Source organism: Actinoplanes sp. SE50/110 (assembly GCF_900119315.1).
Lineage (GTDB): Bacteria > Actinomycetota > Actinomycetes > Mycobacteriales > Micromonosporaceae > Actinoplanes.
Genome location: NZ_LT827010.1, coordinates 1,925,399 through 1,983,069, shown reverse-complemented (window position 1 = coordinate 1,983,069; position 57,671 = coordinate 1,925,399). Strand labels below are relative to the sequence as shown.

The 57,671-nt window shown below is 70.3% G+C and carries 47 protein-coding genes and 1 tRNA gene (1 of these 48 cut by a window edge); 11 read left to right on the top strand and 37 right to left on the bottom strand.

Going from position 1 to position 57,671, the window contains the following annotated elements; translation table 11 throughout:
• Positions 1 to 81: 81 nt before the first annotated feature.
• From secG to rsgA, 12 genes are all read right to left on the bottom strand, one after another.
• The gene (secG, locus tag ACSP50_RS08865; RefSeq protein WP_014688827.1) at positions 82 to 336 is read right to left on the bottom strand and encodes a preprotein translocase subunit SecG; all 255 of its coding nucleotides are present in this window, start codon (positions 334 to 336) and stop codon (positions 82 to 84) included.
• Between the two features lie 92 nt (positions 337 to 428).
• Positions 429 to 1,220, bottom strand: coding sequence for a triose-phosphate isomerase (tpiA, locus tag ACSP50_RS08860; protein ID WP_014688826.1), 792 nt, complete (start codon positions 1,218 to 1,220; stop codon positions 429 to 431).
• Positions 1,220 to 2,422 (bottom strand): phosphoglycerate kinase, encoded by a 1,203-nt coding sequence (gene pgk, locus ACSP50_RS08855; protein ID WP_043513777.1) that lies wholly within the window; start codon positions 2,420 to 2,422, stop codon positions 1,220 to 1,222. The genes tpiA and pgk overlap by 1 nt, the downstream gene beginning before the upstream one ends.
• On the bottom strand, positions 2,419 to 3,420 hold the full coding sequence (gene gap, locus ACSP50_RS08850) for a type I glyceraldehyde-3-phosphate dehydrogenase (protein ID WP_014688824.1): 1,002 nt from the start codon (positions 3,418 to 3,420) through the stop codon (positions 2,419 to 2,421). The genes pgk and gap overlap by 4 nt, the downstream gene beginning before the upstream one ends.
• A 376-nt stretch (positions 3,421 to 3,796) precedes the next feature.
• Complete coding sequence (gene whiA / locus ACSP50_RS08845; RefSeq protein ID WP_014688823.1) at positions 3,797 to 4,777, bottom strand: DNA-binding protein WhiA; 981 nt, start codon at positions 4,775 to 4,777, stop codon at positions 3,797 to 3,799.
• Positions 4,778 to 4,835: 58 nt separating this feature from the next.
• The gene (locus ACSP50_RS08840) at positions 4,836 to 5,921 is read right to left on the bottom strand and encodes a 2-phospho-L-lactate transferase CofD family protein (RefSeq protein ID WP_014688822.1); all 1,086 of its coding nucleotides are present in this window, start codon (positions 5,919 to 5,921) and stop codon (positions 4,836 to 4,838) included.
• A complete protein-coding gene (gene rapZ, locus ACSP50_RS08835) occupies positions 5,918 to 6,820 on the bottom strand; it encodes an RNase adapter RapZ (RefSeq protein ID WP_043511056.1) in 903 nt (300 codons plus the stop codon). The genes ACSP50_RS08840 and rapZ overlap by 4 nt, the downstream gene beginning before the upstream one ends.
• A gap of 157 nt (positions 6,821 to 6,977) precedes the next feature.
• On the bottom strand, positions 6,978 to 8,957 hold the full coding sequence (gene uvrC / locus ACSP50_RS08830; RefSeq protein WP_043511053.1) for an excinuclease ABC subunit UvrC: 1,980 nt from the start codon (positions 8,955 to 8,957) through the stop codon (positions 6,978 to 6,980).
• Between the two features lie 144 nt (positions 8,958 to 9,101).
• Positions 9,102 to 9,650, bottom strand: coding sequence for a Rieske (2Fe-2S) protein (locus ACSP50_RS08825; protein ID WP_014688819.1), 549 nt, complete (start codon positions 9,648 to 9,650; stop codon positions 9,102 to 9,104).
• 487 nt (positions 9,651 to 10,137) lie between these two features.
• Positions 10,138 to 13,095 (bottom strand): excinuclease ABC subunit UvrA, encoded by a 2,958-nt coding sequence (gene uvrA, locus ACSP50_RS08820; protein WP_014688818.1) that lies wholly within the window; start codon positions 13,093 to 13,095, stop codon positions 10,138 to 10,140.
• A 129-nt stretch (positions 13,096 to 13,224) separates the two neighbouring features.
• Positions 13,225 to 15,021 (bottom strand): hypothetical protein, encoded by a 1,797-nt coding sequence (locus ACSP50_RS08815; protein WP_014688817.1) that lies wholly within the window; start codon positions 15,019 to 15,021, stop codon positions 13,225 to 13,227.
• A 72-nt stretch (positions 15,022 to 15,093) separates the two neighbouring features.
• Positions 15,094 to 16,125: a ribosome small subunit-dependent GTPase A gene (gene rsgA, locus ACSP50_RS08810; RefSeq protein ID WP_014688816.1), complete on the bottom strand. Its 1,032-nt coding sequence runs from the start codon at positions 16,123 to 16,125 to the stop codon at positions 15,094 to 15,096.
• A gap of 176 nt (positions 16,126 to 16,301) precedes the next feature.
• On the opposite strand from rsgA, the gene ACSP50_RS08805 reads away from it, so the two are divergent.
• Both ACSP50_RS08805 and ACSP50_RS08800 read left to right on the top strand, forming a co-directional pair.
• Positions 16,302 to 17,003, top strand: coding sequence for a maleylpyruvate isomerase family mycothiol-dependent enzyme (locus ACSP50_RS08805; RefSeq protein ID WP_014688815.1), 702 nt, complete (start codon positions 16,302 to 16,304; stop codon positions 17,001 to 17,003).
• A complete protein-coding gene (locus ACSP50_RS08800) occupies positions 17,000 to 17,638 on the top strand; it encodes an MBL fold metallo-hydrolase (RefSeq protein WP_014688814.1) in 639 nt (212 codons plus the stop codon). Before ACSP50_RS08805 ends, ACSP50_RS08800 begins: the two co-directional genes overlap by 4 nt.
• Before the next feature lie 48 nt (positions 17,639 to 17,686).
• Here the strand turns inward: ACSP50_RS08800 and ACSP50_RS08795 are convergent, their stop codons facing one another.
• Together ACSP50_RS08795 and ACSP50_RS08790 are read right to left on the bottom strand one after the other, a co-directional pair.
• Positions 17,687 to 18,400, bottom strand: a complete 714-nt coding sequence (locus ACSP50_RS08795; RefSeq protein WP_014688813.1) for a hypothetical protein — start codon at positions 18,398 to 18,400, stop codon at positions 17,687 to 17,689.
• A 13-nt stretch (positions 18,401 to 18,413) separates the two neighbouring features.
• Entirely contained in the window at positions 18,414 to 18,926 is a 513-nt protein-coding gene (locus tag ACSP50_RS08790) for a SigE family RNA polymerase sigma factor (RefSeq protein ID WP_014688812.1), read from the bottom strand.
• Positions 18,927 to 19,267: 341 nt separating this feature from the next.
• On the opposite strand from ACSP50_RS08790, the gene ACSP50_RS08785 reads away from it, so the two are divergent.
• A complete protein-coding gene (locus ACSP50_RS08785; protein ID WP_014688811.1) occupies positions 19,268 to 19,879 on the top strand; it encodes an ATP-dependent Clp protease proteolytic subunit in 612 nt (203 codons plus the stop codon).
• Between the two features lie 303 nt (positions 19,880 to 20,182).
• On the opposite strand, the gene ACSP50_RS08780 is transcribed toward ACSP50_RS08785, so the two are convergent.
• Entirely contained in the window at positions 20,183 to 20,608 is a 426-nt protein-coding gene (locus tag ACSP50_RS08780; protein WP_014688810.1) for an uL11 family ribosomal protein, read from the bottom strand.
• A gap of 184 nt (positions 20,609 to 20,792) precedes the next feature.
• Positions 20,793 to 21,593, bottom strand: a complete 801-nt coding sequence (locus ACSP50_RS08775; protein ID WP_014688809.1) for a lytic transglycosylase domain-containing protein — start codon at positions 21,591 to 21,593, stop codon at positions 20,793 to 20,795.
• Positions 21,594 to 21,744: 151 nt separating this feature from the next.
• On the opposite strand from ACSP50_RS08775, the gene typA reads away from it, so the two are divergent.
• Complete coding sequence (typA, locus tag ACSP50_RS08770; protein ID WP_043513774.1) at positions 21,745 to 23,607, top strand: translational GTPase TypA; 1,863 nt, start codon at positions 21,745 to 21,747, stop codon at positions 23,605 to 23,607.
• Positions 23,608 to 23,947: 340 nt separating this feature from the next.
• Here typA and ACSP50_RS08765 read toward each other — a convergent pair whose 3' ends face one another.
• Entirely contained in the window at positions 23,948 to 24,949 is a 1,002-nt protein-coding gene (locus ACSP50_RS08765) for a TerC family protein (RefSeq protein WP_014688807.1), read from the bottom strand.
• A gap of 698 nt (positions 24,950 to 25,647) precedes the next feature.
• On the opposite strand from ACSP50_RS08765, the gene ACSP50_RS08760 reads away from it, so the two are divergent.
• Positions 25,648 to 25,980, top strand: a complete 333-nt coding sequence (locus tag ACSP50_RS08760; RefSeq protein WP_014688806.1) for an antibiotic biosynthesis monooxygenase — start codon at positions 25,648 to 25,650, stop codon at positions 25,978 to 25,980.
• 157 nt (positions 25,981 to 26,137) lie between these two features.
• Here ACSP50_RS08760 and ACSP50_RS43790 read toward each other — a convergent pair whose 3' ends face one another.
• The 4 genes from ACSP50_RS43790 to rpsA form a co-directional block, all read right to left on the bottom strand.
• Positions 26,138 to 26,497: a hypothetical protein gene (locus ACSP50_RS43790; protein WP_014688805.1), complete on the bottom strand. Its 360-nt coding sequence runs from the start codon at positions 26,495 to 26,497 to the stop codon at positions 26,138 to 26,140.
• Positions 26,498 to 26,982: 485 nt separating this feature from the next.
• Entirely contained in the window at positions 26,983 to 29,088 is a 2,106-nt protein-coding gene (gene uvrB, locus ACSP50_RS08750) for an excinuclease ABC subunit UvrB (protein WP_043513771.1), read from the bottom strand.
• Between the two features lie 291 nt (positions 29,089 to 29,379).
• The gene (coaE, locus tag ACSP50_RS08745; protein ID WP_014688803.1) at positions 29,380 to 30,585 is read right to left on the bottom strand and encodes a dephospho-CoA kinase; all 1,206 of its coding nucleotides are present in this window, start codon (positions 30,583 to 30,585) and stop codon (positions 29,380 to 29,382) included.
• A 389-nt stretch (positions 30,586 to 30,974) separates the two neighbouring features.
• Positions 30,975 to 32,477, bottom strand: coding sequence for a 30S ribosomal protein S1 (rpsA, locus tag ACSP50_RS08740; protein WP_014688802.1), 1,503 nt, complete (start codon positions 32,475 to 32,477; stop codon positions 30,975 to 30,977).
• 340 nt (positions 32,478 to 32,817) lie between these two features.
• On the opposite strand from rpsA, the gene ACSP50_RS08735 reads away from it, so the two are divergent.
• The 3 genes from ACSP50_RS08735 to ACSP50_RS08725 all read left to right on the top strand — a co-directional run bounded on the left by ACSP50_RS08735 (position 32,818) and on the right by ACSP50_RS08725 (position 34,307).
• Complete coding sequence (locus ACSP50_RS08735; RefSeq protein ID WP_052311887.1) at positions 32,818 to 33,636, top strand: class I SAM-dependent methyltransferase; 819 nt, start codon at positions 32,818 to 32,820, stop codon at positions 33,634 to 33,636.
• Positions 33,637 to 33,778: 142 nt separating this feature from the next.
• The gene (locus ACSP50_RS08730; protein ID WP_014688800.1) at positions 33,779 to 33,991 is read left to right on the top strand and encodes a DUF2945 domain-containing protein; all 213 of its coding nucleotides are present in this window, start codon (positions 33,779 to 33,781) and stop codon (positions 33,989 to 33,991) included.
• Positions 33,984 to 34,307 carry a DUF3140 domain-containing protein gene (locus ACSP50_RS08725; protein WP_014688799.1) on the top strand — a complete coding sequence of 108 codons (324 nt, stop codon included), beginning with the start codon at positions 33,984 to 33,986 and terminating at the stop codon, positions 34,305 to 34,307. The genes ACSP50_RS08730 and ACSP50_RS08725 overlap by 8 nt, the downstream gene beginning before the upstream one ends.
• Positions 34,308 to 34,324: 17 nt before the next feature.
• On the opposite strand, the gene ACSP50_RS43785 is transcribed toward ACSP50_RS08725, so the two are convergent.
• The 11 genes from ACSP50_RS43785 to ACSP50_RS08670 all read right to left on the bottom strand — a co-directional run bounded on the left by ACSP50_RS43785 (position 34,325) and on the right by ACSP50_RS08670 (position 45,990).
• On the bottom strand, positions 34,325 to 34,720 hold the full coding sequence (locus ACSP50_RS43785) for a metalloregulator ArsR/SmtB family transcription factor (RefSeq protein WP_014688798.1): 396 nt from the start codon (positions 34,718 to 34,720) through the stop codon (positions 34,325 to 34,327).
• 86 nt (positions 34,721 to 34,806) lie between these two features.
• Entirely contained in the window at positions 34,807 to 37,506 is a 2,700-nt protein-coding gene (gene polA / locus ACSP50_RS08715) for a DNA polymerase I (RefSeq protein ID WP_014688797.1), read from the bottom strand.
• Between the two features lie 54 nt (positions 37,507 to 37,560).
• Positions 37,561 to 38,313 carry an amino acid ABC transporter ATP-binding protein gene (locus tag ACSP50_RS08710; RefSeq protein WP_043513767.1) on the bottom strand — a complete coding sequence of 251 codons (753 nt, stop codon included), beginning with the start codon at positions 38,311 to 38,313 and terminating at the stop codon, positions 37,561 to 37,563.
• Positions 38,314 to 38,318: 5 nt separating this feature from the next.
• On the bottom strand, positions 38,319 to 39,326 hold the full coding sequence (locus tag ACSP50_RS08705; protein ID WP_014688795.1) for an amino acid ABC transporter permease: 1,008 nt from the start codon (positions 39,324 to 39,326) through the stop codon (positions 38,319 to 38,321).
• A gap of 13 nt (positions 39,327 to 39,339) precedes the next feature.
• Positions 39,340 to 40,242, bottom strand: coding sequence for an ABC transporter substrate-binding protein (locus ACSP50_RS08700; protein WP_014688794.1), 903 nt, complete (start codon positions 40,240 to 40,242; stop codon positions 39,340 to 39,342).
• A 32-nt stretch (positions 40,243 to 40,274) separates the two neighbouring features.
• Positions 40,275 to 40,985 (bottom strand): ABC transporter ATP-binding protein, encoded by a 711-nt coding sequence (locus ACSP50_RS08695; protein ID WP_014688793.1) that lies wholly within the window; start codon positions 40,983 to 40,985, stop codon positions 40,275 to 40,277.
• Positions 40,975 to 41,730 (bottom strand): ABC transporter ATP-binding protein, encoded by a 756-nt coding sequence (locus tag ACSP50_RS08690; RefSeq protein WP_052311885.1) that lies wholly within the window; start codon positions 41,728 to 41,730, stop codon positions 40,975 to 40,977. The genes ACSP50_RS08695 and ACSP50_RS08690 overlap by 11 nt, the downstream gene beginning before the upstream one ends.
• Before the next feature lie 110 nt (positions 41,731 to 41,840).
• Positions 41,841 to 42,968 carry a branched-chain amino acid ABC transporter permease gene (locus ACSP50_RS08685; protein WP_014688791.1) on the bottom strand — a complete coding sequence of 376 codons (1,128 nt, stop codon included), beginning with the start codon at positions 42,966 to 42,968 and terminating at the stop codon, positions 41,841 to 41,843.
• Positions 42,965 to 43,915, bottom strand: coding sequence for a branched-chain amino acid ABC transporter permease (locus ACSP50_RS08680; RefSeq protein WP_014688790.1), 951 nt, complete (start codon positions 43,913 to 43,915; stop codon positions 42,965 to 42,967). The genes ACSP50_RS08685 and ACSP50_RS08680 overlap by 4 nt, the downstream gene beginning before the upstream one ends.
• Positions 43,916 to 43,997: 82 nt before the next feature.
• Complete coding sequence (locus ACSP50_RS08675) at positions 43,998 to 45,161, bottom strand: branched-chain amino acid ABC transporter substrate-binding protein (protein ID WP_014688789.1); 1,164 nt, start codon at positions 45,159 to 45,161, stop codon at positions 43,998 to 44,000.
• Between the two features lie 208 nt (positions 45,162 to 45,369).
• The gene (locus tag ACSP50_RS08670) at positions 45,370 to 45,990 is read right to left on the bottom strand and encodes an ANTAR domain-containing response regulator (RefSeq protein WP_014688788.1); all 621 of its coding nucleotides are present in this window, start codon (positions 45,988 to 45,990) and stop codon (positions 45,370 to 45,372) included.
• Between the two features lie 131 nt (positions 45,991 to 46,121).
• Between ACSP50_RS08670 and ACSP50_RS08665 the strand changes: the two genes are divergently transcribed.
• Together ACSP50_RS08665 and ACSP50_RS08660 are read left to right on the top strand one after the other, a co-directional pair.
• Positions 46,122 to 46,198 (top strand) — tRNA-Leu (locus ACSP50_RS08665).
• A gap of 317 nt (positions 46,199 to 46,515) precedes the next feature.
• The gene (locus ACSP50_RS08660) at positions 46,516 to 47,358 is read left to right on the top strand and encodes an HdeD family acid-resistance protein (RefSeq protein WP_014688787.1); all 843 of its coding nucleotides are present in this window, start codon (positions 46,516 to 46,518) and stop codon (positions 47,356 to 47,358) included.
• 86 nt (positions 47,359 to 47,444) lie between these two features.
• Here the strand turns inward: ACSP50_RS08660 and ACSP50_RS08655 are convergent, their stop codons facing one another.
• The 4 genes from ACSP50_RS08655 to gltB all read right to left on the bottom strand — a co-directional run bounded on the left by ACSP50_RS08655 (position 47,445) and on the right by gltB (position 56,048).
• Positions 47,445 to 48,326 (bottom strand): acyl-CoA thioesterase II, encoded by an 882-nt coding sequence (locus ACSP50_RS08655; protein WP_014688786.1) that lies wholly within the window; start codon positions 48,324 to 48,326, stop codon positions 47,445 to 47,447.
• Positions 48,323 to 49,762 (bottom strand): pyruvate kinase, encoded by a 1,440-nt coding sequence (gene pyk, locus ACSP50_RS08650; RefSeq protein ID WP_014688785.1) that lies wholly within the window; start codon positions 49,760 to 49,762, stop codon positions 48,323 to 48,325. The genes ACSP50_RS08655 and pyk overlap by 4 nt, the downstream gene beginning before the upstream one ends.
• A gap of 270 nt (positions 49,763 to 50,032) precedes the next feature.
• Entirely contained in the window at positions 50,033 to 51,502 is a 1,470-nt protein-coding gene (locus ACSP50_RS08645) for a glutamate synthase subunit beta (RefSeq protein WP_014688784.1), read from the bottom strand.
• The gene (gltB, locus tag ACSP50_RS08640; RefSeq protein ID WP_014688783.1) at positions 51,495 to 56,048 is read right to left on the bottom strand and encodes a glutamate synthase large subunit; all 4,554 of its coding nucleotides are present in this window, start codon (positions 56,046 to 56,048) and stop codon (positions 51,495 to 51,497) included. The genes ACSP50_RS08645 and gltB overlap by 8 nt, the downstream gene beginning before the upstream one ends.
• Before the next feature lie 191 nt (positions 56,049 to 56,239).
• Here gltB and ACSP50_RS08635 point away from each other — a divergent pair, with 191 nt between their 5' ends.
• The gene (locus tag ACSP50_RS08635; RefSeq protein WP_014688782.1) at positions 56,240 to 57,109 is read left to right on the top strand and encodes a GNAT family N-acetyltransferase; all 870 of its coding nucleotides are present in this window, start codon (positions 56,240 to 56,242) and stop codon (positions 57,107 to 57,109) included.
• A 326-nt stretch (positions 57,110 to 57,435) separates the two neighbouring features.
• On the opposite strand, the gene ACSP50_RS08630 is transcribed toward ACSP50_RS08635, so the two are convergent.
• Positions 57,436 to 57,671 carry the 3' portion of an NAD(P)/FAD-dependent oxidoreductase gene (locus ACSP50_RS08630; RefSeq protein WP_014688781.1) on the bottom strand. Its footprint extends 955 nt past the window's final position, so the window shows 236 of its 1,191 coding nt (coding positions 956-1,191); the start codon falls outside the window, past its right edge — the gene reads right to left on this strand; its stop codon occupies positions 57,436 to 57,438.

Sequence of the window (57,671 nt, the reverse complement as noted above, 5' to 3'; positions counted from 1 at the left end):
ACCGTCGGGGACGGTGCGAAAAAATGCCGCACGGCCGGAGCTAACCGGCCGCGCGGCAGATTGTACGACTCTACTTACGGGTCAGGAACCCGTCTTGCTCTTCAGCCAGAAACCCATGCCCACGATGCACGCGAACCAGAGGACGCCGACCAGGACCGTGTAGCGGTCCAGGTTCTTCTCCGCGACCGAGGAGCCGGCCAGGCTGGAGGTCACGCCGCCGCCGAACATGCTGGACATGCCGCCGCCCTTGCCGCGGTGCAGCAGGATCAGCAGGGTCAGCAGAATGCTGGTGATGATCAGCAACACGATCAACGTGTACGCGAATCCGATCGGCATGGTCGGGTTCATTCCTCTCGAAGGGCACAGCAGCGGTCCCACAATAGCGGGTGCCCGGCCGTTTCCCACGGCCGGGCACGCGCTCCGCGCAATCAGCGTGCGACGTGCTCCGGGAATCGCACGATGGAGGCGAACTCCTCGGCGTCCAGGCTGGCGCCGCCGACCAGGGCGCCGTCGACGTCCGGCTGCGCCATGATCTGGGCGATGTTCGCGGCCTTGACCGATCCGCCGTACTGGATGCGGACCGCCTCGGCCACGTCGGCGCCGAACTTCTCGGTCAGGCGGGCACGGATCGCTCCGCACACCTCCTGCGCGTCGTCCGGCGTCGCGGTCTTGCCGGTGCCGATCGCCCAGACCGGCTCGTACGCGATGACGATCTGCTTGATCTGGTCTTCCTTGAGCCCGTCCAGGCCGGCGTCGACCTGCGCGGTGCAGTGCGCGACGTGGCCGGACTCCTCACGGACGGCCAGGCCCTCACCGACGCAGAAGATCGGGGTCAGGCCGGCCGCGAAGGCCGCCTTGATCTTCGCGTTGATCAGCTCGTCGGACTCCTCGTGGTACTCCCGGCGCTCGGAGTGGCCGATCACCACGTAGGTGCAGCCCAGCTTCGCCAGCATCGAGCCGGCGATCTCCCCGGTGTACGCGCCGGAAGCGTGCTTCGAGATGTCCTGGGCGCCGTACCGGATCGTGAGCTTGTCGCCCTCGATCGCGGTCTGCACGGTGCGCAGGTCGGTGAACGGCGGCAGCACGACCGCCTCCACCCTGTCGAGCTGCTCGCCGGTCAGGCTCGCCGCCAGCTTCTGGACCAGCAGATTCGCCTCGTAGTGGTTGAGGTTCATCTTCCAGTTGCCGGCGATGATCGGCTTGCGGGTCACGTCACCCATCACTTCTCCAGAGCGGCGACGCCCGGCAGCGTCTTGCCTTCGAGGTACTCCAGGGACGCGCCCCCGCCGGTGGAGATGTGGCCGAACGCGGTCTCGTCCAGGCCCAGCGTGCGGACCGCGGCGGCCGAGTCGCCGCCGCCGACGACCGAGAAGCCGTCGATCTTGGTGATCGCCTCGGCGACGCCGCGGGTGCCGGCGGCGAACGGGGCGAGCTCGAAGACGCCCATCGGGCCGTTCCAGAACACGGTCTTCGCACCGGCGATCGCCGACGCGAACAGCTCCGTCGACTTCGGGCCGATGTCGAGGCCCAGGCGGTCGGCCGGGATCGCGGACGCCGCGACCACGTCGTGCTGCGCGTCCGCGGAGAACTCCGTGGCCGCGACGACGTCGACGGGCAGGACGATCCGGCCCTGCGCCTGCTCCAGCAGATCGGCGCAGACGGCCACCATCTCGTCCTCGAGCAGTGACTTCCCGACCTCGTGGCCCTGGGCCTTGAGGAAGGTGAAGCACATCCCGCCACCGACGAGGAGCTTGTCCACCTTCGGCAGCAGCGCCTGGATCACGGCGAGCTTGTCGGAGACCTTCGAGCCGCCGAGCACCACGACGTACGGCTTCTCGGGGGTCTCGGACACCTTGCGGAGGACCTCGACCTCCTTGACGACCAGGCCACCCGCGAAGTGCGGCAGGCGGGCCGCGACGTCGTACACCGAGGCGTGCTTGCGGTGCACGGCGCCGAAGGCATCGTCGACGTAGAAGTCGGCGAACGCCGCCAGCTGGTCGGCGAACGCCCCGCGAACCGCGTCGTCCTTCGCGGTCTCGCCCTCGTTGAACCGCAGGTTCTCCAGGAGCAGCACCTGGCCGTCCTGCAGCGCCTGCACGGCAGCCGACGCGGACGGGCCGACGGTGTCCTCGGCGAAGAGCACGTCCGACCCCAGCAGCTCACCCAGACGGGCGGCGACCGGCGCGAGCGTGTACTTCGGGTCCGGCGCGCCCTTCGGGCGGCCCAGGTGGGACGCCACGATCACCTTGGCGCCCGCGTCACGCAGGGCGATCAGCGTCGGCAGCACCGCGCGGGCGCGGCCGTCGTCGCTGATGACGCCCGGGTTGCTCTTGTCGAAGGGCACGTTCAGGTCGGCGCGCACGAAGACGCGCCGACCCGAGACACCCTCGCCGAGCAGGTCGTCGAGAGTCTTCAAGATCAGGCTCCGACGAGCTGGACCAGGTTGACGAGGCGGTTCGAGTAGCCCCACTCGTTGTCGTACCAGCCGACGACCTTGACCTGGTTGCCGCCGATGACCTTGGTCAGGCCGGCGTCGAAGATGCAGGAGGCCGGGTCGGTGACGATGTCGGCCGACACGATCGGGTCCTCGGTGTAGACCAGGATGCCCTTGAGCGCGCCCTCGGCGGCGGCCTTGATCGCGGCGTTGACCTCGTCGACCGTGGTGTCCCGGGCGGCGGTGAAGGTCAGGTCGGTGGCCGAGCCGGTCGGGATCGGCACGCGCAGCGCGAAGCCGTCCAGCTTGCCCTTGAGCTCGGGGAGCACCAGGCTGACGGCCTTGGCGGCACCGGTCGAGGTGGGCACGATGTTCAGCGCGGCGGCGCGGGCGCGACGCAGGTCGCTGTGCGGGCCGTCCTGCAGGTTCTGGTCCTGGGTGTACGCGTGGATCGTGGTCATCAGACCCTTTTCGATCCCGATCGTGTCGTTCAGGACCTTCGCCATCGGGGCGAGGCAGTTGGTGGTGCAGGACGCGTTCGAGATGATCGTGTGCTTGGCGGCGTCGTACAGGCCGTCGTTGACACCCATCACGATCGTGATGTCCTCGTTCTTGGCCGGAGCCGAGATGATGACCTTCTTGGCGCCCTTGTCGATGTGCGCCTTGGCCTTGGTGGCGTCGGTGAAGAAGCCGGTCGACTCGATCACGACGTCGGCACCCAGGTCGCCCCACGGCAGGTTGTTCGGGTCGCGCTCGGCGAACGCCTTGAAGGTGTTGCCACCGACGGTGATCTCGTCGGCGGTGGCCTTCACCTCGTGCGGCAGACGGCCCAGGATGCTGTCGTACTTGAGCAGGTGCGCCAGCGTGGCGTTGTCGGTCAGGTCGTTCACGCCGACGATCTGGATGTCGGCCCCGGAGGCGAGCGCCGCCCGGAAGAAGTTACGACCGATGCGGCCGAAGCCGTTGATGCCAACCCGGATGGTCACAGGTGGTCTCCTCATTTCGGTCCGCCGGATTCTGCGACCGGCGGAGAGTCTCGTGCCGACCGTTTTGAGGGGCCCGCACAGGGCGTCCAGCCGCCGCGCCCGAAGAAGCGAGAACGCCACAGCAGAGCCACTTTGGCGAAGTCACAGCGGGGGTTCGGCCGGACTGCCGGCACCGTCGCCGTCACCAGTGACCCTAGCCGAGCCCCCCGGCACCGAACGCAGCGGGGCGCGACCTGAACGTTATCTAAATCCGAACTCGCGGCGCCCCGCCCCGCGCCCGGATCACCGCGTCCACCCCGGCATCAAGGACACGACGGCGGCGGTACGCCGGTGGGCGCCCCGCCGCGCGACGACGGAGGTGATCGAGATCACCCGGCTAGCAGGCCATCATCTCGGGGGTGACCGCCGCCTCCGTGTCGGGGATGCCGAGATCCCGGGCCCGCTTGTCGGCCAGCGCGAGCAGGCGGCGGATCCGGCCGGCGATCGCGTCCTTGGTCAGCGGCGGGTCGGCCAACGCGCCCAGCTCCTCCAGCGAGGCCTGCCGGTGCTCCAGCCGCAGCCGGCCGGCCGAGGTCAGGTGGTTGGGCGCGTCCTCGGCCAGGATCTCCAGCGCGCGGGTGACCCGGGCGGCGGCGGCCACGGCGGCGCGGGCCGACCGGCGCAGGTTCGCGTCGTCGAAGTTGGCCAGCCGGTTCGCGGTGGCCCGCACCTCACGGCGTACCCTCCGCTCCTCCCAGGCCAGGACGCTGGAGTGCGCGCCGATCCGGGTGAGCAGAGCGGCGATCGCGTCGCCGTCCTTGATCACCACCCGGTCGACACCGCGGACCTCGCGCTCCTTGGCGGTGATCCCGATCCGGCGGGCCGCGCCGCGCAGCGCGAGCGCCGCCTCCGGGCCCGGGCAGGTGATCTCCAGCGCGCTGGACCGGCCCGGCTCGGTGAGCGAGCCGTGCGCCATGAAGGCACCCCGCCAGGCGGCCACCGCGCAGCAGACGTTCGCCGAGACCACGTGCGGGGGCAGGCCGCGGACCGGCCGGCCACGCACGTCGAGCAGGCCGGTCTGCCGGGCCAGAGCCTCGCCGTCCTTGACGATCCGGACGATGTAGTGGCTGCCCTTGCGCAGGCCGCCGGAGGCCAGCACGTGCACCTCGCTGGGGTAGCCGTACACGTCGGCGATCTCCCGGCGCAGCCGCCGGGCCACCGCGCCGGTGTCCAGCTCCGCCTCGACGACCACCCGGCCGGAGACGATGTGCAGCCCGCCGGCGAACCGGAGCAGGGACGCCATCTCCGCCCGGCGACAGCAGGGCTTGGGCACGTCGACCCGGCTCAGCTCGTCCTTGACCGCTGCCGTCATCGCCATCGTGTTGTCACCTCATGCGCCGGATCTTGGACAGTGTGTGCCGCACTTACGCCAGTGATTAACGAGCGGCGCCCAATACTGGCACCAGTGCAACACCCAGTGCCTCAGGATCATGCCGTGGGCTCCCGTCCGCAACGGCGACGGGTGCCAATACCAGATCGGCGCCCATCTCCCGGGCGGCGACACGTACCGGTTCGGGTTCGCCTGCCCATTTCACGTCGGCCAGCACGGTGTCCACCCGCAACTCCGGCAGGCACCGGTGCAACGTGGTGAGGTGCCCGGCGGCGGACAGGCCGTGGGTCTCCTTGTCGGTGCCCAGGTTCAGGGTGACCAGCCGGCGGGCCGGGCTCGCCACGATCGCCCGGGCCAGGCCCGGCACCAGCAGGTGCGGCAGCACGCTGGTGTACCAGCTGCCCGGCCCGAAGATCAGCCAGTCCGCCGCCAGCACCGCCGCCACCGCCTGCGGGCAGGCCGGCGGGTCGGCCGGCTCCAGCCGCACGCCGGTGACCCGGCCGCCGGACACCGCGACCGAATGCTGGCCGCGGATAGTGACCGTCTCGTCCGGCCGGGCCGGGTCGGCGCCGATCACGTCCGCCTCGATACCGACCGCGTGCAGGGCCATCGGCAGCACCCGGCCGTGCGCGCCGACCATGGCGGCCGCGTGGTCGAGCGCCCGGACCGGGTCGCCGAGCAGCTCCATCAGGCCGAGCAGCAGCAGGTTGCCGACGGTGTGCCCGGCCAGGGTGTCCTTGCTGCGGTCGGCGCGGCGCTCCAGCCGCGGCCCGCGCACCACCGGGGGCAGCGCCTCGACGGCCGCCCGCGACGGGCCGGCGTCGTTCCTGACGCCCGTCGCCGCCGCCGGCTCGGGCATCGCCGCGAACCGGTGCTGCATCAGTGTCGCGGTCAGCTGCGACGTCGGGTGCCCGTCGGCCAGCGCCGCCAGGGCCTGGCGCAGGTCGCCCGGGGGCAGCAGGGCGTCCCGTTCGACCCGCAGGCGGCCGCTGGAGCCGCCGTCGTCGCCGACCGTCACGATCGCGGTGATGTCCAGGGGCAGCTCGGCCGCGGTGTGCCGGAGCGCGCGCAGCGAGGCGCCCAGCCCGTGCCCGCCGCCGAACGCCACCACCCGGACCGGCCGGGCCGTCACTCGCGCCCCAGGTCGCGGTGCGAGGCGTGGGCCGAGAGGCGCATGGCACTGAGCCGCGAAGTCAACTCCTCGGTTATCGCCACGCTCCGGTGTTTTCCACCGGTGCACCCGATCGCGACCGTCAGATAGCGCTTGCCCTCGCGCTCGAAGCCGGGCGCGGTGGCCGCGATCAGCCCCGCGTAGGTGGCGACGAAGTCGGTGGCGCCCTCCTGGCCCAGCACGTAGCTGCTGACGCCCTCCTCCAGGCCGGTGTGCTCGCGCAGCTCGGGGACCCAGAACGGGTTGGGCAGGAAGCGGGCGTCCAGCACGTAGTCGGCGTCCGGCGGCAGGCCGTACTTGAACCCGAAGGAGAGAACGGTGATCCGCAGCTTGCGGGCGTCCTCCCCGCCGAACAGCTCCTCGACCCGGCGGCGGAGCTGGTTGACGTTCAGGTGGCTGGTGTCGATGATCACATCGGCCTGCTCACGGGCCTCGGCGAGCAGCTTGCGCTCGGCGGCGATCCCGTCGGCCAGCCGGCCGTCGCCCTGCAGCGGGTGCGAGCGGCGGACCGACTCGAAACGCCGGATCAGCACCTCGTCGTCGGCGTCGACGAAGACCACCCGCGGGGAGAAGCCGCGCTCCTTGAGGGCGCGCACCGCCCCGGCCAGGTCGGTGGAGAAGGCGCGGCTGCGCACGTCCAGCACCATCGCGGTGCGCCGGGCGGCGCCGCCGGCCGCGAAGGCCAGCTCGGCCATCTCCAGCATCAGCGCCTGGGGCAGGTTGTCGACCACATAGAACCCGACGTTCTCCAGGGCCCGGGCCACCGTGCTGCGCCCACCGCCGGACAGCCCGGTGACCACCACCAGGTCGGTGCCCGCCTCGTCCGGGTCGACCACGCCGTCGGCTCCGAACCCGGGCATCGCTTCCGTCACGCACGCCTCCCGCGTCGCTCGGCCCGCACCTCACCAGCGGGCCTTGTCGTCCGTTTCGTCGGGGGGCTTCCCTCCCGAGCGGACACAACATCGTAGTCCGATGGGTACCGGTCCAGCCGCCGGACAGGTTGTCCGGCGGAGGCCCTCACCCGCCGCCGGGCCCGTTCAGCGCGGCCAGCACCGCCTCGGCGGTCCGCCGGCCCACCCCCGGCACCTCGATGATCTCCTCCGGGGTCGCCGCGGCGAGCCGCTTCACCGAACCGAAGTGCCGCAGCAGCGCCTTGCGCCGGGTCTCGCCCAGCCCGGCCACGCTGTCCAGCGCCGACTCGGTCATCCGCTTGGAACGCCGCTGCCGGTGGAAGGTGATGGCGAACCGGTGCGCCTCGTCGCGCACCCGCTGCAGCAGGTAGAGCCCCTCGGAGGTGCGCGGCAGGATGACCGGGTAGTCGTCGCCCGGCAGCCACACCTCCTCCAGCCGCTTGGCCAGCCCGCACAGTGCCACGTCGGTGATGCCCAGGTCGGCCAGGACCGCGGCGGCCGCGTTCACCTGCGGCTGGCCGCCGTCGACCACGACCAGCTGCGGGGGGTAGGCGAACCGGCGCGGCTTGCCGGTGAGCGGGTCGATCCCCGGCAGGTCGGCGGTCTCCAGCTCGCCGGTCGCCTCGCCGAGCTCCTCGGCCGGCGGCTCCGGCTCGTCGCGCGGCGCGTCCGCCCCGGGCTGCGCCCGGTATCGCGCGAACCGGCGGCGCATCACCTCGCTCATCGCGGACAGGTCGTCCATCCCGCTGCCGTCGGCGTTGCCGCGGATCGCGAAGCGCCGATACTCCGACTTGCGGGCCAGGCCGTCCTCGAAGACGACCATCGAGGCGACCACGTCGGTGCCCTGGTTCTGCGAGACGTCGTAGCACTCGACGCGCAGCGGCGCCGACTCCAGTCCGAGCGCCTCGGCGATCTCCTCCAGGGCCTTGTTGCGGGTGGTCAGGTCGCCGGCCCGGCGCAGCTTGTGGCGCTGCAACACCTCGCCGGCGTTGCGCGCCACGGTGGCCATCAGGTCGACCTTGTCGCCGCGCTGCGGCACCCGCAGGCTGACCCGGCTGCCGCGGCGCGCCGACAGCCAGTCGGCGAGCGCCTCGGCGTCCTCGGGCAGGGCCGGGACCAGCAGCTCCCGCGGGACGTCGGTCTCGCCGGCCGACTCACCGTACATCTGGGTGCAGAAGTGGTGGACCAGGTCGCCGGTGGACAGATCCTCCACCTTCTCCACCACCCAGCCGCGCTGGCCGCGGATCCGGCCGTCGCGCACGTGGAAGACCTGGACGGCCGCCTCCAGCGGGTCCTCGGCGAAGGCCACCACGTCGGCGTCGGTGCCGTCGCCGAGCACCACGGTCTGTTTCTCCATGGCCCGGCGCAGCGCCGCGATGTCGTCGCGCAGCCGGGCGGCCCGCTCGAACTCCAGCTCCTCGGAGGCGGCCATCATGTCGCGCTCCAGCCGCTTGACGAAGGCGTCGGTGCGGCCGGCCATGAAGTCGCAGAAGTCGTCGACGATGACCCGGTGCTCGGCCGCGGTGACCTGGCCGGTGCACGGGGCCGAACATTTGCCGATGTAGCCGAGCAGGCAGGGGCGGCCGATCTGACCGGCCCGTTTGAAGACCCCGGCCGAGCAGGTGCGTGCCGGGAAGACGCGGAGCAACAGGTCGAGGGTCTCGCGGATGGCCCAGGCGTGCGAATAGGGCCCGAAGTAGCGGACCCCTTTGCGCTTGGCGCCGCGCATCACCTGCAGCCGGGGGAACTCCTCGTTGAGCGTGACGGCGAGGAACGGGTACGACTTGTCGTCGCGATACTTCACGTTGAAGCGGGGGTCGAACTCCTTGATCCAGGAGAACTCCAGCTGCAGCGCCTCGACCTCGGTGCCGACGGTGACCCAGTCGACCGCGCCGGCGGTGGTCACCATCTGCTGGGTGCGCGGGTGCAGCGACCAGACGTCGGCGAAGTAGGAATTCAGCCGGTTGCGCAGGCTCTTCGCCTTGCCGACGTAGATCACCCGGCCGGACGGATCGCGGAAGCGGTAGACGCCCGGAGCGTCGGGAATGGTACCGGGCGCCGGACGATAAGTGGACGGGTCTGGCACAACCACAACAGTAGTGCCTGGGACTGACATGATTGCCCGACCGGAGGTCCGGTGCCGCCGCCACGGCGCCGGATCTCCGGCCTGTGCCCGCAATCGGGCGCCGCGGCCCGTGCCTGGGTCGGGCCGCGACGCCCGACGTTCGGCTCAGGCCGCGACGATCTTGTCGCCGTCCACCTTGACCTTCGTCTCGGCCAGCGGCTTCGGCGCCGGGCCACCGGCCACCGAGCCGTCCTCGATGGAGAACTTCGCGCCGTGGCACGGGCAGTTGATCGTGCCGTTCTTCACCTCGCTGACCTCGCAGCCCTGGTGGGTGCAGATCTTGGTGAACGCCTTGAAGGTGCCCTGCTTGGGCTGCGTGATGACGTAGTCGCCCTGGATGATGCCGCCACCCGAGGGCACGTCGGCCACCAGCGCGAGCTCCGCCCCGGCCGCCGAGCCGCCCCCCTTCGACCCGCCGGTGCTGCCGCCGCCGGTCGCGCCACCGGCCTGCGCGCCCTTGCTGCCGGCCGGCGCCGGCTCGGCGGCGAAGTCGCTGCCGTTCGGGTTCGTCGTGGTGGTGCTGGTGCCACAGGCGCTCAGGACGGCGGCCGCGCCGAGGCCGCCGGCGCCCAGCAGAACGACGCGGCGCGTCGATGCGGGGCCCGCCGGCTCCGCCTGGGTGTCGACGCCGGTCCCGGTCTGCACGTCAGTCATGTATCGCCCCTCCAGTACCTGGTCCGCGCCCGATGTCACGCGGAGTCATCCCTGAGTACGCGGCCGCCACCGCGATCGGTTCATGCGTCCGGCGAGATTAACCGCCGAAGATTGCGGCGTCTTTCCCCGTTTCGTACGCATACCGTCAGCCCGTTCGCCCGAGGCGACCGACGACCGCCGATGCCACGACCCTATGAGCCGCAGCATCCGGGACAGCTGTGCGTCATCTAAGAAACTTCTAAAATCAACTTTCCCGCAGTGGCGCATTCCGGGGTCGCGCGCGCCCGTGCGGTGCCCCGGCTGCCGCCCGGACGGCGAACCCTACGGCGATGTCCCGCTGATCCTGGATCAGCTCCGCACGAACGCCGGACCAACCGGCTCGCCGTTCGGTTCTCCCGGACTCAGCCTTACGGGGACACCGAGCAGGCGCGACGGCCGGGGCCCAGAGCCACGACCGCCGCGCGTCGGCGTACCGCCGATCGGCTTCTCAGACGGCCGCCTTGGCCCGCGACCGCGTCGCCCGCGCCTTCGCCGCGGGGGCCTTCTCGCCGTTGGCCTTGGCCGCGCGGGCGACCGCGGCCGGTGACCCGGCGCCGGAGCCCGACAGCCCCAGTGTGTGCCGCAGGAACTGCCCGGTGTGACTGTCCGGCACCTCGGCGAGCTCCTCCGGGGTGCCGGTGGCCAGCACCAGGCCGCCCTTGCTGCCGCCCTCCGGACCCATGTCGATCAGCCAGTCCGCGGTCTTGATCACGTCGAGGTTGTGCTCGATGGTGATCACCGTGTTGCCCTTGTCGACCAGGCCGTTGAGGACGATCAGCAGTTTGCGGATGTCCTCGAAGTGCAGGCCGGTGGTCGGCTCGTCGAGCACGTAGACGGTCCGTCCGGTGGAGCGTTTCTGCAGCTCGGAGGCGAGCTTGACGCGCTGGGCCTCGCCGCCGGAGAGGGTGGTGGCGGGCTGGCCCAGCCGGACGTAGCCGAGGCCGACGTCGACCAGGGTGCGCAGGTGCCGGTGGATGGCCGGCAGCGCCGAGAAGAACTCGGCCGCCTCCTCGATCGGCATCTGGAGCACCTCGGAGATCGTCTTGCCCTTGTAGTGGACCTCCAGGGTCTCCCGGTTGTACCGCGCGCCCTTGCACACCTCGCAGGGGACGTAGACGTCGGGCAGGAAGTTCATCTCGATCTTGATGGTGCCGTCGCCGGAGCAGTTCTCGCAGCGACCGCCCTTGACGTTGAACGAGAACCGGCCCGGGCCGTAGCCGCGCACCTTGGCCTCGGCGGTCTCGGCGAACAGCTTGCGGACGTGGTCGAAGACGCCGGTGTAGGTGGCCGGGTTGGACCGCGGGGTGCGGCCGATCGGCGACTGGTCGACGCCGACCACCTTGTCGACGTGCTCCAGCCCGGTGACCTTGATGTGCCGGCCGGGCACCTGCCGGGCGCCGTTGATCTGATTCGCCATCACGGTGTGCAGGATGTCGTTGACCAGGGTCGACTTGCCGGAGCCGCTGACCCCGGTGACCGCGATGAACTGGCCGAGCGGGAACGGGACCGTCAGGTTGCGCAGGTTGTGTTCGCGGGCGCCGTGCACCACCACCTCGCGCCCGGCGGTCTGCGGGCGCCGGGTGGCCGGCAGCGGGATCGACCTACGGCCGGAGAGATAGGCGCCGGTCGGCGACTTCTCGTTCGCGAGCAGACCCTCGACGGTGCCGCTGTGCACGATGTGGCCGCCGTGCTCGCCGGCGCCCGGGCCGATGTCGACGATCCAGTCGGCGGTCCGGATGGTGTCCTCGTCGTGCTCCACCACGATCAGCGTGTTGCCCAGGTCGCGCAGCCGGACCAGGGTCTCGATCAGCCGGTGGTTGTCCCGCTGGTGCAGGCCGATGGACGGCTCGTCCAGCACGTAGAGCACACCGACCAGCCCGGAGCCGATCTGGGTGGCGAGCCGGATGCGCTGCGCCTCACCGCCGGAGAGGGTGCCGGCGCCGCGGTCCAGCGACAGGTATTCCAGGCCGACGTCGACCAGGAAGCGCAGCCGGGCGTTGATCTCCTTGAGCACCCGCTCGGCGATCATCTTCTGCCGGTCGTCGAGCTCCAGCCCGGCGAGCAGCTCGGCGCAGTCGCCGATGGACAGGTTGCAGACCTCGGCGATGCTCCGCCCGGCCACGGTGACCGCGAGCACCTCGGGCTTGAGCCGGGCGCCGCCGCAGACCGAGCAGGGCACGTCGCGCATGTACCCCTCGTACTTGTCGCGGGACCAATCGCTCTCGGTGTCGTTGTGCCGGCGCTCGATCCACTGCACGACGCCCTCGAAGCCGGTGTAGTAGGACCGCTCGCGGCCGTACTTGTTCCGGTAGCGCACGTGGACCTGGTCCTCGGAGCCGTGCAGGATCGTCTTCTGTGCGCGGGCCGGCAGCGCCCGCCACGGCGTGTCGAGCTTGAAGCCCTCGGCCTTGGCCAGCGCCTCCAGCAGACGCAGGAAGTACTCCTGGGTGGTGCCGCCGGCCCACGGCTGGATCGCCCCCTCGGCGAGGCTCTTCTCCTCGTCCGGGATGATCAGCTCGGGGTCGACCTCCTTCTTCGTCCCGAGGCCGGAGCACTCGGGGCAGGCGCCGTAGGGCGCGTTGAAGGAGAACACCCGGGGCTCCAGGTCCTCGATCGCCAGCGGGTGATCGTTGGGACAGGCCAGGTGCTCGGAGAAGCGGCGCTCGCGCTCCGGGTCGTCCTCGGCGAGGTCGACGAAGTCGAGCAGGACGATGCCGTTGGCCAGGCCGAGCGCCGACTCGACCGAGTCGGTCAGACGCTGCTTGCTGGACGCCTTGACGCTGAGCCGGTCGACCACCACCTCGATGGTGTGCTTCTCCTGCTTCTTCAGCTTCGGCGGCTCGGTGAGCTGGTGCACCACGCCGTCGACCCGGGCCCGGGCGTAGCCCTTGGCCTGCAGCTCGGCGAACAGGTCGACATATTCCCCCTTGCGGCCGCGGACGACCGGGGCGAGCACCATGAACCGGGTGCCCTCGGGCATCGCCAGGACCCGGTCGACGATCTGCTGCGGCGTCTGCCTGCTGATCCGCTCACCGCAGACCGGGCAGTGCGGGATGCCGGTGCGGGCGAACAGCAGCCGCAGGTAGTCGTACACCTCGGTGATGGTGCCGACGGTGGAGCGGGGGTTGCGCGAGGTCGATTTCTGGTCGATCGAGACGGCCGGTGAGAGGCCCTCGATGAAGTCGACGTCGGGCTTGTCCATCTGGCCGAGGAACTGCCGCGCATACGACGACAGCGACTCCACGTACCGTCGCTGCCCCTCGGCGAAGATGGTGTCGAACGCGAGGCTGGACTTGCCCGAACCGGAGAGCCCGGTGAAGACGATCATGGCGTCGCGGGGCAGGTCCAGGTTGACGTCGCGCAGGTTGTGCTCGCGAGCGCCACGAATAGTCAGTCGGTCGGCCACTACTAGCCTCTCCGTACAGGTGTTTGAAAGCAGACAGGCCACTCTAACGACGGGGTATGACAAAAACCGTCGACCTAGGTGCAGCGCCTCTCACATGGCGGACATTCCCGCGGAGCGGACCCGGGAACGTCACTCCTGCGGGTGAGCCGGGACGGTCCAGATCTCCACGCCGCCGACGGGCTGCGGCGGCCGGCCCAGCGCGTCGACCAGGGTGGCCCGCAGCACGTCCACGTTCTTGGCCTGTGGGACCAGCACCACCACCGCCGCCCGCCAGTAGGCCAGGTCAGCCGCGATCCGCTCCCGGTCGGCGCCGGTCAGCACCGGCCGGCGCCCGGTCAGCTGCGCCTGGACGAGGATCGTGTTCGTGAAGGTGGCCGGGGCGCGCCAGGACCCGGTGGTGTCCGACGGGGGGTTGACCGGGCCCATGAAGTAGCCGCCCGGCACGGCGAAGTCCAGGTTCTCCAGGGTGGCCCAGCGCTGCCCGGTCCGGCCGTAGGTGACCTCCGGCAGCGGCACCGGCACCAGGGTCCGGCCCGCCGGCACGTACTGCTTCCAGATGCCGGCGGTCAGGAACGGCGGCAGCGGGTCGCCCGCGACCACCGGCAGCGGCTTCGGGATCAGCGGGACCAGCGCCAGTGTCAGGCCGATCCAGAACCGGCGGCGGTGCACCGGGGTGAGCTCGCCCACCCGGTCGACGGCGAGGGCCAGCAGGATCCCGGCGATCGTCGCGGGCACCATCGCGAACCGGCTCACGCTCACCAGGTCGATCACCGGGAGGTGACTGATCAGGGCGAACGGCATCGGGATCCAGGTGCGGAAGCCGGCCACCTGCAGCCTCGGCCCGAACGACATGACCAGCAGCACCAGCCCGGCGATCGCCGCCGACCGGGCCGCCGCCGACCGCCACAGCATCCGCATCGCCACGATGATCATGACGAGGCCGAACGGTCCGAAGAACGTGTTGTCCTCGGTCGGGCTCAGGCTCAGCCGCCGGGCCACCGGCCCGATCCCGGCCACCGCCTGCCGCGGGTACGCCCCGATCGACAGCAGGTCGGTGACGATCTTGTCGGGCTCGAACGGCTGACCGTGGTAGTTGCCGGCGGCGAAGAACTGGTACCACAACGGATACGCGCAGAGGGCCGACGCGGTCCCGGCGGCGACCGCGAGCCCGGCCACGAACCGCCCGGCCACCGCCCGCGCCTCGTCGCGCCGCAGCAGCGACCAGGACACCACGAAGACGCCCAGGGTCAGCGCGGTGAAGAGCAGTGTCTCCTCGTTGATGAAGATCTGCAGGACCAGCAGCAGCCCGAGGATCAGCCCGCCGCGGACCGCCCGGCCCGGCTCCCGCAGCCGCAGCACCTGCCAGACGATGAACGGCACCAGATACTGGTTGACGAAGTTCACGTGGCCGCTGGCGTGCGAGATCATCGCCGGCGCGAACCCGCACCAGAACGCCCCGAGCACCGCGGCCCGCCGGCTGGTCACCAGGTGCCGGGCGAACAGCCAGTACCACGCGGCGGCGGTGCCGAACAGGCCGAAGGTGATCAGGAAGACCACCGAGAAGCCGCCGCCCAGGAAGTGCGTGACCGGGGCGAGCGGCAGGCTCAGCGCGAGGATCGCCGTGTTGGCCATCATGTTCACGCCGACCGGCGCGTTGAGGTGGCTCTCGAAGAACAGCGGCGCGCCGTGGAACACCACCCGCTCGCCGTGGGCCAGCATGAATAGGAAGATCCCGTGGTCGTCCCGGTTGCCGGCGAGCACCCGCCCGTTCGGATCGATCCACAGCTGGATCATCACCAGCCCGGCCAGCGCCAGGAAGCTCAGCAGGACCCAGAGATCGGTCCGCCGCCAGCCGCCGAAGCCGCTCCGCGCCTCCGTGACGACCGTCTCGTCCCGTTTCCCCGCCACTTCCTCCACCGCACGCACCGGCCGGATTCTGCCAGAGGGGTGCGACAAGCCCGTCCCTAGGTGTTGGCGAACCGGTTCATCACCCCGGCGTCACCGGTCCCGCCGCCGCGGCGCGGTCGCCAGCCGCACCGTGCGCCGCCGGCTCTGCACCACCACCTCCCGGTGCAGCTTGCGCCAGCTGGCCAGCCGCCGCGGCGGCAGCGACCCGTCGCCGAGCGCCGCCTGCACCGCGCACCCCGGCTCGGACTCGTGCCCGCAGTCGTCGAACCGGCAGTGTCCGGCCAGCTCGGTCACGTCGGCGAACGCCCGCTCCAGCCCGGAGCCGGTGTCGAGCAGGCCGACGCCACGGATCCCCGGAGTGTCGATCACGCCACCCCCGCCCGGGATGGTGACCAGGCTCCGGTACGCCGTGGTGTGCCGCCCCTTGCCGTCGGCGTCCCGGATCGCCTGCACCGGCATCACCGACGCCCCGGCCAGCGCGTTGGCCAGCGTCGACTTGCCGGCCCCGGACCGGCCGAGCAGGGCCAGCGTGCGGCCCGGGCCGGCCAGCTCGCGCAACGGTTCCAGCCCGGTCCCGCGCTGCACGCTCACCGGCAGCACCGGGACGCCGGGGGCCAGCTCGCCGAGCTGCCGGGCCACCGCCCGCGGATCACGGGTGGTGTCGCTCTTGGTCAGCACCAGCACCGGGTCGGCGCCGGACTCCCAGGCCAGGGCGAGCAGCCGCTCCACCCGGGCGTCGCCGGGCTCGGGGAAGATCGGCTCGACCACCGCCACCGTGTCCATGTTGGCGGCCAGCACCTGGCCGGACGAGTCCTTGTCGGCGGTGCGGCGGATCAGCGTGGTGCGCCGGGGCAGCACCAGCTCCAGCGTGACCCGGCGGTCGGGCCAGTCGCGCAGCACCACCCAGTCGCCGGAACACGGCAGCCGGGACGGGTCGCGCGCGGCGTCGAGCAGCGCGTTGCCGCCCAGCGAGGCCCGGGTCACACCGTTCGCGGTGAGCACGGTGCTGACGCCCCGGTCGGCGCGCAGCACCCGGCCGGGGCGGCTGTCGGCCCGGTCGTAGGGACGGAACGCGGAGACGAAGAGCTCGTCCCAGCCGAGCTGGGACAGGTCATACGACATGGTGAACCCTTTACGGTCGTGAGGGGGCGGAGGCCCCCGGGTGAAGGGACGCGGCAACCACGATCAGCACGTGCCTCACCTCCTCCGCGGGTTCGATCAAGTGGCGCGTCTTGTGGATCGACGGTACGACCGTCCGGAGTCCGCGGGAAAGTGAATTCCGCGGCTAGGCTCGTGCCGTGACGATCGATCCGCTGGTCCTGATGACCGACGTGGACCAAGCCACCGACAACCTGCTGCGCGCCGCCGGGGAGCTGGACGACTCGGCGATCGGCGAGCCCTCCGCGCTGCCCGGGTGGACGGTGGGCCATGTGCTCACCCACCTGGCCCGCAACGCCGAGGCTCTGACCAACCTGCTGACCTGGGCACGGACCGGGGTGGAGACCCCGGCGTACGCGTCCCGCGAGGCCCGCGACGCCGCCATCGAGGCCGGTGCCGGGCGGCCGCTGGCCGACCAGCTCGCCGACATCCGCACCGCGCACGAGCGGTTCGCCGACGCCGCGGCCGCGATGCCCGCCGAGGCGTGGACGTTCCGCTACCCCTCGTTGATGCCGTCCGCGGCCGTGGTGCCGTGGGCGCGCCTGCGCGAGGTCGAGGTGCACCACGTGGACCTGGGCCGCGGCTACACGCCGGCCGACTGGTCCGACGCGTTCGCACTGCGGCTGCTCCGCGAGATCGCGGGCGACCTGCCGGAGTCCGCGCCGCCCATGGTGCTGCACCCGGCCGGCGTCGACCACCCGCTGCTGATCGGCTCCGGTGACGGCCCGGCGATCGGCGGCCCGACCCGGTCGATCGCGGCGTGGCTGGCCGGCCGCGCCGACGGCGCCGACCTGACCGTCTCCCCGGACGGGGAGCTCCCGCAACCAGCGAGGTGGAAGTGACGTACGACGGCACCGCTCCCGGCACCCGCGACCTGGGCGGCGGTCTCACGCTGCGCAAGGTCTCGGTCGGCCCGATGGACAACAACGCGTACCTGTTGAGCGCCGGCGGCGAGCAGCTGCTGATCGACGCCGCGAACGACGCCGCCACCCTGCTCGACCTCGCCGGTCCGGCCGGGCTGGCCACCGTGGTGACCACCCACCAGCATCAGGACCACTGGTTCGCGCTGGACGAGGTGGTCAAGGCGACCGGCGCGGCGTCGCTGGCGCACGAGGCGGACGCCGGCCCGCTGCCGGTGGTCACCCGCACCCTGCGCGACGGCGATACGGTGACGGTCGGTGGCCACGAGCTCGAGGTGATCCACGTGGTGGGGCACACGCCCGGCTCGATCGTGCTGGCCCTTCCGGAGCCGGGCGGCGGCCGGGTGCACCTGTTCACCGGCGACAGCCTGTTCCCCGGCGGGGTCGGCAACACCCGCGGGGTGAAGGAGAATTTCGCGTCGCTGATCGAGGACGTCGAGCGCAGGCTGTTCGACCGGTTCCCGGACGACACCTGGTTCTATCCGGGCCACGGCAAGGACTCGACGCTCGGCGCCGAGCGCCCGCACCTGCCCGAGTGGCGCCGGCGCGGTTGGTGAAACCCCGGGTCCCGGGCAATTGGCGTGCCCGGGACCCGGCTCACCAGGTCAGCCCCGGCCCTGCTTGGCGTTCGGGTTGACGTGGATCCCGGCGGTGAAGGCGACGATCTGGTCGCGGCTCCAGTGGATGCCGTCCCAGACCTGGACCTCCAGGTTGATCCCGTTCGGCTGCTTGACGAACAGGGTGATGCCGTCACCGGCGTCGGACCGCTTGGCGAAGAAGCCCTCCCGGCCGCCGACGCTCACCTTCTCCGGCTTGCCCGGCATCGCGCCGTGCTCGTCGACCGACTGCAGCATCACGGCGACCTTGCCGACGTAGCTGTTCGGGTCGGAGTCGGCGACGTCACCCTGCGGCACGGCGCTGTTGTGCGGCTTGGCGCCGACCGGGGCCAGGGTCAGCGAGGACTCGGTGACGCCCTGCACCTCCCAACCGGCCGGCACCCTGTCCACCGAGAAACCGGCAGGCTGCTTGCCGGTGTAGGACACCAGGTCGAACGCCGCGGTACCGGCCGGCGCGCTGGTCGCGGCCGCCGTGGTGCCGCCGGCCAGGGGGGTGCCGGCACCGGACGGCCCGCCGGCTGAGCCGAAGCCGACGGCCGCGGCGGCGACCGCGACGACGAGGGCGGAGCCGGCCGCGGACTGCAGGATCCGGCGGCGGCGCAGCGCGGCGCGGCCCCGGGCCAGGTCGGCCTCGGCCTGGACGGTGGTGGGTGCGCCCGGCGACCCGGCGAGGTCGGCGAGCTGGTCACGCAAAGTGGTCATGAGATGTGCCTTCTCAGCGTTGAACGGTGGTCAGGGACGGGCCGATGACGGCCCGGAGCCGGTCGAGGGCCCGGGCGGTCTGGCTCTTCACCGTGCCCTCGGAACAGCCGAGGGCGTCGGCGGTGGCAGCGACGTCGAGGTCGTAGAAATAACGGAAGACCAGGGCCGCCCGCATCCGCGGAGGCAGCTGCCGCAGGGCCGCGCGCAGCCCGTCGGTCGTCTCCCCGGTCCCGCCCGGGTCAGCCGCGGGCACGTCCGGCACGTCTGCCATCGACTCCTCCCGCCGCCGCCACCAGCGCCGCCGTTCGTCGGTCAACGCGTTGACCAGCACCCGGCGCAGATATCCGTCCGGGTTGTCGGCCCGCTGGAACGCCGGCCACGCCACGTACAACTTGGTCAGCACCGACTGGACCAGGTCCTCGGCCAGGTGCGCGTCCCCCGCGGTGAGCAGAGTGGCGGTCCGCACCAGGCCGGATCTCCGGGACACCACGAAGCGGTGGAACTGTTCGTCGCGCTCGCTTCTCACGAGTCCTCCTTCGCTGTCACACCTCCCTGACGGTCCCGGCCACCCCCGGGTTGCACGCCCGGCGGAAACAGGCGGCGAACTCGTCGCCGTCGCCGTCCGGGGACCGGCCCGCTCCACCGGAGAAGCGACGCGACCCGTGACCCGGCACAGTGGACGATGTGAGATCCGTCTCCGCCGCGAAAAGGCGGCTCTGCTGCGGCAGCCGGAACGTGGACGCGTGCCGGCGGTGAGCACCGCCGGCGCCGCTGCCGACTCCGGCGGCTTCCGGTGATCCACGGGTAACGCGCGTACGCTGGCGTCAGGGTCCGTCCTGTCGATCACGCGGGACCAGGGAGGCGTCGATGAATCTCAGACACGACCCGTCGCGGTGGGGCGTGCCCCAGCAGCAGCCCCCGGTGCCGGCTCCCGGGCCGCTCTTCCCCGGCTGGCTCGAGGAGCGCCTGTTCGACCAGCGGATCGTGATGCTCCGCGGGCATCTCAGCAGCGAGGCGTCGACCAGCATCTCGGCGGCGCTGCTCACCCTGGACGCGGCCGGCCAGGCGCCGATCCAGCTGCACGTGGCCTGTCCGGGCGGCGATCTGAGCGCGGCGCTCGCCGTGGTCGACGTGATCGACGCGCTGGTGTCGCCGGTGCACGCGCTGGTCACCGCGGAGGCCGGTGGGGCGGCCCTGGCCGTGCTGACCGCGGCCGACCGACGGGCCGGCTATCGGCACGCCCGGTTCAAACTCAGCGAGCCCCGGGCGGCCGGGGTCACCGGAACGGCTGACGAGGTGGCCGCGGCGGCCGGGCAGCACCTGCGCGAACTGGAGGAGGTCGTGGTCCGCCTCGCCGAGCTGACCGGGAAACCGCGCAGCCGGATCGAGGACGACCTGTCCGGCGGCCGGAGTCTGAGCGCCACCGAGGCCCTCGACTACGGCCTGCTCGACGAGGTCATCACGCCGAAGGCCCGCTGAGCGCCACCACCGCCACCGCGCCCACTCCCCCGCGCCGCGCGCCCTTGACCGAGCCGCCACCCGCCGCAACCGGGACAGGGCGCCGCCCGCGGTAACCGGGACAGGCCACCGCCCGGCCGCAACCGGGACAGGGCGCCGCCCGCGGTAACCGGGACAGGCCACCGCCCGGCCGCAACGAGACAGGCCGCCGCCCGCGGTAACCGGGACAGGCCACCGCCCGGCCGCAACGAGACAGGCCACCGCCCGCGGTAACGGAAACGGCCCCGGGCGCATGCCCGGGGCCGTTCCGTCAGAACTGCGGGATCAAGAGGCGACCTTGACGCCCATCGAACGCGCGGTGCCGGCCACGATCTTGATGGCGGCGTCCAGGTCGTTCGCGTTCAGGTCGGGGAGCTTGCGCTCCGCGATCTCGCGGACCTGGGTGGCACTGAGGGTGCCGACGTTCTGGGTGAGCGGGTTCGACGCGCCGGACTGGATACCCAGCGTCTTCCGGATGAGGAAGCTGGTCGGCGGCGTCTTGTAGGCCAGCGTGTGGCTGCGGTCCTCGTAGACCGACACGATGACCGGGATGATCTCGCCCCGGTTCTTCGCGGTGGCCTCGTCGTACTCGACCTTGACGGCACGCATGTTGGCACCGGTCGGGCCGAGCATCTTACCGAGGTCGACCATCGCGGCGTTACCCGCCTCAAGCGCGAGGGTTACCTCATGGGTCTTCTTCTTGGGAGGCATCGGGTAAGGCTCCTTAGGGTGAGCTGCGGGCCGAGACAACGCAGCTCGCCAGCATCAACGACACACGACAACCCCGAGACCTTACTACCGCTGTGACGAGAGGGTCAAAACGGCTGGTAAGCGGGGTCTCGGGTCCGCCGACCAGTGTAGCTCGCGGTCCCGGGGACTCCGGGACCACCCCGGATCAGTACTTGTCGCAGAAGCAGTCGGCCATCAGCGACCGCACCGAGTCGACGTACGCCGGATTGGGAAGTTTCTTGGTCTTGAGGTTCTGCAGCACGGCGTCCGGGCCCGCCTGGTAGGCCGCGATGGTGATGTTGAGCAGGCACCACGAGCTGTGCGTCCGGCACTTGCCGGGGCTCAGGTCGAAGACCTTGTCCTGGTCGAAGGCCTTCTGCGACATGTACCGGGTCAGCCAGGCGAGATAGTTGGCGCCCGCGGTGGCGTTCTCCTGGTAGTTCGACACGTTGTAGCTCACCCCGAACCGGCCGTTGATCATGTTGACCGTGTCCGGCATCAGCTGCATCAGGCCCTGCCCGCCGTCACAGTTGAAGACGTTGGTCTGCCAGCCGCTCTCGTGCCAGGCGATCGCCTTGACCAGCGGGTAGTTCAGCTTCAGCTGGGGCGCCTCGTGCGTCCAGTAGGTCTTGCCGGCCGCCGTCTTCAGCGCCGCCTTCACCTTGGTCTTGGCGACCGCGGTGCCCTTCTTGGTGGAGCAGGCGGACACCTCGAAGTTGTTCACGTCCTCCGGCGGGGTGGCCGCCCTGGTGGTCGGCTTCCTCGTCGGGGTGGCCGTCGGCGGGGTCGGCGAGGGGGTGGTTTCCGCCGGCTCCGGACTGCTCTGCTCGGGCGCCGGCGAGTCGGACGGCACCGACTGCGCCACCGGCGCGCTGCCCGCCGACTTCTGGTCGTCCCCACCACCGAACAGGCCGCAGCCCGCCGTCATCGCCAGCATCGCCACCACGGCGAACAAGCGCACCTTCATCGACGTAGTCCTCCCCGTAGGTATATCGATGAAGACGCTAACAGTGGCGATCTCTTTGCATGGGGCGCGGGAATATCTCAAAAAATTTTCCCGACCCCCAGACATGACCCCGTGTCACGATCGGCAACCTGGACCGGGGACAATGGGTGCCATGCAGACCCGCACCGACCTCCGTAATGTCGCCATCATCGCTCACGTCGACCATGGCAAAACCACCCTGGTCGACGCCATGCTCCGACAGGGCGGTCAGTCCCACGCACGTGGAGAGATGGCCGAACGCGCCATGGACTCCATGGACCTGGAGCGGGAAAAGGGCATCACCATTCTCGCCAAGAACACCGCGATCAGTTACCAGCCGGCCGAGGGCGACCCGGTCGTCATCAACATCATCGACACTCCGGGCCACGCCGACTTCGGTGGCGAGGTGGAGCGCGGCCTGACCATGGTCGACGGCGTGGTGCTGCTGGTCGACGCGTCCGAGGGCCCGCTGCCGCAGACCCGCTTCGTGCTCCGCAAGGCGCTCTCCGCCAAACTGCCGATCATCCTGGTGATCAACAAGGTGGACCGGCCGGACGCCCGGATCAAGGAGGTCGTCGACGACACGTACGCCCTCTTCTTCGACCTGGACGCCGACGAGGACCAGATCGAGTTCCCGATCGTCTACGCCTGCGCGCGCGACGGCATCGCCTCGCTGAACCAGCCGGCCGACGGCGCCGTCCCGAGCGACAGCGCCGATCTGGAGCCGCTGTTCAGCACGATCCTGAACACCATCCCGGCGCCCACCTACACCGAGGGCGCCCCGCTGCAGGCGCACGTGGTCAACCTGGACGCGTCGCCGTTCCTGGGCCGTCTCGCGCTCTGCCGCGTGCACCAGGGCACCATCCGCAAGGGTCAGACCGTCGCCTGGTGCAAGACCGACGGCACGATCGCCAACGTCCGGATCTCCGAGCTGCTGATCACCGAGGGCCTGGAGCGCAAGCCGGCCGAGAGCGCCGGTCCGGGCGACATCATGGCCGTCGCCGGCATCCCGGAGATCATGATCGGCGAGACCCTGGCCGACGCGGAGAACCCGATCCCGCTGCCCCTGATCACGGTCGACGAGCCGGCCATCTCGATGGTCATCGGCACCAACACCTCGCCGCTGGTCGGCAAGGTCAAGGGCGCCAAGGTCACCGCCCGCATGGTGAAGGACCGGCTGGACAAGGAACTGATCGGCAACGTCTCGCTGCGCGTCCTGCCGACCGAGCGTCCGGACGCGTGGGAGGTGCAGGGCCGTGGCGAGCTCGCCCTGGCCATCCTGGTCGAGCAGATGCGTCGCGAGTCGTACGAGCTGACCGTCGGCAAGCCGCAGGTGGTCACCAAGGTCATCGACGGCAAGGTGCACGAGCCGGTCGAGCGTCTGACCATCGACGCCCCCGACGAGTACATGGGCGCCATCACCACCCTGCTCGCCACCCGCAAGGGCCGGATGGAGCACCTGACCAACCACGGCACCGGCTGGCTCCGGATGGAGTGGCTGGTCCCGGCGCGCGGCCTGATCGGCTTCCGCACCGAGTTCCTCACCGAGACCCGCGGCACCGGCATCATGCACCACCTGTACGAGGACCACGAGCCGTGGTTCGGCGACCTCCGCACCCGGCAGAACGGGTCGCTGGTGGCCGACCGGGCCGGCGCGGTCACCCCGTTCGCGATGATCAACATCCAGGAGCGCGGTCAGCTCTTCGTCGAGCCCACCACCGAGGTCTACGAGGGCATGATCGTGGGTGAGAACTCCCGTGAGGACGACATGGACGTCAACATCACCAAGGAGAAGAAGCTCACCAACATGCGCGCCGCCAGCGCGGACAACACCGAGAAGGTGATCCCGCCGCGCAGGCTGTCGCTGGAGCAGTCGCTCGAGTTCTGCCGCGAGGACGAGTGCGTGGAGGTCACCCCGAACGCGATCCGGATCCGCAAGGTCGTCCTGGACCAGACGGCCCGTGCCCGCACCGCCGCCCGGCGCAAGCACCAGTAACCCGCGCTTCCCCCCGGAACGCCCTCGCCGATCGGCGGGGGCGTTCCGCTTTTCCACACCGGGCCGACCGTTCCGGGGTGGCGCGACGCCGCGCCGTCCGTTCCGGGGTGGCGCGACGCCGGGCCGACCGTTCCGGGGTGGCGCGACGCCGCGCCGTCCGTTCCGGGGTGGCGCGACGCCAGGCCGACCGTTCCGGGGTGGCGCGACGCCAGGCCGACCGTTCCGGGCGGGACGACGCCGCGCCGACCGTTCCGTGGCGCGGCCGGAAAACTTCGGAAGTCGAACCGGATGCCACGAGCCCGGGCGAACGGGTCGCCCGGGCTCGAGTGCGGATCGTGGTTCAGCGCCCGGCGGTGATCAGGTCACTTTTCCGGTCTCGCGCCGATTTGGCCAGGCTGGCGACGGTGGCGGCGCCCAGCGTGCCGAGGATCACCAGCAGGGACAGCCAGATCGGGATTTCCGGCGCCCAGTGCAGGCCGTCGCCGCCGTTGATGAACGACAGGCTGTTGGTGTGCAGGGCTTCGAGGAACAGTTTGACGCCGATGAACGCGAGCACCACGGCCAGGCCGACGTTCAGGTAGACCAGGCGTTCCAGCAATCCACCGAGCAGGAAGAACAACTGCCGCAGACCCATCAGCGCGAAGACGTTCGCGGTGAAGACCAGGTACGGCTCCTTGGTGATGCCGAAGATGGCCGGAATCGAGTCGAGCGCGAAGATCAGGTCGGTGGTGCCGATCGCGATCATCACGATCAGCATCGGCGTGAACAGGCGTTTGCCGGCCGCGGTGACCACCCGGAACTGCCCGTCGCCGAAGGACGAGGAGAGCGGCAGCGCCCGCTTCGCCCAGCGGATCAGCAGGTTCTCCTTGAATTCGTCCTCGTCGCCCTCGCCGCCCTTGACCAGGGTCACGGCGGTGTACACCAGGAACGCACCGAAGATGTAGAACACCCAGGAGAACTGCGAGATCAGCGCGGCCCCGGCGGCGATGAACGCGCCCCGCATGACCAGTGCCAGAACGATGCCGATCAGCAGCACCTTCTGCTGGAAGCGGCGCGGGACCGCGAACCGGCCCATGATGATGACGAAGACGAAGAGATTGTCGACGCTCAATGAGTATTCGGTGAGCCAGCCGGTGTAGAACTCGCCCGCGGCCCGCCCCCCGGAGACCGCCCACACACCCACCCCGAAGAGCAGCGCGAAGGCGACATAGAAGGCGACCCAGCCACCGGCCTCTTTCATGGTCGGCTCATGTGGCCGGCGCCCGATGATCAGAAGATCGACGGCTAGCACGGCCACCAACGCCACCAGGGTGGCGAACCAGATCCAGGCTGAAACGTTCAAGACGAACCTCCGGCAGACACGAGGCGCCGCTGTCCGATTGTCGAGATCATCGACCTCAGGAACGGACAGTGACGTGCGGCTGTCGGAGGTCTCTTCCGCCGCGGAACTTCGCCGCGACCCCCGGCCCCGGGTTCACCCGCTGGTCACCCGAGCGAGCGTTCCGTGTTGACGAGACCGGGGCGGGGGAATACTCCCCTCCCACACTGCCATTGTTGCGCATCCGACCCCCGATCGACACCTCGGGAGCCGAAGAGTGGGCCGACTCGCTTTCCAAACCACCCGGCCCGCCGATTACCACCCGGTAACCCCCGAGCCGGGTCACCTTCACTTACACAACAGGGCGATCAAGGCCCTCAGCAGTCACTTCGCTCGCGCCGTTCACTTTCCGTCCACTACCCGCCACTCCGCGCCGACCGCCGTGACGCAACGACCGAACCCGCCCATCGCCCGTTTCACTCATGTCACGCGCGCCTCGGGCGGTCCACCGACTGCAAGATCGCATACCGAAAATCACACTGCGTTAACTTCCGCGGCGGTACGGCCACCGGCCCACCTCCGCCCGCTTCCTCAAAAGAGGCCGTTAAGCTGCAGAGACTTCATCCGCGGCCGCGTCTCCCACTGGCGCCGCCCGGCCGGACCGGATACTCTCGGGCATCCTAGTAGGCTAGCCATCTGGTGCGTATGGGACGCTTGCGGGCATGATCCTCGAAGTCACACTTATCGACATCCTCCCCGGCCGGGAGGACGATTTCGCCGCCGCCTACCAGCTCGCCCGCCCCCTGATCGCCGGCGCCGAGGGCTGCCACGGTCTGCGACTCAAGCGCGGCCACGAGTCCTCCAACCGCTTCCTCCTCCTGGTCGAATGGGACTCCATGGACGCCCACGACCACAATTTCCGCCGCACCGAACGCTTCGCCCAGTGGCGCGCCTCGATCGCCGCCACGCTCGCTCAGCCCCCGCTGACCGAATACTTCACCGACCTGCCCGCCTTGGCCGGTCGCCCCGACGCCGACCACGACTTCTTCGCCTGACCCGCCCCGCGGCCTCCACCGGACGCCCAACATGTGACCGCCATCCTCAACCCGGCCTTCCGGCGGCCTGAGCCATCACAGCGGCACGACCGGCGACCAGTTGGGCTCAACCACCGCCACCTCACCGACGCCGCCACCGGCCGGCACCAGACTCGCCTCAGCCCTCAGGGCCCCCGACCGGCCCACCTGCCATCTCCACATCCAGCCTGCCGCCGAGAGGCAGCGCGGGCAGCGCGGGCAGCGCGGGCAGCGCGGGCAGCGCGGGCAGCGCGGGCAGCGCGGGCAGCGCGGGCAGCGCGGGCAGCACGGGCAGCACGGGCAGCACGGGCAGCACGGGCAGCACGGGCAGCACGGGCAGCACGGGCAGCACGGGCAGCACGGGCAGCACGGGCAGCGCGGGCAGCGCGGGCAGCGCGGGCAGATATGGCTCCGTACGAATCCCGGCGGCCGGAACCCAGCATGCCGATGCCGTGCCGACGCCGACCGGCCGTATCGTCACTCGACCGGTGGAGTCCACGACCCCTGCCGTGCCCTCCCAGGGCGACCACGGTCGCGATCGGCTTCGCCTGCGCACCCTCCGCAGTGGTCGCTGAGCAGCCAAAACGCTCTAAAATGGCCGCTGTCGAGTAGCCACGGACGCTTGTTTCCCGGGCCGGAATGCGTACTTCGACGGGCTGTCACGTGCACCACTGGTCTAAGGTGGTCTCGGCGGGCCCGGGAAGTGACCGATCCGAAGTGCCGGCTCCGGGGATTGGCCGGCCGCGCTGGAAACAGAGACGCTCCCCGACTTGTCCTCCCGGGCCCGCACCATTCCCTCGCCCGATCCGGGCCACGGTCAGCCCACCCCACAGGCCACAAGCCCGTGCCCACAACGCTCCCCACCAGCCAAGGTTACGGACGGGGCGCCCCCGAAGACATCGAGACTGACGGGCTTCGGAAGGCGACCCCGCGCGAAACCGCCCCACCTGGCGCCACACCGAGGCACCAAAGATCCGGACGGCGTTACTTCACCCCAGCGGCATCCATTCCCCGCAGCTCCTTCTTCAGCTCGGAAACCTCGTCCCGGATCCGAGCCGCAAGCTCGAACTGCAGCTCCCGGGCCGCCCCCAGCATCTGCTCGTTCAGGTCCTGGATGAGCTGCGCCAGCTCGGCCCGCGCCATCCCCTCGCGGGCCGGCCCGTTGCCCGCCCGGGCCTTGGATCGGGTTTCCGGAACCGGGGCCTTGCCGCGGGACATCTGCCGCCCCGCGCCCCCCACGATCGCCGAGTCGGTGTCCTCCGCCTCGCGGTAGATGTCGTCCAGGATGTCGTGGATCTTCTTCCGCAGCGCCTGCGGCTTGATCCCGTTCGCCTCGTTGTGGGCGATCTGCTTGGCCCGCCGGCGGTCCGTCTCGTCGATCGCGTCCCGCATCGACGGCGTGATCTTGTCGGCGTACATGTGGACCTCGCCGGACACGTTGCGCGCCGCCCGCCCGATCGTCTGGATCAGCGACCGGCCGCTGCGCAGGAAGCCCTCCTTGTCCGCGTCGAGGATCGCCACCAGCGACACCTCGGGCAGGTCGAGACCCTCCCGCAGCAGGTTGATGCCGACGAGCACGTCGTAGTCGCCTTTTCGCAGCTCCTTGAGCAGCTCCACCCGGCGCAGCGTGTCCACCTCGGAGTGCAGATAGCGCACCCGGATCCCGTTTTCCAGCAGGTAGTCGGTCAGGTCCTCGGCCATCTTCTTGGTCAGTGTGGTGACCAGGACCCGCTCATCCCGCTCGGTGCGCAGCTTGATCTCGTGCATCAGGTCGTCGATCTGTCCCTTGGTGGGTTTCACCACGACCTGCGGGTCGACCAGACCGGTCGGCCGGATCACCTGCTCGACGAACTCTCCCTGTGCCTGCTCCATCTCCCAGTTGCCCGGGGTCGCGGAGAGGAAGACCATCTGGCCGACCCGCTCCAGGAACTCGTCGAACCGCAGCGGCCGGTTGTCGGCGGCGCTGGGCAGCCGGAACCCGTGCTCGATCAGGATCCGTTTCCGGGAGGCGTCCCCCTCATACATCCCGCCGATCTGCGGGATCGAGACGTGCGACTCGTCGATGACGGTGATGAAGTCGTCGGGGAAGTAGTCGAGCAGGGTGTAGGCCGGCTCGCCGAAGGTGCGCCCGTCCATGTGCATCGAATAGTTCTCGATGCCGTTGCAGAAGCCGACCTGGCGCATCATCTCGATGTCGTAGGTGGTGCGCATCCGCAGTCGTTGCGCCTCCAGCAGCTTGCCCTGCCGCTCGAACTCGGCCAGCCGGTCGGCGAGCTCCGCCTCGATGTCGCGGATCGCCCGCTCCATCCGCTCCGGGCCGGCCACGTAGTGGGTGGCCGGGAAGATGATCAGCTCGTCGACCTCGCGGATCACCTCACCGGTGAGCGGGTGCAGGTAGTAGAGCTTCTCCACCTCGTCGCCGAAGAGCTCGACCCGGACGGCGAGCTCCTCGTACGCCGGGATGATCTCCAGGGTGTCGCCGCGGACCCGGAACGTGCCGCGCTGGAAGGCGACGTCGTTGCGGGTGTACTGGATGTCGACCAGGCGGCGCAGCAGCTTGTCCCGGTCGATCTCGCCGCCGACCTTCACCTTCACGGCGCGCTCGATGTACTCCTGCGGGGTGCCGAGGCCGTAGATCGCGCTGACGGTGGCGACCACGATGGTGTCGCGCCGGGTGAGCAGGGACATGGTGGCCGAGTGCCGGAGCCGCTCGACCTCCTCGTTGACCGAGGAGTCCTTCTCGATGTAGGTGTCGGACTGGGCGATGTACGCCTCGGGCTGGTAGTAGTCGTAATAGCTGACGAAATACTCCACCGCGTTGTGCGGGAGGAGCTCGCGGAACTCCTTGGCCAGCTGGGCGCAGAGCGTCTTGTTGGGCGCGAGCACCAGGGCGGGCCGCTGCAACCGCTCGATCAGCCAGGCGGTGGTCGCGCTCTTACCGGTGCCGGTGGCGCCGAGCAGCACGGTGTGCCGGTCGCCGCGGCGGACCCGCCGCTCCAGCTCATCGATCGCCGCGGGCTGGTCACCGGCCGGCTGGTAGTCGCTGACGACCTCGAACCGGCCGTCGAGTCGTGGGATGTCGAGCGCCATGCACACACCGTACGTCGGGGGTCTGACACTTTTTTCGCACCCGCCCGCCGACCGCCCGGCGAACCACTGCCGCGGGATCGTGCCGATGGTGCACATTCGGCCGTGGCGTGCGGCATTGTCGGGTCTTCACCCGGCCGCCTACCCTGGCGGGGTAGGCCGCTCGCGGCGGCCGCCGAGCACGGTCGGGACCAGCCAACGGTCCAGCCGTGCCGCACCACGGTCGATGCGCCCCGGCACCCGGCGCGCGCACCCGGGGAGGTCGCGCCTTGCGACTGGCCGCCGCGAGCGCCGCTAATCCGCCCGAGGCGAGCTCTCGCCGGCAGCCGGCTGCCAGCCCGTCGCGGTCGCCCAGGCCTCGGCCGCCGCAGCCTCCTCGTCGAACCACGGCTCCTTCGCCGCCGCATACCCGGCCCGGTCCGGGAAGCGCAGCGCCAGCTCGGCCTTCGCCGCCGCGTAGGCGTCCCGCGCCGCCGGCACCGCCCGCAGGTGGTCCCGCATCAGCAGGGCGAACCGCCACCCCGGCGATCCGGCGACCCGCACGTGCAGAATCACCGGCCGTCCCGGATCCGACGACCCGTGCACCCGTTTCGGCCACGTCTGCCCGGGCAGTCCGCGCGCGTTGTCGGCCCACTCCCCCGATCGCGCCGGGAATCCGGCGGCGGCCAGGCGACCGGCGAGCGCATCGGCCTCGTCGAGGGTTCGCACGGACAGCATCAGGTCGATGATGTCCTTGGCCGGCAGGCCCGGGACGGCCGTCGATCCGATGTGCCGCACGTCGGCGTCGCCGAGCTGGTGCCGGATCCGCGTGATCAGTCGCTCGGCGGCCTGCGGCCAGCCCGGATCGGGCGGTACGATGTGCAGTTCGGGGGCTTTGCGGGCGGCGGTCCCGGCCCGGACGTTCCGCTCGAAGGGGAGCAGCCGGTCACGCCACAGCGCGTCGACCCGGGCGCGCAACGCAGCAAGATCATCCTCGTTGGGCAGGATCACGTCGGCGGCGGCCTGCCGGGTGGCATCGTCGGCCTGGGCGCCGATCCGGGCGGCGGCCTCCGCCGCCGACATGCCACGATCGCGGACGAGACGCCCGATGCGCACCTCACGGTTCGCCGTCACCACGACGACCAGGTGGTACGTCGGTGCCAGCCCGGTCTCCACCAGGAGCGGTACGTCGTTGACCACGATCGCGCCGGCGGGCGCCTCCTCGATCATCTCGGCGGTGCGCGCCCGCACCCGCGGGTGGATGATCTGCTCCAGCCGGCGGCGGGCCGGCTCGTCGCCGAAGACCTTGGCCCCGAGCGCCGGCCGGTCCAGCCCGCCGTCCGCACCGAGAATCCCGTCGCCGAACGCCGCCACGATCTCGGCGAGCCCGTCCGTCCCGGGCGCCACCACCTCACGCGCCAGCCGGTCGGCATCGATGATCACCGCTCCGAGTTCCGCCAGCCGCGCCGACACCGCACTCTTGCCCGCGCCGATCCCCCCGGTGAGCCCGACCCTCAGCACGTGGTGCCCCCAGCACGACCGACCATCAGCATGAGGCCAGTATCCCGGCCGGCCGCCGCCCGCCGCACCGCACCCCGATCACGCTGGGCCGGATGCCGCGCCGCACCCCGATCACGCCGGGGCGGATGCCGCGCCGCACCCCGATCACGCCGGGGCGGATGCCGCGCCCTCGCCGCCGGAGCCCCTGGGAAGTAGCTGCCCACCCGCTACCGAGACCGTTCCACCGAACCGGAGGCAGATGCCCGTGACGGGGGCAGGGACCCCCACCCACCGGAGACGGGGCGGTGGGCCGGGGCCGGAAATGCGGAAAGACCGCCCCGGCCGAAGCCGGGACGGTCTTTCTTTGTCGCTGTCACCGATGCGGACTCAGGCCGTGGCCCGGGTCAGCGTCAGTTCTTGCCGCCGGCAAGCTTCTCGCGCAGGGCGGCGAGAGCCTCGTCGGTGGCCAGGGTGCCCGCGGGCTCCTCGGCGGAGCGCGCCGGGGTCGACGTGCTCGACGAGGTCGAGGACGAGGTGGTCACGCCGCCGGCCGGAGCCGGGTTGAGCGCGGCCTCGGCGTCGGCGTCGCGGGACGCCTGCACCTGCTTGGTGTGGGCCTCCCAGCGCTCGCGGGCGTCGGCGTACTGCTTCTCCCACGTCTCGCGCTGCTTCTCGAAGCCCTCGAGCCACTCGCCCGTCTCCGGGTCGAAGCCCTCCGGGTAGATGTAGTTGCCCTCGGCGTCGTACGTCGCGGCCATGCCGTAGAGGGTCGGGTCGAAGTGCTCCTCGCCCTCGACGAAGCCCTCGTTGGCCTGCTTGAGCGACAGCGAGATCCGGCGGCGCTCCAGGTCGATGTCGATGACCTTGACCAGGACGTCGGAGCCGACCTGGACGACCTGCTCGGGCAGCTCGACGTGACGCTCGGCCAGCTCGGAGATGTGCACCAGGCCCTCGATGCCGTCGTCGACGCGGACGAACGCGCCGAACGGGACGAGCTTGGTGACCTTACCGGGCACGATCTGGTTGATCGCGTGGGTCCGGGCGAACTGACGCCACGGGTCCTCCTGGGTCGCCTTCAGCGACAGCGAGACGCGCTCGCGGTCCAGGTCGACGTCCAGCACCTCGACCTCGACCTCCTGGCCGACCTCGACGACCTCGGAGGGGTGGTCGATGTGCTTCCAGGAGAGCTCGGAGACGTGCACCAGGCCGTCCACACCGCCCAGGTCGACGAACGCGCCGAAGTTGACGATGGAGGACACGACGCCCTTGCGGACCTGGCCCTTCTGCAGCTTGTTGAGGAACTCGGTGCGAACCTCGGACTGCGTCTGCTCGAGCCAGGCGCGGCGGGACAGAACCACGTTGTTGCGGTTCTTGTCCAGCTCGATGATCTTCGCCTCGAGCTCGCGGCCGACGTACGGCTGCAGGTCGCGGACGCGACGCATCTCGACCAGGGAGGCCGGCAGGAAGCCACGGAGGCCGATGTCCAGGATGAGACCACCCTTGACGACCTCGATGACCGAGCCGCGGACGACGCCGTCGTCCTCCTTGATCTTCTCGATGGTGCCCCAAGCCCGCTCGTACTGAGCGCGCTTCTTCGAGAGGATCAGACGGCCTTCCTTGTCCTCCTTGGTGAGGACGAGGGCTTCGATGTGGTCACCGACCGACACCACTTCCGCGGGGTCCACGTCATGCTTGATCGACAACTCGCGCGAGGGGATGACGCCCTCGGTCTTGTAGCCGATGTCGAGCAGGACCTCGTCCCGATCGACCTTGACGACGGTGCCTTCGACAATGTCGCCGTCGTTGAAGTACTTGATGGTCTCGTCGATGGCCGCGAGGAAAGCTTCCTCAGAGCCGAGGTCGTCGACGGTGACCTTGTTGGCGCTCGAGGTGGCCTCGATGCTGCTCGTCATGTGGACAGTTGCTCCGAACGGATGGATTCGTGGTGTCTCCCGCGCTCGACGGAACTGCCACCGGAAGCGGCACGAACGAACGAGACGACCAACCCAGGAGCAGTCTGATCATTGCCAGTCGATCATGCCGAGACCGGCGACCACGGAACCTGCTCCCTGCCGAGGCACACGTTCCGCGAGCGCATCGACTAGCTTACCGTGCGCATTACCACAGGTTGCAAGCCCTCCTGAGGAGCGCGGCACATTGTTCGGGAAGAACCCGTCAGCATGCCCGTTTTGAACCGAATCAGGACGGCCGCCACGCCTGTCGTACCGTTGCCGAGTGACCGAGATCCCCACGATCGAGAAAGCCGCGTCCGCCCGGCCGGCCGCCGACGAGCGCTCCCGGGCGTTCGAGGATGAGACGCGCCACGCCAACCGGTCCTGGTGGGACCTGGACGCCGACGACTACCAGGACGAGCACGGGGCCTTCCTGGGCGACGTCGACTTCGTCTGGTGCCCGGAGCGGCTGCGCGAGGCCGACGCGGGGCTGCTGGGTGACGTACACGGCAGGAAGGTCCTGGAACTCGGTGCCGGCGCCGCGGCCGGAGCCCGGTGGTTGCGCCGGCAGGGCGCCGAGGTCGCGGCCATGGACCTGTCCGCCGGGATGCTGCGGCACGCCCGGGCGGCGGCCGCCCGCAGCGGTGTCGAGGTGCCGCTGGTCCAGGCCGACGCGCTGGCGCTGCCGTTCCGGGACGGGGCTTTCGACATCGTCTGCACCGCGTTCGGCGCGATCCCGTTCGTGGCGGACTCGGCCGCCGCGATGCGCGAGGTGGCCCGGGTGCTGCGGCCCGGCGGCAGTTGGGTGTTCTCGGTCACTCACCCGATGCGGTGGATCTTCTGGGACGAGCCGGGCGAGGACGGGCTGGTGGCCCGCAACTCCTATTTCAACCGTTCGCCGTACGTCGAGCGGGGCGACGACGGCCGGATGACGTACCTGGAGCAGCACCGGACGCTCGGCGACCGGATCCGCGAGCTGGTCGCCGCCGGGTTCGTGCTGCGGGACCTGGTGGAGCCGGAGTGGCCGGAGGGCCACGAGGGGATCTGGGGCCAGTGGAGCCCGCTGCGCGGCCGCCTCTTCCCCGGCACCGCCATCTTCGTGTGCGACCTGCCCGGCTGAGGCCGGCGACCTGCCCGACTGAGGGCCGGCGACCTGCCCGACTGAGGGCCGGCGACCTGCCCGACTGGGGGCCGGCGACCTGCCCGGCAGAGGGAGAGCGACCCGCCCGGTTGAGCCCGAACCAGCGGGGTATTCGCCGGACATGGCAGAAGAGAACCTGAAAAAGGGCGACAAGGTCACTTGGCGCAGCCACGGCGAGACCGTCCACGGCCAGGTCGAACAGAAGATCACCAAGCGCACCGAGGCCGCCGGACGGACGGTCGCCGCCTCCTCGGACGACCCGCAGTACCGGGTGCGCAGCGACAAGACCGGCCGGGACGCGGTGCACAAGCCCGGATCGCTGCACCGTGGCTGACCTCTACGCCGACTTCCGCGCAGCGGTCACCATGACCCCGGCCGCCTTGCGCACCTGGCTCGGCACCGAGGAGTCGAAGGAGGTCGGCCAGAAGTCGTCGGCGGGCGCCGAGTCGGTCGGCCACGACTCCGGCCGCCGGATCCTGCGTCTGCTGGAGAAGAAGAAGTCCGAGCTGACCGCGGACGACGAGGAGCACATGCGCAAGGTCGTCGGCTACGTACACCGCCACCTCGCCCAGCGCCCCGCCGGTGACGTCCGGGAGACGAAGTGGCGTTACTCCCTGATGAACTGGGGGCACGACCCGCTGAGGGACTGAACGACCGGCCGCGACGGTCAGGACGCCGGCTGGAGCAGGCCCGCCAGCAGAATCAGCGTCGCCGGGACCGCCCGGTAGTAGACCCAGGTGCCGCGCCGGTCGCTGTCGACCAGGCCGGCCTCGCGCAGAATTCGCAGGTGGTGCGAGATGGTCGGGCCGGTCAGGTGGAAGGCGCTGCTCAGGTCGCAGACACAGGCCTCCCCGTCGGGCGCCGAGGCGATCATCGACAGCAGCCGGAGCCGGACCGGGTCGCCGAGAGCCTTGAACATCGCGGCGAACGCGGTGGCCCGCGGCGCCTCCAGCGGCGCGGCGGCCAGCCCGGGCCCCTCGATCAGGATCGCGTCATCGAACTCGATCCCCAAGCCGCCGGCGGGCCGGGGCACGGCCGTGATCACGGTCTGCTCCATCGACATCTGTTCAGCCTGTCAGATCACGGCAACGTCCGAGGCCTCCGGGTCACCGAAAAGTGCCGGAGACCCCCGAACGAGCACAAAAGTGGCTAGTGGTCCGCACCGTTCCAGTCGCGGCCGGTACCGACCGACACCTCCAGCGGGACCGCGAGCGGGTAGGCCCCGCCCATCTCCCGCCGGACCAGCTCCTCCAGCGGCTCCCGCTCCCCCGGCGCCACCTCGAAGACCAGCTCGTCGTGCACCTGCAGCAGCATCCGGGAGGTCAGCCCGGAAGCCCGCAGCGCCGCGTCGACCTTGAGCATCGCGACCTTGATGATGTCGGCGGCCGAGCCCTGGATCGGCGCGTTCAGCGCCATCCGCTGGGCCATCTCGCGCCGCTGCCGGTTGTCGCTGCTCAGGTCGGGCAGGTAGCGCCGGCGGCCGAGGATGGTCGCGGTGTACCCGTCCTTGCCGGCCTGGGCGACGACCGACTGCAGGTAGTCCCGGACGCCGCCGAAACGCTGGAAGTACTCCTCCATCAGCGTCTTGGCCTCGTCGTTGGAGATGGTGAGCTGGTTGGACAGGCCGTAGGAACTCAACCCGTACGCCAGGCCGTAGTTCATCGCCTTGATCTTGCGGCGCTGATCGGCGGTGACCTCGCCGAGCTCCACCTGGAAGACCGACGACGCGGTGACCGCGTGGAAGTCGGCGCCCGAGTTGAACGCCGCGATCAGCGCCGCGTCCTCGGACAGGTGCGCCATGATCCGCATCTCGATCTGGCTGTAGTCGGCGGTCATCAGCTGCTCGAACCCACCGCCGACGACGAACGCGCGGCGGATCCGCCGGCCCTCCTCGGTGCGGATCGGGATGTTCTGCAGGTTGGGGTCGGTGGACGAGAGCCGGCCGGTGGCGGCGACCGTCTGGTTGAACGTGGTGTGGATGCGCCCGTCGTCGGAGACCGACTTGAGCAGCCCGTCGACCGTCGACTTGAGCTTGGCCATGTCGCGGTAGCGCAGCAGGTGGGCGAGCAGCGGGTCCTCGGTCTTGGCGAACAGGTCCTGCAGGGCGTCCGCGTCGGTGGTGTAGCCGGACTTGATCTTCTTCGTCTTGGGCAGGTTGCGTTCGACGAAGAGGATCTCCTGCAGCTGCTTGGGCGAGCCCAGGTTGAACTCCCGGCCGTGCACCTCGTGGGCGGCCTGCTGAGCGGCTTTCACCTCGGCGCCGAAGGTGGACTCCAGCTCGGAGAGATACTCCGTGTCGGCGGCGATGCCCTTGCCCTCCATCTCGGCGAGCACCACCGAGAGCGGCTGCTCCACCTCGGCGAGCAGGCGCTGCGACTCGCCGCCGTCCTGGGAGAGCTCGGCGATCAGCACGTCGGCCAGGTCGAGGGTGGCCCGGGCGCGCAGCATCACCCCCTCCTCGGCGGCGGTGTCCTCGGCCTCGTCACCGAACGACAGGGCCAGCTGGCCGCCGTTGTCGGGAGCGTCGACCTTCAGCTCGCGCTTGAGGTAGCGCAGGGCGAGGTCGGTCAGGTCGTACCCCCGCTGGTCGGGCTTGGCCAGATAGGCGGCGAGCGCGGTATCGGTGGTGACGCCGGCCAGCTCCCAGCCGTGCGCGCGGAAGGCCAGCAGCGCCGGTTTGGCGTCGTGGATGACCTTGGGCCGGGCCGGGTCGGCGAGCCAGGCGGCGACCGCCTGCTCGTCCGCCTCGTCCAGCGCGGCCGGGTCGAACCAGGCGGCCGGACCGCTGCCGGTGGCCACCGCGATGCCGGTGACCTGGCCGGTGCCGCGGCCGAAGGCGCCGGTCACGGCGACGCCGACCGGAGCCGCCGCGGCGTGCTCGGTGAGCCAGCCGGCCACCTCGCCGGCGCGCAGCACGCGGGCCTCCAGGTCGAAGCCGGACTCGGCCTCGGGCTCGACGGCCTCCAGGTACGAGTAGAGGCGCTCGCGCAGGACGCGGAACTCGAGCGCGTCGAAGACCTGGTGCACGGCCTCGCGGTCCCACCCGGTCCAGCGGACGTCCTCGGGACGCAGCGGCAGCTCCAGATCGCACACCAGAGCGTTGAGGTCGTAGTTGCGGATCACGTCGGCGAGGTGGGCGCGCAGACTCTCGCCGGCCTTGCCCTTGATCTTGTCGGCCTGGGCGATGACGCCGTCGAGGCCGCCGTACTCATTGATCCACTTGGCGGCGGTCTTGTCCCCGACGCCGGGGACACCGATCAGGTTGTCGCTGCTCTCGCCGACCAGGGCGGCCTTGTCCCGGTAGCGCGACGGCGGCACGAAGTATTTCGCCTCGATCGCCTCGGGGGTCATCCGCCAGACCTCGGAGACGCCGCGGACCGGGTAGAGGATGGTGACGTGCTCGTCGGCCAGCTGGAACGCGTCCCGGTCGCCGGAGGAGATCAGCACCTCCATGCCGGCCGCGCGGGCCTGGGTGGCGAGGGTGGCGATGACGTCGTCGGCCTCGTAGTTCTCCTTGGTGACCACCGGGATGCGCAGCGCCTGCAGCACCTCCTGGATCAGGCTGACCTGGCCCTGGAACGGCGCCGGGGTCTCCGAGCGGCCGGCCTTGTATTCCGCGTATCTCTCGGTGCGGAACGATTTCCGGGAGAGGTCGAAGGAGACCACGATGTGCGTCGGCTTCTCGTCGCGCAGCATGTTGATGAGCATCGACGTGAAGCCGAACACCGCGTTGGTGGCCTGCCCGGTGACCGTGGAGAAGTTGTCCACCGGCAGCGCGTGATAGGCCCGGTAGGCCAGCGAGTGGCCGTCCAGCAGCAGCAGGCGGGGGGTCGTCGCGTCGTCGCTCACGTCCAGGAACTCTAGACCGACCGTACGACAGAAACGGCGACCGCCCCGCCCGCTTCAGAGCACCTTGCTGAGGAACGCCTTGGTCCGCTCCTGCTGCGGGTTGGTGATCACCTCGGCCGGAGCGCCCTTCTCCACCACCACGCCGCCGTCCATGAAGACCACCTCGTCGGCCACCTCACGGGCGAAACCGATCTCGTGGGTCACCACGACCATCGTCATGCCGTCCCGGGCCAGGCCCTTCATCACTTCGAGCACCTCACCGACCAGTTCCGGGTCGAGGGCGCTGGTCGGCTCGTCGAAGAGCATCACCTTGGGCCGCATGGCCAGCGCCCGGGCGATCGCCACCCGCTGCTGCTGACCGCCGGAGAGCTGCCCCGGGTAGTTGCCGACCTTGGCGGCCAGGCCGACCCGGTCGAGCAGGGACAGGGCGCGCTCGCGCACCTCACCCTTGTTCTCCCCCTTGACCCGGCACGGGGCCTCCATGACGTTGTCCAGGACGGTCATGTGCGGGAAGAGGTTGAAGCGCTGGAAGACCATGCCGATCGACTGCCGCTGCCGGGCGACCTCACGCTCGCCCAGCTCGTGCAGTTTGCCGCCACGCTCCCGGTAACCGACCAGCTCGCCGTCGACCAGGATCCGGCCGGCGTTGAGTTTCTCCAGGTGGTTGATACAGCGCAGGAAGGTCGACTTGCCGGACCCGGACGGGCCGAGCACGCAGCTCACCCCGCCCTGCGGCACGACCAGATCGACACCCTTGAGAACCTCCAGAGCCCCGAAGGACTTGTGGACGTTCTCCGCACGCACCATCTCGGTCACGGCGCCCCCTCCCCGGTGACGGTCATCCGGCCACCCTGCTCCACCTGGATGTCCCGGAGCCGCTGACGGGCCTGTCCGGCCGCGCCGTACCCCTTGCCGAAGTGCCGTTCCACGAAGAACTGGACGATCATCAGCACGCTGCAGATGATCAGATACCAGATCAGCGCGGCCACCAGGCAGGGCAGCACGATGAAGGTCCGTGCCTCGACCTGGGTGAGCTGGAAGAACAGCTCCCCGGCCACCGGCACGTAGGCCACCAGCGAGGTGTCCTTGACCATCGCGATCACCTCGTTGCCGGTCGGCGGCACGATCACCCGCATCGCCTGCGGCAGCACCACCCGGCGCAACACCTGGCCACGGGACATGCCCAGGGCCACGGCGGCCTCGGACTGCCCGGTGTCGATCGACTGGATGCCGGCCCGGACGATCTCGGCCATGTAGGCCGCCTCGGAGAGCCCGAGCGCGATCATGCCGGCCACGAACCCGGCGAGCAGGTCGACCGACCTGATGCTGAAGAACTGGCCGTCGAAGTTGTCGATCCCGAACAGCCGGCCGATCTGCCGGTCGAACGGCAGGCCGAAGCCGATCCGGCTCCACAGGATGTTCAGGTTGCCGAAGATCACCGCGAGCACCAGGCGCGGCGCGGCCCGGAAGAACCAGGTGTAGGCCCAGGCGACCGAGGACAGCACCTTGTTCGGCGAGAGCCGCATGATCGCGATCACGACGCCCAGGGTGACGCCGATCAACATCGACAGGATGGTCAGCAGGATGGTGCCCCGCAGACCCTCCAGAACCGGCTCGGTGAACATCACGCCGCGCTTGCCGGGGGCGTACGAGGAGAAGATGAACGACCAGTTGAACGCGTGGTTCGTAATGATCAGATGCAGGAACATGGCGACCAGCACCATGAGGACGACGATCGCCGCCCACCTGCCGGGATGCCGGACGGGCACGGCCTTGATCGCTGCCGGCCGTGCCCGCTCGGACTCTGTCGCTTGTGTCATGCCCGGGCGACGATCAGCTCGCCGGGTTCACCGCGGGAGTGGTGATCCCGCCGGCCGCGACGCCCCACTTGTCGAGGATCGTCTTGTAGGTGCCGTCCGCGATCAGCGACTTGACCGCCTCGGCGATCACGTTCGCGAACTCGGTCTGCTTCTTGTCCACGACGTAGCCGTACGGCGCCGAGTCGTAGATGTCGCCGAGCAGCGCCAGCTGACCGTTGGTCTGCTTGACCGCGTAGGCGACCACCGGGGAGTCGGCCAGCATAGCCTCGTCCTTGCCGGTGACCACGGCGTTGGTGGCGTCCGACTGCTTCTGGTACTGGTCCACGGTGATCTTGGCCTTGCCCGCCGTGGTGCACTTCTTCGACCGGGCGGTCAGGTCGTCCACCTGCACGGTCGCGGTCTGCACCGCGATCTTCTTGCCACACGCGTCGTCCAGGCTCAGCGTGGAGCCCGCCTTGGCGGCCCACTGGGTGCCGGCCGAGAAGTAGGAGATCATGTTGACCACTTTGAGGCGGTCCGGGTTGATCGTGAACGACGACACCCCGACGGTGTACTTCCCGCTGCTGACGCCCGGGATGATGCTGTCGAAGGTGGCCGACTGCCACTCGGTGGTCAGGCCCAGCTTCTGGCCGACCGCGTTGAACAGGTCGACGTCGAAACCGGTGACCGTCTTGCCGTCGGTGTCCAGGAACTCACTCGGCGCGTACGACGAGTCGGTGCCGATGACCAGCTTGCCGGCCGCCTTGATGTCGGCCGGGACCTTACCCGCGAGCGAGGTGTCGGTGGAGGCGCTCGGCGCGGCAGCCGAGCCGCTGCTCGTGTCGGTCTCCTTGCCGCAGGCGGACAGCGACACGGTGAGCGCCGCCGCCACGGCCACACCGAGGATCGCCCGCCGGCCGGGGGTGATGCGGAACATGGGTACTCCTAGAGGGGGGGTTGTGCAGATGGTTAGGCGACGCCGAGGTAGGCGTCCTTGACCGCGGGGTCGTGCAGGAGCTCCTGACCGGTGCCCTGCTTCACGATCCGGCCGGTCTCCAGCACGTACGCCCGGTGCGCCCGGGAGAGCGCCTGCTGCGCGTTCTGCTCGACCAGCAGCACCGTGGTGCCCTGCTGGTTGATCTCCACGATGATGTCGAAGATCTGCTGGATCAGCATCGGCGCGAGGCCCATCGACGGCTCGTCGAGCAGCAGCAGCTTGGGCCGGCTCATCAGCGCCCGGCCGACCGCGAGCATCTGCTGCTCGCCGCCGGACATCGTTCCGCTGACCTGCTTCTCCCGCTCCTTGAGCCGGGGGAACAGGGTGAAGGCCCGCTCCATGTCCTCATTGATCTCGGCACGGTTGCGCCGGGTGTAGGCGCCCATCTCCAGGTTTTCGCGCACCGTCATGCCGGGGAAGACCCCGCGGCCCTCCGGCGACTGCGACACCCCGCGCACCACCCGCAGGTCGGCGCGCAGCTTGGTGATGTCCTCGCCGTCGAACATGATCGAACCCTGGGCGACCGGGCGCAGGCCGGAGATCGCCCGCATGGTGGTCGACTTGCCCGCGCCGTTCGCGCCGATCAGCGCGACGATCTCACCCTGGCCCACGGTCAGGCTGATGCCGTGCAGGGCCTGGATCCGCCCGTACAGCAGCGTGATGTCCTTCAGCTCAAGCAGCATCGGTGGGCACCCCCAGGTAGGCGGCGATGACCGCCGGGTTGTCGCGCACCTCGGCCGGCGTGCCCTCGGCGATCTTCTTGCCGAACTCGAGCACGACGATCCGGTCGGTGACGCCCATCACCAGGCGCATGTCGTGCTCGATGAGGAGCACGGTGACGCCCGAGTCCCGGATCTTCCGGATCAGGTTGAGCAGGTCCTCCTTCTCCGCCGGGTTGAAGCCGGCGGCCGGCTCGTCCAGGCAGAGCAGGGTGGGGTTGGTGGCCAGCGCGCGGGCGATCTCCAGGCGGCGCTGCTCGCCGTAGGAGAGGTTGCGGCTGACCTCGCCGGCCCGGTGCGCGATGCCGACGAAGCGGAGCAGTTCCAGCGACTTGGCCCGGCCCTCGCGCTCCTCCCGCCAGAAGCGGGGCAGCCGGAACAGGGCGCTGAGCACGCTGGTCTTGAAGTGGGCGTCGGCACCCACCATCACGTTCTCCAGCGCGGTCATCTCCGGGAAGAGCCGGACGTTCTGGAACGTCCGGGCGATCCCGCCGCGGGTGATCTCGTGCTTCTTCTTGCCGATCAGCGACTGGCCCTGGAAGCGGATCTGACCGCTGGTCGGGCTGTAGACACCGGTCATCGCGTTGAAGCAGGTGGTCTTGCCGGCGCCGTTCGGGCCGATCAGACCGAAGATCTCACCGCGGCGCAAGGCGAAGCTGATCCCGTTGAGGGCCACGACGCCGCCGAAGCGCAGCGTGACGTCGTCCATCTCCAAAAGCACGTCGCCGGCCGGCTTGACGTCCGGGTCGGGCTTGCTGAAGGAGACCGGCTCGCTGTTGGCCCGATCGGCCTCTTCGGGCGTCTCGATGTGCGGCTCGCTCATTGCGGCGCGGCCTCCTTCTCCCGGTCCTTGAGCTCCATCGCGCGGCGACGGCTCGGGATCAGACCCTGCGGCCGCACCACCATGATCAAGATGATCATCGCGCCGAACAGGGCGAAGCGGTACTCGTACAGGTCGGTGTGGAACACCGGGTCCTGGATGCCGCGCAGGCGGTTCGGAATGTACGAGATCAGCGCGCCACCGAGGATCGCGCCGGCGATGTTGCCGGAGCCACCCATGACCACGCCGGCCAGCACCAGGATCGAGAACTGCAGGACGAACGTCTGCGAGTTGATGAAGCCGGTCTCGCCGGAGAACAGCACGCCGCCCAGGCCACCGATGAACGCGCCGATCGCGAACGCCCACAGCTTGAACTTGATCGTCCGCACGCCCATGATCTCGGCGGCTTCCTCGTCCTCGCGGATCGCGAGCCACGAGCGGCCGACCCGGCTGCGGTCGAGGTTGCGTACTCCCAGCACGACCAGGATCACCACGGACAAACCGAGCCAGAAGTACGGGATGGCGTCGGTGACCCCGAAGAGCGGGCTGCCGTCGGAGAGCTTGCCCGGCGGGTGCGGGATGCTGGAGAAACCGCGGTCACCACGGGCCCAGGTGGCGCTGGTGGCGATGATCCGGATGATCTCGGCGAAGCCGAGCGTCACGATCGCCAGGTAGTCACCCCGCAGGCGCAGGGTCGGCCAGCCCAGCAGGACACCGGCCAGCATCGTCACGGCCAGCGAGGCCGGGATCGCGACCAGCCAGCCGTACTGCGTGTGCAGCACGCTGTCCGGCGAGGTGAGCAGCGCCGTGACATAGGCGCCGACCGCGAAGAAGCCGACGTAGCCCAGGTCGAGCAGGCCGGCGAAGCCGACCACCACGTTCAGGCCCAGGGCCAGCAGCACGTAGTACGACATCTCGAACAGGGCGGTGGGCCAGTCCACGCCGGTGGTGACGATCTGCGGCCCGATCCCCGGAATCCGGTCGACGTACGGCAGCAGGTAGGCCAGGACCACGAAGCCCAGGATCACGGCCCAGCGCACCGGAGCGGGCTGCCGGCCCAGCCAGCCGCGCAGCTGGCGGCTGGGCTTGGGGGTGCCGGTGACCGGCTTGTCAGCGACGGCACTCATGCGCGCGCCCTCCCGAGAGACTCACCCAACAGACCGGTCGGGCGGAACAGCAGGATCAGCACCAGCGCCACGAACGACGCGAGGTGCAACCACTGGGTGCCGAACAGGCCGGCCGCGTAGTTCTGCAGCAGGCCCAGCAGCAGGCCACCGAGCAGCGCGCCGCGCAGGTTGCCGATGCCGCCCAGGACGGCGGCGGTGAACGCCTCGATCCCGAGCAGGAAGCCGGCGTCGTACTTGGTGACGCCGATCTTCAGGTCGTACATCACCGCCGCGATACCGGCCATCAGGCCGCCCAGGAGGAAGACCAGCGCGATCACCCGGGACTTGTTGACGCCCATCAGGGCGGCACTGTCCGGGTTCTGTGCGACCGCCCGGATGCCACGACCCAGCCGGGAGGTGTTGATGAAGCGGTCCAGCAGGAACATCATCACCAGGGCCAGCCCGATGATCAGGAGCTGCAGGTTGGTGATGTGCGTGTTGCCGATGCTGATCACGTCTTTCGGCTGGATCAGCGGGGGCACACCGCGCGGATTGCGGTGCGTGGCCACGCCGACCACCTCGGAGATGACCAGCGAGGCGCCGATCGCGGTGATCAGGAAGGCGAGCGGGGGGGCGTTGCGCTTGCGCAGCGGCCGGTACGCGACGAGCTCGACCGCCAGCGCGGTGAGACCGGAGGCGACGATCGCCACGACCAGCCCGATGACCAGGTACAGCAGGACCCCGCCGACCGACGGGGTGGCCGAGTTCTGGTCGAGGCCGAGCCAGCCCCAGACGATGAGACAGGCGTAGGTGCCGAGGAGGAAGACCTCGGAGTGGGCGAAGTTGATCAGCCGGAGCACGCCGTAGACGAGGGTGTAGCCCAGGGCGAACAGGGCGATGATGGCGCCCTGCGCAAGGCCGGTAATCGTCAGCGGCCCGAAGTTCTGAATCAGACCGGAAACATTCACAAGTGGGCTCCAAAACGACGAGGTCGGTGCGGCCGGAGATCATCCGGCCACACCGGCCCTACAGAGAGTTACCGCAAAGCGATCAGGAGGCCTTGATCTCCTGGTCGGCCTTGGTGTCGCCCGACTCGTCGAACTTGAAGGCCCAGACCTTGATCAGGGTCGGGTCGAGCTCGCCCTTGTCGGTCCACTTGTACGTGTTCGCGATGCCCTTGTAGTTCACCGTCGACAGGTAGGTGTTGAGCTTGTCCGCGGTGGTGTTACCCGCGTCGATGCCCTGCAGGAGGATGTTCGCGGCGTCGAACGCGACGTCCGAGTACGTGCCCGCGGCCTCGCCCCACTTGGTCTTGTAGGCGTTGTTGAAGTCCTGGCCCGCCTGCTCCGGCGGGGAGCAGGGGCAGGTCACCACGGTGCCGACCGCGGCGGCGTTGCCGGACGCCTTGGCCAGGCCCGGGTCCTTCATGCCGTCGCCGCCGAGCAGGGTGCCCTTCCAACCGGCCCCGGTCAGCTGCTTACGGATCAGACCGGCGTTGGTGTAGTAGCCACCGTAGAAGAACGCGGTCGCGCCGCTCGAGGTCACCTTCTGGACCAGCGCCGAGAAGTCGGCCTGCTTGCCGTCGCCCTCGGTCTTGTCCGACTGGACGACCAGGCTGCCCAGCTTGGTCTTCACCACGTCGGCCAGGCCGGCGCCGTACGCCGACTGGTCGTCGGCCACGAAGACCTTCTGCGCCTTCAGGACGTCCTTGATGTAGGACGCGGCGGCCGGGCCCTGCGCGTCGTCGTTGGCGACGGCGCGGTGGAAGATCTTCCAGTTCTTGGTCGACAGCGAGGTGCGGGTCGCCGACGGGGTGATCGTCGGGATCCCGGCCTCCTGGAAGATCGGGTCGGCGGCCTCGGACTCGCCGGAGAACGGCGGGCCGACGATGCCGAGGATCTTCTTGTCGGTGACCAGCTTCCGGGCCACACCGGGAGCCACCTCAGCCGCGCCCTGCGAGTCGAACTTCTCGACGGTGATGCAGGTCGAGCCCTTCTTCTCGTTGTACTGGTTCACGGCCAGCTCGAAACCGTGCTCGATGTTCACGCCGAGGTTGGCGGCCGAACCGGTGAGCGCGCCGAAGAACGCGAGCTTGTAGCCGCAGTTCGAACCTGACGCCGTGTCGCTGCTCGTATCCTTGTTACAAGCTGCAGTACCGGCGAGCAGGCCGATCAGGGCCACCCCGCCGATCGCACGCGCGAGAACCTGCTTCAAGGTTGGAACCCTCCTCATAACCGAACCCACCGGGCCACCGCACCCGGATTGGCTCTTGCCAACCCCGCGGTGCCGTCGGCCCGTCATGGGGCGGGACGCTATCCCAGGTGAGTCACGGGTGGATAGCGTTCGAACCGGCTTTCACCGAACCGTTACGTCCGGTGATCGGATGCACGAGGAGAGTGTTACGAGCGGCTGCCTGTCAAGGTCAACTCGGCTGAGGAGCGCCGCCGGATTCCTGTCCCTCGGCGAGGATCCGGTCTGCTACCTCGCGCATGGTCATCCGGTGATCCATCGCGGTGCGCTGGATCCATTTGAAGGCCTGCGGCTCGGTCATCGCGTACTTCGTCATCAGCTCGCCCTTGGCGCGCTCGACCGACTTGCGCGTCTCCAGCCGGTCGGTGAGGCCGGCGACCTCGGACTCCAGGGCGGCGATCTCCGAGTACCGGGAGAGGGCGATCTCGATGGCCGGCACCAGGTCGGATTTCTGGAACGGCTTGACCAGGTAGGCCATCGCGCCGGCGGCCCGGGCCCGCTCGACCAGGTCCCGCTGGCTGAACGCGGTGAGGATGACGACCGGCGCGATCCGCCCGCCGGCGATCCGCTCGGCGGCGGCCAGGCCGTCCATGATCGGCATCTTGATGTCCAGAATCACCAGGTCGGGCTTCAGCTCCTCGGCCAGCCGGACGGCCGTCTCACCGTCACCGGCCTCACCGACGACGTCGTAGCCCTCCTCGACGAGCATCTCGGCGAGATCCAACCGGATCAGGGCCTCGTCCTCGGCGATGAGCACCCGCCTGCGCTCGGCGCCAGCCTGCGTGTCGGCCACGGAACCTCTTCCCCCAAACCTCTTCTGACGCGACACCCCGGTATCTGGGTGTCACCGTCCTCAGCGTAGTAGGTAGGCTGTCTCTCGCTGAGCTTGGCATCACCGCTTCCAGCGGTGCCGCCCAATGACCTGTCCCCGTAGACCAACCGGCAGAGTCGATGGACTCAAAATCCATTCAGTGTGGGTTCGAATCCCACCGGGGACACCAGAAATACCACCTCGCGCCGCCGCTGGCGAGTCGCGCATTCATCGGTGATACGCGACACATCTCGCCGAAACATTCAGGGACGTCAGCACTGCCGTCGGGGATGGCGTGGGACACACCGGAAACACAACGCCGCGATCATCCGGGAAAAGCCTTTTCTGCGCCGGGCCGCGGCCCGGTCCGGCAATTTTCCGGTACGCGGTCACCCCGTCCGAAAAGCGTCCCATAATCGTCGGCCGGCCCTGGCCAATCTGAGCGTTCGCCCCGCCGTCGCCTGCCCCGGGTGCTGTCATGGCAGGGACAGCATCACGGGAGGCCTCATGTTGTGGTCCGGTTCCTCACCACTGACCGCCGCGCGGGCGGGCATGTGGGGGTTCCTGATGTTCGCCGGGGCCGCGTGGCTGGTCGTCGGCTGGAGCGTGCTGCGTCTGGAACCGACCGACCTGGCCCGGGTGGCCGGCCCGATCGTGCTGTTCGGCGCGGTCTGCGAGGGGCTGCGCGCACTGGCCGGCACCCGGACCTGGTGGCTGAACGCGGTGCTGACCGTGCTGTTCGCCGCGACCGGGACGGTGATGCTGCTCAGCGACGACACCGGCTGGACCACCACGGCCTCGCTGATCGGCTGGTATCTGCTGGTCCGCGGCGCCGTCGACGTGGCTGTCGGGATCATGACACGGGGCGTCGACCGGGTGTGGAGCCTGGTGGTCACGGTCGGCGTGCTGGAGACCGCCCTCGGATTCCTGGCCGCGAGCCCGCTGGCCCGCGGCGCGCAGACGATCGTGGTGATCCTCGGCGCGCTGGGGGTGTTGCGGGCGATCGCCGACCTGGTCACCGCCCTGCGGCTGCGGGAGATCGCGGCCAAGGGCCGGGACCTGCTGGAGTTGCCGCCGGAACGGGCGACCGGGCTGACCGGCTACTCCGCCGGGCACGCCGACTATGAGGGGCCCAAACACCGGGCGAGGCAGGGCGCCACCGAGTCGTTCCACGACCAGGTGGTGCGGACCACCGCCGACCTCGACAGGATGCTGGCCGAGGCCGGGATCACCGGGCCCCGGGTGCCGAAGAAGAAGGCTCCGGACATCCAGGACCTGCCGCCGGCGCCCGACACGCTGGAGGGTATCGAGAACGCCGCCGCGCCGGAGAAATCCGCCGGCGGTCACTAGGAAAGTCCCCGGCTCCGCCGGTGGTGGATCGCAAGTCGGCCGGTCGCCAGGCCGGATCCGCCACCGGCGGAGCACCAGTGGACGGGTCAGGCGCCGACGCGGCGCAACAGGCCTTCCTGGACGGCCGAGGCGATGTGCCGGCCGTCACGGGTGAACATCCGCCCGCTGGCCAGGCCACGGGAGCGGCCGGCCGACGGGCTGGCGCTGTCGTAGAGGAACCACTCGTCGGCCCGGAACGTGCGGTGGAACCAGAGCGCGTGGTCGAGGCTGGCGCCGACCACTCCACCGGGCCCCCACACCTCGCCGTGATAGGACAGCACCGCGTCCAGCAGCGACAGGTCGGAGGCGTAGGTCAGCGCGCAGGCGTGGATCAGCGGGTCGTCCGGCAACCTGCCGTCGATCCGCATCCAGACCCGCTGCTGCGGCTCGGCATCCCGGTCGCCGGGCGGCACCCAGCCGGGTTGGCCGACGTATCGCACGTCGACCGCCTGCGGGCTGGCGTTGAACGCGGCCCGCCGGCTCGGATACCGGGCCACCCAGTCACGCATGGTGGGCACGTCCTCCGGGGCGGGCACCCCGGACGGGGCCGGCTCATGGTGGTCGAGACCGTCCTCGAGCGCCTGGAACGACGCCGACATGAAGAAGATCGTCTTACCGTACTGCTGGGCGGTCGACCGGCGGACCGAGAACGAGCGCCCGTCCCGGATCGTCTCCACGTGGAAGGTGATCGGCTCGGTCGGGTCCCCGGGTCGTACGAAATAGCCGTGCAGTGAATGGACGATGCGGGCCGGATCGACGGTGCGGCCGGCGGCGACCAGCGCCTGCCCGGCGACCTGGCCGCCGAACACGCGCTGGGCACCGGTCTGCGGGCTGTCCCCGGTGAAGGTGGCCGCGTCGACCTGCTTCAGGTCGAGGATCTCCAGAAGCTGGTCGACGGCGGCCTGGCCCTGCAGAGGCTGCTGCGTCATACGGCGGACGGGTCCACGAGGGAGCCCAGCTGGTGCACGCGCAGGGTGTTGGTGGAACCCGGGGCGTTCGGCGGGGAGCCGGCCACGACGACCACGTACTCGCCCGGCTTGGCCAGGCCCAGGCCCAGCATCTTCGCGTCGACCTGGCGGAACATGTCGTCGGTGTGCTCGACGAAGTCGGTCAGGAAGGTCTCCACACCCCAGCTCAGGGCCAGCGTGTTGCGCACCTCGGAGACCGGGGTGAACGCGTAGAGCGGCAGGTCGCAGTGCAGCCGGGCGAGACGGCGCACGGTGTCGCCGGTCTGCGAGAAGGCCACCAGCGCCTTGGCGCCGATGTTGCGGGCGATCTGCGAGGCGGCGATGGTGAGCGCGCCACCGTGCGTCTTCGGGTCGTGCTGCAGCCGGGCCACGCCCAGGCCGCCGCCCTCGGTGGTGGCCACGATCTTGGCCATCGTGCTCACCGTGAGCACCGGGTACTTGCCGACGCTGGTCTCGCCGGAGAGCATCACCGCGTCGGCGCCGTCGAGCACCGCGTTGGCCACGTCGGAGGCCTCGGCGCGGGTGGGGCGGGAATTCTCGATCATCGAGTCGAGCATCTGGGTGGCGACGATGACCGGCTTCGCGTTCTCCCGGCACAGCTGCACGGCGCGCTTCTGCACCAGCGGGACCTGGTCCAGCGGCAGCTCGACCCCGAGGTCACCGCGGGCGACCATGACGCCGTCGAAGGCCAGCACGATCGCCTCCAGGTGGTCGACCGCCTCCGGCTTCTCCACCTTGGCGATCACCGGGACACGGCGGCCCTCCTCGTCCATCACCTTGTGGACGAGCTTGATGTCCTCCGGCGAGCGGACGAACGAGAGCGCGACCAGGTCGACGCCGAGCTTCAGGGCGAAGCGCAGGTCCTCCTCGTCCTTGTCGCTCATCGCCGGGACGCTGACCGCGACGTTCGGCAGCGAGACACCCTTGTTGTTGCTGACCGGGCCACCCTCGGTCACCAGGCACTGGATGTCCTTGCCGTCGACCACGCCGGTGACCTCGACGGCGACCTTGCCGTCGTCGATCAGCAGCCGGTCGCCCGCCTTGACCTCCAGCGGCAGCGGCGTGTAGGTGCAGGAGACCCGGTCCTTGGTGCCGAGGATGTCGTCGCTGGTGATGACGACCCGGTCACCGGTCTCCCAACGGTGCGGGCCGTCGGCGAACTTGCCGAGCCGGATCTTCGGACCCTGCAGGTCGGCGAGGATGGCGACCGGGCGGTCGGCCTGCGTGGCGGCGGACCGGACCAGCTCGTACATCTCCCGGTGGTTCTCCCGGGTGTCGTGGCTGAAGTTCATCCGGGCCACGTTCATGCCCGCCTCGACCAGGCCGAGCATCCGCTCGGGTGACTTGGTGGCGGGGCCCATCGTGCAGACGATTTTTACGCGGCGTGTCACGGCCATCAGGCTAGTCCTTCTCCTGGGGCGGCTCGGCGAGCGACCCCCGTCCTCGGCATGAATTGCGGGTGTCGACGGCGAGGTAAACCCGGGAAAACACGGGAACGCTACGTCGTCCGCGGGCTTCAGCGACCGCCGGACCAGCTTATCGGTCGCCTTCCGGCGACCGCCGTCACATGCCACAACACCTTTCCGGGTACGTCGATCAAGGAGCCGACCTGCACAAAGAGGCCCGTCACCCGCGCTTTCGGGTGACGGGCCGCAGTGAACGTCGACTCAGACCGACAGGGGCTGCTGGTCGGAGCGGACCGGTGCGGGCAGTTCCCCCGCCGAACCCAGGTAGTCGTGGATCGCCGACGCGGCCGACCGGCCCTCGGCGATCGCCCACACGATCAGCGACGCGCCCTTGTGCATGTCGCCGGCCACGAAGACCCCCTCGGCCCCGGTCTGCCAGCCGGCGTCCGCGTCCAGCACGTTGCGCCGGTTGCGGGTCAGCCCGAACTGGGCCAGCAGCGGCTGGTCCTCGGTGCCCTCGAAGCCGATCGCCAGCAGCACCAGGTCGGCGCGCAGCTCGCGCTCCGAACCCGGGACCACGGAGACCGTGCGGACCCCGTCGATCCGGCGCACCGACACCTCGGCCAGCCGGATCGCGACCAGGTTGCCGTCCGCGTCGCCGACGAATTCCTGGACCGCGACGCCGAAGACCCGGTCGCCACCCTCCTCGTGCGCCGCGTAGTTGCGCAGGATGACCGGCCAGGTGGGCCACGGGTCCTTGACGCCGGTGCGGAACTCCGGGGGCAGCGGGTACTGGTCGAGCTGGGTGACCGAGGCGGCGCCCTGACGGTGCGCGACGCCGAGGCAGTCCGCCCCGGTGTCGCCGCCGCCGATGATGATCACGTGCTTGCCCTTGGCGTCGATCGGCGTGGTGTCCTGCAGGCCGGCGACGATCCGGTTGGCCGGGACCAGGTGGTCCATGGCCAGGTGCACGCCGTTGAGGTGGCGGCCCGGGGTTTCCGGGGTGTCCCGGCCGGCCAGCGCGCCCGCGGCGAGCAGCACCGCGTCGTACCGCTCGCGCAGGTCGTCGGCGGTGATGTCGACACCCACCTCGACGCCGGTCTGGAACTCCACGCCCTCGGCGGACATCTGGGCGAGCCGCTCGTCGATCACGTGCTTCTCGATCTTGAAGTCCGGGATCCCGTAGCGCAGCAGGCCACCGATCCGGTCGTCCCGCTCGTAGACGGTGACCGCGTGCCCGGCCCGGGCCAGCTGCTGGGCGGCGGCCAGACCGGCCGGGCCGGAGCCGACCACCGCGACCGACTTGCCGGACGCGGCCGGCGCCGGCTGCGGCACCAGACCCCGCGCGAACGCGTGGTTCGCGATCTCGACCTCGACCTGCTTGATCGTCACCGGGTCGTCGGCGATGCCCAGCACGCAGGCCGCCTCGCACGGCGCCGGGCAGAGCCGGCCGGTGAACTCCGGGAAGTTGTTCGTGGCGTGCAGCGACTCGATCGCCGCGTCCCACGCCCCGGTGCGCACCAGGTCGTTCCAGTCCGGGATGCGGTTGCCCAGCGGGCAGCCGTCGTGACAGAACGGGATGCCGCAGTCCATGCAGCGGGTGGCCTGGTCGCGGATCAGCTCCTCGCCCGCGGGCGGGTAGACCTCTTTCCAGTCCATGATCCGCACCGGGACCGGACGCCGCCGGGGCAGCTGGCGCTCGTAGCGCAGGAAACCGTTCGGATCAGGCACCGGTGACCCCCATGACCGCCTCGTCCACGTTGTGACCGGCGGCTTCGGCGGTCCTGATCAGCTCCATCACACGCTTGTAGTCGCGCGGCACCACCGCGGTGAACCGCTCGACCGCGGCCGGCCAGTCCTTGAGCAGACGCTCGGCCACCGCCGACTCGGTCTCCGCGTGGTGCTTCTCGACCAACGAGCGCAGCGTGTCGCGCTCCTCGTCGGTCAGCGGCGCGAGGTCGACCAGCTCCGGGTTCACCAGATCCTGGAACAGGTCGAGCACGAACGCCTTGCCACCGCTCATGCCGGCCGCGAAGTTGCGCCCGATCGGGCCGAGCACCACCACCGTGCCACCGGTCATGTACTCGCAGCCGTGGTCGCCGACGCCCTCGACGACCGCGGCGCCGCCGGAGTTGCGGACGGCGAACCGTTCGCCGACGCGCCCGCGCAGGAACAGCTCGCCCGCGGTCGCTCCGTACAGGATCGTGTTTCCGGCGATGGTGTTGTCCTCCGCCGTGAACGGCGCGTCCTCGGCCGGCCGGACGATCACCCGGCCGCCGGACAGGCCCTTGGCGACGTAGTCGTTGCTGTCGCCGATCAGCCGCAGGGTGACACCGCGCGGCAGGAAGGCGCCGAACGACTGGCCACCGGTGCCCCGCAGGGTGAACTCGATGGTGTCGTCGGGCAGGCCGTTGCCGCCGTAGCGCCGGCTCACCTCGCCGCCCAGCATGGCGCCGACACTGCGCTGGTCGTTACGGGTGCGCAGCGCGGCACGGACCGGCTTGCCCTTGATCAGGGCCGGCTGGGCCAGCGCGATCAGCTCGTTGTCCAGAGCCTTCTCCAGGCCGTGGTCCTGGGCCACCACGCCGCGGCGGGCCGCGTTCTCGGGCAGCTCGGGAACGTACAGGATCGGCGCCAGGTCGAGACCCTTGGCCTTCCAGTGGTCGATCGCCTCGGTCACGTTGAGGATCTCGGCGTGCCCGATCGCCTCCTCGATGCTGCGGAAGCCCAGCTCGGCGAGGAGCTCACGGACCTCCTCGGCGAGGAAGAGGAAGAAGTTCTCGACGAACTCCGGCTTGCCGGTGAACCGCTCGCGCAGCACCGGGTTCTGCGTCGCGATGCCGACCGGACAGGTGTCCAGGTGGCAGACCCGCATCATGATGCAGCCCGAGACGATCAGCGGCGCCGTCGCGAAACCGAACTCCTCGGCTCCGAGCAGGGCCGCGACCACCACGTCCCGGCCGGTCTTGAGCTGGCCGTCGACCTGCACGGTGACCCGGTCCCGCAGCTTGTTCAGCAGCAGGGTCTGCTGCGCCTCGGCCAGGCCCAGCTCCCACGGGGTGCCGGCGTGCTTGAGCGAGTTCAGCGGGGACGCGCCGGTGCCGCCGTCGTGGCCGGAGATCAGGATGACGTCGGCCTTGAGCTTGGCGACCCCCGCCGCGACCGTGCCGACGCCGATCTCGGAGACCAGCTTGACGTGCACCCGGGAGGCCGGGTTGACCATCTTCAGGTCGTGGACCAGCTGCGCCAGGTCCTCGATCGAGTAGATGTCGTGGTGCGGCGGCGGCGAGATCAGGCCGACGCCCGGGGTGGCGTGCCGGGTCTTGGCGATCCACGGCCACACCTTGTTGCCGGGCAGCTGGCCGCCCTCGCCGGGCTTCGCGCCCTGCGCCATCTTGATCTGCAGGTCGTCCGCGTTGACGAGGTATTCGCTGGTCACACCGAAGCGGCCGGACGCGATCTGCTTGATCGCCGAGCGCCGCTCCGGGTCGTACAGGCGCTCGACGTCCTCGCCGCCCTCGCCGGTGTTCGACTTGGCGCCGAGCCGGTTCATCGCGATCGCCAGGGTCTCGTGCGACTCCGCGGAGATCGAGCCGTAGCTCATCGCGCCGGTGGAGAACCGCTTGACGATCTCGGCGGCCGGCTCGACCTCGTCGATCGGAACCGGCGTACGGTCGCTGTCGAACCGGAACAGCCCGCGCAACGAACCCGCGGCGCCGGCCAGCTCGTCGACCTTGCTGGTGTAGCGCTTGAACACGTCGTACTGCTTGCTGCGGGTGGCGTGCTGCAGCAGGAAGACGGTCTCCGGGTTGAACAGGTGGATCTCACCCTCGCGGCGCCACTGGTACTCGCCGCCGACCTCGAGGCGGCGGTGCGCCCGCTCGGCCGGGTTCGCCGGGTACGCCTTCTCGTGGCGCGCCTTGACCTCGGCGTGGATCTCGGCCAGGCCGACCCCGCCGATCCGGCCCGAGGTGCCCGCGAAATACCGCTGGAGCAGCTTGTTGTCCAGGCCGACGGCCTCGAACACCTGTGCGCCGCAGTACGAGGACACCGTGGAGATGCCCATCTTCGACATGATCTTCAGGACGCCCTTGCCGAGCGCCTTGACGTAGTTGCGGACCGCCTTGCGCGCCTCGATGCCGGCCAGCGCGCCGGTGGCGATCAGGTCGTCGACGCTCTCGAAGGCCAGGTACGGGTTGACCGCGGCCGCCCCGAAGCCGATCAGCACCGCCGCGTGGTGCACCTCGCGGCAGTCACCGGACTCCACCACCAGGGCCACCTGGGTGCGGGTCTGCTCGCGCACCAGGTGCTGGTGCACCGCGGCGGTGAGCAGCAGCGACGGGATCGGCGCCAGGTCGGCGTTGGAGTCCCGGTCGGAGAGCACCAGGATCCGGACGCCGTCCTCGATCGCCTCGGAGACGTGCCGGCAGATCTGGGTGAGCCGGGCCTTGATCCCGGCGGCGCCGTCGCGCAGCGGGTACAGGCCGGAGACCCGGACCGCCTTGAAGCCGGGCAGGTCGCCGTCCTCGTCGATGGAGAGCAGCTTGGCCAGCTCGTCGTTGTCGATCACCGGGTACGGCAGCACCACCTGACGGCAGCTGGCCGGACCGGGCTTGAGCAGGTTCGCCTCCGGGCCGATCGTGGTGCCCAGGCTGGTGACCAACTCCTCCCGGATGGCGTCCAGCGGCGGGTTGGTGACCTGCGCGAACAGCTGGTGGAAGTAGTCGAACAGCAGGCGCGGCCGGCTGGACAGCGGCGAGATCGGGGTGTCCGTGCCCATCGAGCCCAGCGGCTCCGCGCCGCTGCGGGCCATCGGGCCGACCAGGATCTTCAGCTCCTCCTCGGAGTACCCGAACACCTGCTGGCGGCGCAGCACCGAGTCGTGCGTGTAGATCACGTGCTCGCGCGGCGGCAGGTCGGCCAGCTCGATCAGCCCGGCGTGCAGCCACTCCGCGTACGGCTCGGCGGCGGCCAGCTCGGCCTTGATCTCGTCGTCGTGCGCGATCCGTCCGGCCGCGGTGTCGACCAGGAACATCTTGCCGGGCTGCAGGCGACCCTTGGCGACCACGTCGGCCGGGTCCAGGTCGATCACCCCGGCCTCGGAGCCGAGCACGACCAGGCCGTCCCGGGTGTGCCACCAGCGGCCCGGGCGCAGGCCGTTGCGGTCCAGCACCGCGCCGATCACGGTGCCGTCGGTGAAGGCGACCGCGGCGGGACCGTCCCACGGCTCCATCAGGCTCGCGTGGAAGCGGTAGAAGGCACGCCGCGCCGGGTCCATGCCCGGGTCGTTCTCCCACGCCTCCGGGATCATCATCAGCATCGCGTGCGGCAGGCTGCGACCGCCCAGGTGCAGCAGCTCCAGCACCTCGTCGAAGCTGGCCGAGTCGGACGCCTCCGGCGAGTTGATCGGGAACAGCCGCTTGATGTTGCCCGGCAGGTTAGGCGTGGACAGCAGCGCCTCGCGGGCGGCCATCCAGTTCTTGTTGCCGCGGATCGTGTTGATCTCGCCGTTGTGCGCGATCAGCCGGTACGGGTGCGCCAGCGGCCAGGACGGGAACGTGTTCGTCGAGAACCGGGAGTGCACCAGGGCGATCGCGCTGGTGACCCGCTCGTCGGTCAGGTCCGGGAAGAACTCCGGCAGCTGCTCGGGCGTGAGCATGCCCTTGAACGTGATCGTCCGCGAGGACAGCGACGGGAAGTACGCCGCGACGCCGCGCTGCGAGCTCTCCCGCTCCGCCTGCTTGCGGATGCAGAACGCCACCCGGTCCAGCTCGATGCCGGTCAGGCGCTCGCCGGCCCGCCCGGCCGGCGAGTCGACCAGCCGGTGCGCGGCCAGGAACACCTGGCGGATGGCCGGGCGCGCGTCCTCGGCGGTGGCGCCCAGATCGGCGGGGTTCACCGGGACGTCGCGCCAGCCGAGCAGATCGCCGCCCTCGACCAGGGCGTACTTCTCGAAGACTTTGATCGCCCGGGCCGCCTCATCCGGATCGGTCGGCAGGAATGCCAGACCGGTCGCGTAGGCGCCCGCCTCGGGCAGGTCGAAATCGGTGACCGCGCGGTAGAACTCGTCCGGGACCTGAATCATGATCCCGGCACCGTCGCCGGTGTTCTGCTCGGCGCCACGCGCGCCCCGGTGGTCCAGGCGGATGAGCGCCGACAGGCCTTTGGCAACCACGTCATGGCTACGACGGCCGTGAATGTCGGCAACAAAGGCCACGCCGCAGGCGTCACGCTCGAACGCCGGGTCGTACAACCCCTGGGGATGCGGATATGCCACCGGGCCTCCTGTCGTCTCTGGTGTTTCGGATCAAGGTCGGGACGACGTCGGCCCTGCAAAGTCTCTTGAGTCTACGTTAAGAGACACTGATCTCCGCCAGGTGCGGATTGATCACACCTTGCGCCGGGATCTCGGCATTGTGTGGACGAACTGAATAGCACAGCCGGACCGGCGGCCGGTAGTCTCGCGCGATGGCACGAGCGGAATCCGACCACTTCGACCGGCTCGAACAGTTCTACGATGCTTTGCCCCGGCCGTGGGCGCGGACCGAGGAGATCGGTTCCCTGGTGCTCTTCGTCCGCGACGGCGAGGGCTGGCCCTACTATGCCCGGCCCCGCCGCGGCGCGCCCACCCCCTCCGCGGCCGACCTCACCGCGGCCCGCGCCCGGCAGCGGGAGCTGGGCGTCCCGGAGTCCTTCGAGTGGGTTCACGAGACCACCCCCGACCTGCTCGCGGTGGCCCGGTCGGCCGGCCTGGAGGTGCTGCTCGCGCCGCTGCTCAGCCTCGACCCGCAGGCCCTGGTCCCGGACCTGCCGGTGCCCGGCGCGACGATCCGGCTGCTGGACCCCGACGACCCCGATCTGGCCGCCCGGCTGGCCGCCTCGCGGGCCGTCGCGCGGCTCGCCTTCGCCGCGCCGGCGTATCGCACCCCGGCCGAGGTCGCCCTGGTCATCGACGGTGCGGGCGGTACCGAACGGGATGCCGCGGCGGGCCTGGGGGTCAGCGAGGAGCAGGTGCGGCAGACGCGCGAGATGCTGGCCGGCGGGGATTACGAGATGGCGGTCGTCGAGTCGCCGGCCGAGGGCACCCTGGCCACCGGGATCAGTCAGCGGGTGGGCGACGTGGCGGAGATCGCCGGGGTGGCGACGCTGCCGGCCGCGCGCGGGCGCGGCTACGCGTCCCAGCTCACCGCGACGCTCGCCCGGAATCTGCTGGGCCGCGGCGTCGAGCTGGTCTTCCTCTCGGCGGGCGACGACGACGTGGCGCGGCTGTACACGCGGGTGGGTTTCCGGCGGATCGGGACGGCCTGCATCGCCGAACCGGCGGCGGCGCCGCTGTGATCGGGGAATGGCTCACACTTCCCAACTTCTGAGATCGATCCGCGGCTACCGGCGCGCCGCCCTCTCCCGCGGCGGCCGGGAAAACGACTGTGAAGTGGATCATTCGTCCCAGAATTCGGAAGCATAGCGGGGCTCTAGCCTAAGAATCTTCGGCCATGGCCGGCTTTGCAGCGTACGAAGTTCGGCTCTCGATCCACCTGTGGACAACCGGCTTCACGGCCCGTCGCGTTGTCCACAGGGTCCGGGCGGGCCGGACGCGAAGCGGGGATCCTGGCCGCATGGCACACACCCCTCCAGGCCACCGGTCCGGGCCGGACGACTCCGGATCAGTCCGGTGGCGACCAGTCCGACACCGGGTCGAGGGTGCGCCCCAGGATGCGGGGGCGCATGTGGTTCAGGGCGGCGTCCCGGGCCCGCAGCGCCAGCCGCCCCCGAGCCTGGACCACCGCGGACATCCGGCGGTTCTGCCGCACCACGGTCGTGGTCCGCGGCTGCCGCAGCCGGGTGTATCCGGCCATCGCCCGCAGCAGCGCCTCCCCCGGCGCGGCGTCGGCCAGCAGCG

What these genes read in the sequence shown, in the direction of transcription:
- pyk (WP_014688785.1), bottom strand. Translation starts at nt 49,762, where the DNA reads ATGGCCGTGACACGCCGCGTAAAAATCGTCTGCACGATGGGCCCCGCC.
- ACSP50_RS08700 (WP_014688794.1), bottom strand. Translation starts at nt 40,242, where the DNA reads ATGTTCCGCATCACCCCCGGCCGGCGGGCGATCCTCGGTGTGGCCGTG.
- ACSP50_RS08690 (WP_052311885.1), bottom strand. Translation starts at nt 41,730, where the DNA reads ATGGACGACGTCACGCTGCGCTTCGGCGGCGTCGTGGCCCTCAACGGG.
- rsgA (WP_014688816.1), bottom strand. Translation starts at nt 16,125, where the DNA reads ATGTCGTATGACCTGTCCCAGCTCGGCTGGGACGAGCTCTTCGTCTCC.
- tpiA (WP_014688826.1), bottom strand. Translation starts at nt 1,220, where the DNA reads ATGGGTGACGTGACCCGCAAGCCGATCATCGCCGGCAACTGGAAGATG.
- ACSP50_RS08710 (WP_043513767.1), bottom strand. Translation starts at nt 38,313, where the DNA reads ATGGTGCGTGCGGAGAACGTCCACAAGTCCTTCGGGGCTCTGGAGGTT.
- ACSP50_RS08760 (WP_014688806.1), top strand. Translation starts at nt 25,648, where the DNA reads ATGATCCTCGAAGTCACACTTATCGACATCCTCCCCGGCCGGGAGGAC.
- rapZ (WP_043511056.1), bottom strand. Translation starts at nt 6,820, where the DNA reads ATGCCCGGGTTCGGAGCCGACGGCGTGGTCGACCCGGACGAGGCGGGC.
- ACSP50_RS08655 (WP_014688786.1), bottom strand. Translation starts at nt 48,326, where the DNA reads ATGACGCAGCAGCCTCTGCAGGGCCAGGCCGCCGTCGACCAGCTTCTG.
- whiA (WP_014688823.1), bottom strand. Translation starts at nt 4,777, where the DNA reads ATGGCGATGACGGCAGCGGTCAAGGACGAGCTGAGCCGGGTCGACGTG.
- rpsA (WP_014688802.1), bottom strand. Translation starts at nt 32,477, where the DNA reads ATGACGAGCAGCATCGAGGCCACCTCGAGCGCCAACAAGGTCACCGTC.
- ACSP50_RS08660 (WP_014688787.1), top strand. Translation starts at nt 46,516, where the DNA reads ATGTTGTGGTCCGGTTCCTCACCACTGACCGCCGCGCGGGCGGGCATG.
- ACSP50_RS08695 (WP_014688793.1), bottom strand. Translation starts at nt 40,985, where the DNA reads ATGCTGCTTGAGCTGAAGGACATCACGCTGCTGTACGGGCGGATCCAG.
- ACSP50_RS08730 (WP_014688800.1), top strand. Translation starts at nt 33,779, where the DNA reads ATGGCAGAAGAGAACCTGAAAAAGGGCGACAAGGTCACTTGGCGCAGC.
- uvrB (WP_043513771.1), bottom strand. Translation starts at nt 29,088, where the DNA reads ATGGCGCTCGACATCCCACGACTCGACGGCCGGTTCGAGGTCGTCAGC.
- ACSP50_RS08705 (WP_014688795.1), bottom strand. Translation starts at nt 39,326, where the DNA reads ATGACACAAGCGACAGAGTCCGAGCGGGCACGGCCGGCAGCGATCAAG.
- secG (WP_014688827.1), bottom strand. Translation starts at nt 336, where the DNA reads ATGCCGATCGGATTCGCGTACACGTTGATCGTGTTGCTGATCATCACC.
- ACSP50_RS08785 (WP_014688811.1), top strand. Translation starts at nt 19,268, where the DNA reads ATGAATCTCAGACACGACCCGTCGCGGTGGGGCGTGCCCCAGCAGCAG.
- typA (WP_043513774.1), top strand. Translation starts at nt 21,745, where the DNA reads ATGCAGACCCGCACCGACCTCCGTAATGTCGCCATCATCGCTCACGTC.
- ACSP50_RS08685 (WP_014688791.1), bottom strand. Translation starts at nt 42,968, where the DNA reads ATGAGTGCCGTCGCTGACAAGCCGGTCACCGGCACCCCCAAGCCCAGC.
- ACSP50_RS08775 (WP_014688809.1), bottom strand. Translation starts at nt 21,593, where the DNA reads ATGAAGGTGCGCTTGTTCGCCGTGGTGGCGATGCTGGCGATGACGGCG.
- ACSP50_RS08780 (WP_014688810.1), bottom strand. Translation starts at nt 20,608, where the DNA reads ATGCCTCCCAAGAAGAAGACCCATGAGGTAACCCTCGCGCTTGAGGCG.
- ACSP50_RS08825 (WP_014688819.1), bottom strand. Translation starts at nt 9,650, where the DNA reads ATGACTGACGTGCAGACCGGGACCGGCGTCGACACCCAGGCGGAGCCG.
- ACSP50_RS43785 (WP_014688798.1), bottom strand. Translation starts at nt 34,720, where the DNA reads ATGTCGATGGAGCAGACCGTGATCACGGCCGTGCCCCGGCCCGCCGGC.
- ACSP50_RS08635 (WP_014688782.1), top strand. Translation starts at nt 56,240, where the DNA reads ATGGCACGAGCGGAATCCGACCACTTCGACCGGCTCGAACAGTTCTAC.
- ACSP50_RS08795 (WP_014688813.1), bottom strand. Translation starts at nt 18,400, where the DNA reads ATGACCACTTTGCGTGACCAGCTCGCCGACCTCGCCGGGTCGCCGGGC.